Below are 57228 nucleotides of genomic sequence, written 5' to 3' on the forward strand. Positions count from 1 at the left end.
GCCCGGCAACAGGAGCAAAAGCGCAGCAAGGCGACGCTGGCGCTCTATGGCCTGGGCGTTCACTCGGTCATTGATCACCTGGAAGAGCTTCAAGATTGCCTGGCCGATATCGGCCACCGTCGCCTCAAGGGTGAACGCCCATGAAGGCCGCCATTGATCGGGATCATGCAGATCGCGCGCAAGTGGATTAATCTGAAAGCAGGGCCATGGACCTTTTACGCGCCATGCGGGTCCATGGCTGTGCCTACTATTGAAGGGAGATCGCCATGCCTGCCCGCGAACTGCAAGAGAAACTCGATACCTTGCGCGAGCAATTGGAACAGAATCCACCGCTTTCCCTTGAGGAACGCGACGAACTTCACAAATTGATGGAACAGCTCGACGCCCAGATAAAACTGGAAAATACCGTTCCAGACACAAGCCTGGTCGATGGCGTCAATCTTGCCGTTGAACGCTTCGACGTCGAGCATCCCGCCCTGACTCAAACCCTGCGCAACATCGTCCAGACACTTCAAAGCATGGGTATCTGACCCCCATGCCGTAGGAGCAAGGCTCGTCGGAGCGCCGAACCGCTGCGATGCAGACGGCTCGGTATGTCTGACGCACCGCGTTGAGGCCATCGCAGGCGAGCCTTGCTCCTACATATTACTGACGAACCAGGCGCAGGTTCTGAACGCTGAGCTTATCGCTGCTGCGGTAGGGGTTGATGTCCAGACCGCCGCGGCGCACATAACGGGCGAATACCGTCAGGCTTTCCGGTTTCAGCAGACGTTGCAGGTCGAGGAAGATCCGCTCGACACACTGCTCATGAAAGTCCGCGTGCTGACGGAAGCTGACCAGGTACGCCAGCAAGCTGGCGTGATCCAGCGCCGCGCCGCGGTAATGCACGCCGACGCTGCCCCAGTCCGGCTGGCCGGTGACCGGGCAGTTGGACTTGAGCAGATGGCTGTGCAGGCTTTCTTCGACCACCCGCTCGACGTCGCAGCGCAGCAGCTCTGGCTGCGGCTGCTCGTAATTGCTGATGGCGACATCGAGGTCATCGATGCACACGCCGGGCATCGCGGCCACCCCTTCGGCCTGAACCTCGGCCAGACTGCGAATACGCACACCCACGGGCTTGCCCGCAGCGCCCGACAAATCCCGTTCCAGACAACCCACCAGCGCCTCGACGGAGTCGAACGGGGTCTGGTTCAGCGAGTTCAGATACAGCTTGAACGACTTGGATTCGATGATGTTCGGCGAGTCCGCCGGGATGCTGAATTCGCCGATGGCCACTACCGGCTTGCCCGACGGCAACAGCCAGGACAGCTCGAAGCAGTTCCAGAAATCCACACCTTTATACGGCAGGGTCTCGGCGCTCAAGCCAAGCTCCGCCCACTTGGCTGCACGCGGGATCGGGAACAGCAACGACGGGGTGTAGGTAGAGATATACTCGCTGGACTTGCCCAACGGCGAATGTTCGGCTGCGGGATGCATGGCTAAAACCTGGACTGAATAAACCGGCATAGTCTATCGGGTTTACGCCCAACCTGGCTATTTGACGACCGTCAGCTTGCCAAGCATGCTGGCCTGGTCGTGCCCAGGCACATTGCAGGCGTCAGGGGCAGGCTCAGGGCCATCAATGCCGCGGCCATTGCGATGCGTTTCATTGTCGTTGACTCCCTCAAACGATAATCAGGCTATGCACCACTCTAGACCGCCGCCACTGGCGTTGAGCTGACGAAAAGATTACAACTTTGTCAGCTTGCGCCGATTTGCCCGCAAAGCAGGGTATAAAGCCCGCCTCGTCATGCCTTGAGGGCCTCATGAAACTGCTGATCGTCGAAGACCAACCGAAAACCGGCCAGTACCTGCGCCAAGGCTTGAGTGAGGCCGGCTTTACTGCAGAACTGGTGACCGACGGGCTGGCGGGCCAGCATCTGGCGCTGACGGGCGACTACGCCTTGCTGATCCTTGATGTGATGCTGCCGGGGCGCGATGGCTGGCAAATTCTTCAGGCCGTGCGCCAGGCCGGGCTGGACTTGCCGGTGCTATTCCTGACCGCGCGCGATGCGGTCGAAGACCGGGTTCATGGCCTGGAGCTGGGCGCCGACGATTATCTGGTCAAGCCCTTTGCGTTTTCCGAACTGTTGGCCCGGGTACGTACGCTGCTGCGCCGCGGCGCCAGCACCCCACAGGAAACCGCCCTGGGCCTGGCCGACCTGCGCCTGGACCTGATTCGCCGCCGGGTCGAACGCGCAGGCGCGCGAATCGACCTGACCGCCAAGGAGTTTGCCCTGCTCGAACTGCTGCTGCGCCGCCAGGGCGAAGTGCTGCCCAAATCGCTGATTGCCTCCCAAGTCTGGGACATGAATTTTGACAGCGACACCAACGTCATCGAAGTGGCCATTCGCCGCTTGCGCCTGAAGATCGACGACGCCCACCCGCACAAGCTGATCCACACCGTGCGCGGCATGGGCTACGTACTGGAAGAGCGCCCGGCCTGATGCGCAACCTGTCCTTGAGCAGCCGCCTGGCGCTGCTGTTCGCCGGCTGCACGGCCGTGGTATCGCTGACCGCCGGCGTACTGTTCAACCGCGCCAGCGAAGCGCACTTCGTCGAGCTCGACCAGCAACTGCTCAACAGCAAACTGCCTGGCCTGCGTCAGGCGCTGCAAGGGTTGGAAACACAAACGGGCCTCCCAGCCCATCTGGCCGCCTTGCAACAAGCGCTTCGCCACCAACCGGACCTCGCACTGCGCATTCAAGGCGCGGACGGCCAGACCTGGTTCGACAGCGAGCCCGGACTGCCCTCCCCCTCACACAACCACGACCTGGATACCCTGCACCGCCAGGGCGCGGACTTTCGCAGCCTGAGCGTGGCGCTCAGCCCATCCGCCGACTCGCCGCGCCTGACGCTGCTGCTCGATATCACCCACCACCAACACTTTTTGCAGCGCATGCAGCGGCTGATCTGGCTGACCGTCGGGCTCTCCGCCCTGGCCACCGCCCTGCTCGGCGCCTGGGCTGCACGCAGCGGGTTGCGGCCGTTGCGGCGCATGAGCGAAGTGGCCGCCGAGGTATCGGCGCGCTCATTGACCTTGCGCCTGCCACGCTCGCAGATGCCGGCCGAGCTGGCCGAACTGGCACAGACCTTCAACGCCATGCTGGAGCGCCTGGATGATGCCTTCCAGCGCCTGTCAGCGTTTTCCGCCGATATCGCCCACGAATTGCGCACCCCGCTGTCCAACCTGCTGACCCACACCCAGGTCACGCTGACTCGCCCTCGCAGCCTTGAGGAATACCGAGAGACTCTGCACGGCAACCTTGAAGAACTGCAGTGGATGGCGCAACTGGTCAACGACATGCTGTACCTGGCCAAGGCCGATCACGGGCTGTTGATGCCGAACCGCGAACCCTTGTCGATGGCCGACGAGACCGATGCCTTGCTGGAGTTTTTCGCGCCGCTGGCCGAGGACGCCGGAGTGAGGATGGCCCGCGAGGGTGACGCGAGTCTGTCAGGTGACCGCGGCATGCTGCGCCGGGCGCTCTCCAATCTGCTCGACAATGCCCTGCGCTTCACGCCCGCCAACGGCGAGATCCGCGTCGCGATCCGGCAGGCTGAACACCAACTGACGATGCTGATTGAAAACAGCGGCGAGGGCATCGACGCCGCCGTCTTGCCGCGTCTGTTCGATCGCTTTTACCGCGCCGATCCCGCACGTCGGGAAGGCACCAGCGAACATGCAGGGCTGGGGTTGGCGATCACCCAGTCGATCATCCGTGCCCATGGCGGCTCGATTCGTTGCGAATCGGCGCCAGGCTGGACACGGTTTGTGATCGAGTTGCCGTCAAGCGAGTAAGGCCGGCGCCTTACTCGTAACGCAAGGCGTAGGCAGGCTCGATCTGCGCAGCACGCCAGGCCGGATACAGCGTCGCCAGGAAACTCAGGATCAAGCCGGCGGAGCAAATCAGCGCCACATCGCCCCACTGCAATTGCGAGGGCAAGGTGCTGATGAAGTAAACGTCCGAGGTGAAGATATGCTGGCCGCTCACCCGCTCGATCCAGCCCACCAACTGGCTGACATTGAACGCGGCGATCACCCCAAGCACCCCGCCGATCAGGGTACCGACCACGCCAATCACCGTGCCCTGCACCATGAAGATGGTCATGATCTGCCGCGGCGTCGCACCGATGGTTCTCAAGATGGCAATGTCCCCGCCCTTGTCGTTCACCACCATGATCAGCGTGGCGATGATGTTGAACGCCGCCACGGCGACGATCATCAGCAGCAACAGGCCGATCATGGTTTTTTCCATTTTCATCGCGCTGAACAGGCTGCCCTGGGTGTGGGTCCAGTCATCGGCCTTGTATTGATCGCCAAGGCTGCTGGCGATGGCGCCGGACACCTGGGTCGCGGCATACAGGTCCTTGACCTTGAGCCGCACGCTTTGCACCTGGTTGGGCTCCCAATGCTGCATCTGCGCCGCATCGGCCATGTGGATCAGTGCCATCGAACCATCGAGCTCGGCACCGACCTTGAACACACCCACCACGTTCAGGCGCTGCATGCGCGGCGTGATACCCCCCGGCGCGTTGCTGACTTCAGGCACGATCAGCGTCAGCTTGTCGCCCACATTCAGGCGAAAGCGCCGCGCCGTGATCTCACCGATGATCACCCCGAACTCACCCGGCTGCAGGTCGTTCAAGCTGCCCTGGACAATCTTGTCGGCGACGATCGAGACCTTGCGCTCCTGGGACGGGTCAATGCCGCTGATCTGGATTGGCTGCATGGCGCCCTTGTACGACAGCATGCCTTCCATTTCGGTAAAGGGCACCGCGGCAATCACCTGCGGGTTTTTCAGCGCGGCATTGGCCACCGATTGCCAGTCGTCCAGCGGCTTGACACCGAGGATCGTGGCGTGGGGCACCATGCCGAGGATGCGCAAGCTCATCTCGCGCTGAAAGCCGTTCATCACCGACAACACCACGATCATCGCCAGCACGCCCAGCGCCAGGCCGATCATCGAGGTCATGGAGATGAACGAGATAAAGTGGTTACGGCGCTTGGCCCGGGTGTAACGGGCGCCGATAAAGATGGATAACGGTCTGAACATTCGCGGGGGCACCGAAAAAAGGTAAATGACCCGGCGTGCGCTTACGCTGCGCACGCCGCGTACGTTCGCGTCAGAGCGGCACCAGCCGGCCTTCTTCCAGACGCAGCACACGGTCCATTTGCCGTGCCAGGTTCTGGTCGTGGGTCACGACCAGAAACGCAGTATTGGACGAGGTGCTCAGCTCCAGCATCAGCTCCTGGATACCGTGAGCGGTATGCTGGTCGAGGTTACCGGTGGGCTCATCAAGCATCACCAGCCCCGGCCGGTTGACCAGTGCCCGGGCGATGGCCACGCGCTGGCGCTCGCCACCGGACAGTTCGGCCGGCTTGTGGCTCAGGCGGTGGCCAAGGCCGACGCGGGTCAGCAAGGACGTGGCCCGTTCGCGCGCTTCAGGGATAGCCACACGGCCAATCAGCAGGGGCATGCAGACGTTTTCCAGGGCGGTGAACTCAGGCAGCAAGTGGTGGAACTGGTAAACAAACCCCAGCGCCCGGTTGCGCAACAGGCCACGGGCCCGCTCGCCGAGGGCCGACAGCTCTTCGCCCGCCAGCCAGACGCTGCCGCTGCTCGGGGTATCGAGGCCGCCCAGCAGGTTGAGCAAGGTACTTTTACCCGAACCGGAACTGCCGACAATGGCCACCCGCTCACCGGCGTGCAGTTCAAGTTGCAGCCCGGACAGCACTTGCACCGACTCCGGGCCTTCCTCGTAGGATTTGCCCAGGTTGCGGCAGCTCAGCACAGCTTTATCACTCATGCGCGACTCACTCATAACGTAGCGCCTCCGCAGGCTGGGTGCGCGCTGCACGCCAGGCCGGATACAGGGTGGCGAGGAAACTCAGGACCAACGCCGCACCGCAGACCATCAACACGTCTTCGGCCATGAGCTGCGAGGGCAGGTAATCGATGAAATAGACATCGGCGTTCAGGAATTTATGCCCGATCAGGCGCTCCAGCGCTGCAATCGCGGCGCTGACATTGAGCGCCGCGAACATGCCTACCAGTGCGCCGATCAGGGTCCCGACCACGCCGATCACGGTGCCCTGGACCATGAAGATCGCCATGATCTGGCCCGGCGTCGAGCCCAGGGTGCGCAGGATCGCGATGTCGCCGCGCTTGTCATTGACCACCATCACCAGGGTCGAAATGATGTTGAACGCGGCCACGGCGACAATCAGCAGCAACAGCAGGCCGATCATGGCTTTTTCCATGCGGATCGCCTGATACAGGTTGCCATGGCTGCGGGTCCAGTCACGGGCGTAGTACTCGTGGTCGCCCAGGGTCTGAGCGATCTGCCAGGACACCCTTGGGGCCTGGAACAGGTCGTCGAACTTCAAGCGCAGGCCCTGCACCTGGTCCGGCTTCCAGCGGTGCAGCCGGCCCAGGTCCTCGATGTTGGTCACGCCGAGGTAGCCGTCGATCTCGCCTGCGCCGACATGGAAGATGCCGGTGACGGTAAAGCGCTTCATGCGCGGGAACATGCCTGCCGGGGTCACGGTGACTTCCGGGGCGACGAAGGTCAGCTTGTCACCCACCGCCACGCCCAGCTTGGTGGCGGCCTTGTCGCCGATCATGATGCCGAACTCACCGGGCTTGAGATCTTGAAGGCTGCCCTGCCTGACGAAGTTGTCGATGATCGAGACGTTGCGCTCACGGGTCGGATCGACGCCATTGAGCAGCACCTTCTGGACAGTGCCGCTATGGGTCAACAAACCCTGCATCTGGGTGAACGGCGCGACCGCCACCACCTGCCGGTTCTGCTGGACCTTTTCGGCCAGCGCCGGCCAGTCACTGATCGGCTGGCCGGACTCCAGGGTCGCATGCGGGACCATGCCCAGCACGCGGGTGCGCATCTCATGGTCGAAGCCGTTCATGACCGACAGGACGACGATCATCACGACAACGCCCAGGGCGAGGCCGATCATCGACGTCAGGGAAATGAATGACACGAAGTGGTTGCGACGCTTGGCACGGGTGTAGCGCGTACCAATAAACACGAAAAGAGGTCTGAACATGTCGGGGCTTGTTCGGAGGAAAGAGGAACGTCCTTGTGGCGAGGCTCGGACAGCGGAATTACACTCAGACCACCGCCGCTACCATGGGTTCGCCATGTCGACATTAGATGAAGAAGATCGCCGCGAATACTACCGTATCGACGACCGGATCGCACTGGAAATTAGCCCCCTGGACGCCTCGCAAACGCTGGGAACAGAGTTGTTGCAGGATGCTTCGCCGCTCTTCAACCTGCTCAGCGAATTGCACCTGAGCGAGTTCGAATCGCAGCACCTGTTGCGCCAGCTCAGCGACAGCGACCGGACCCTGGCGGCCTTTCTGAAAGCCCAGAACAAGCGCATCGACCTGCTGACTCAAGTGGTTGCACAAACCATCCTGGGGCAGATCGGCACGCCGCAACCGGTGGTGTTGTCCGAAGGCGGGCTGGAGTTCAGCCAGCACGAAGCGATTGCCGCCGGCACTCACTTGTCACTGAAAATGGCCCTGATGCCGCAAGCGCTGGGGTTGTTGTTGCGTGCCCGTGTTACGCATTGCGACAAAAAAGAGGACGGCCTGTTCGACATCGGCACCGAGTTCGAAGCCCCCAGCGACGCCCAGCGCCAGCTGCTGGCCCGCTATATTCTGCAGAAACAGGCACAGCAACGTCGCCAGGCCCGTGAACAAAGCGAGCCAGGGGCAACCTGAGCGCTCAATAGCCTGCCCGACACTTATCTTGAAGGAACAAACGTGACCCTAATCTACGGCCATCGCGGCGCCAAAGGCGAAGCCCCCGAAAATACCCTGGCCAGCTTCGAGCAGTGCCTCAAGCACGGCGTGCGCCGTTGCGAGCTCGACCTGCACCTGTCCTCGGACAACGAACTGATGGTCATCCACGACCCCTCTCTCAAACGCACCACCGACCGGCGCGGCAAGGTGGCCGAACACACGGCCGCGGAGCTGGTGACATACGATGCACGCAAGGGTGGCCCGGGCTGGGTGCAGCCATGCACGATTCCGCGCCTGGAAGATTTGTTCGAGAAGTGTGATTTCGATCACTGGCAACTGGAGGTCAAGAGCACCTCGCAGGTGCGTGCTGCCACCACGGTGCTGGCGATTCGTGAAATGGCGCAGCGCTTCGGCCTGCTGGACAAGGTCACCGTGACCTCAAGCTCGCGCGACGTCTTGACCGCGGCCCTGGAACTGACCCCGGACCTGTCTCGCGGACTGGTCGCCGAATATGCCTGGCTCGACCCACTGAAGGTCGCCCAGCGATATGGCTGCGAGTATCTGGCCTTGAACTGGACACTGTGCACCCCCGAGCGCCTGCTCAGGGCTCAGCGTCAGGGGCTGCACGTGTCGGTGTGGACAGTCAACGAACCGGCGCTGATGCGCAGGCTCGCCGACTTCGGCGTAGACAGCCTGATTACAGACTTTCCCGGTTTGGCCAGCGCCACGCTCGAGAATTGCTGAAATCGGTCTCCCCGGCCGGCTCAGGCCACCGGCCGGAGCCGCTCAAAAAAGCCGGTTGAGGCCGTCGTAGGCCGCTACCCGATAGGCTTCGGCCATGGTCGGGTAGTTGAAGGTGGTGTTGACGAAGTACTTCAGGGTGTTCTGCTCACCCGGCTGATCCATGATCGCCTGGCCGATGTGAACAATCTCCGACGCCTGATAACCGAAGCAGTGAACCCCGAGAATCTGCAGGGTTTCGCGGTGGAACAGGATCTTCAGCATGCCCTGGGGCTCGCCGGCAATCTGTGCACGCGCCATGCCCTTGAAGAACGCCTTGCCGACTTCGTAGGGCACCCTGGCCTGGGTCAGCTCCTGCTCGTTCTTGCCGATCGAGCTGATCTCGGGAATGGTGTAGATACCGGTCGGCACGTCGTTGACGAAGCGCCAGCTGCCATTGTCGACGATGCTGCCAGCAGCCGAGCGACCCTGGTCATGGGCAGCACTGGCAAGGCTCGGCCAGCCGATCACGTCACCAGCGCCGTAGATGTTCGGCTTGGTGGTGCGGTAAGCCTCGTCGACTTCGATCTGGCCGCGGCTGTTGACCTTGATGCCGATGTTTTCCAGGCCCAGCTTGTCGGTGTTGCCGGTCCGGCCGTTGCACCACAGCAACGCGTCGGCCTTGATCTTCTTGCCGGACTTCAGGTGCAGGATCACGCCGTTGTCCAGGCCTTCGACCCGATCGTACTCTTCGTTGTGGCGCACGGTGATGTTGTTGTTGCTGAAGTGGTAGCTCAGCGCCTGGGAAATTTCCGAATCCAGGAAGCTCAACAGCTGGCCACGGTTGTCCACCAGCTCAACCAGCACACCCAGGCCACTGAAGATCGACGCGTATTCGCAACCGATCACACCGGCACCATAGACGATCAGCTTGCGCGGGGTGTGGCCCAGGCTGAGGATGGTGTCGCTGTCGTAGATACGCGGATGGTGGAAGTCGATGTCGGCCGGGCGATACGGGCGCGAGCCGGTGGCGATGATGATGTGCTTGGCCACCAGCTTCTCCACCACGCCGTTGGCGCAGACCACTTCGACGGTTTGCTCGTCGGCGAAGCTGCCGGTGCCGAAGAACACATCAACGCGGTTTCGGGCGTAGTAGCCGGTACGCGAGGCTACCTGCTTGGAGATCACCTTTTCGGCGCTCTTGAGCACGTCCGGGAAGGAGAACCAGCGCGGCTCACCGATGGCCCGGAACATCGGGTTGGTGTTGAACTGCATGATCTGCCGCACCGAGTGACGCAGGGCCTTGGACGGGATGGTGCCCAGGTGGGTGCAGTTACCGCCGACCTGGCGACGGCTATCGACCATCGCCACTTTGCGTCCTGCTTTGGCGGCGTTCATTGCCGCACCTTCTCCAGCCGGACCGGAACCCAACACCACTACGTCGTAGTTGTAGACAGCCATGCATACTCCTTCAGAACAGGCCGAGATGCCACGCTGGCATCTCCGGCTACCTCATGGCCTCAACGCGCCATGAAAAATTCGGGTGCAGTCTAATCAAGCTTGAACGCCGCGCACATTAACCCTTGGTCGCGTCGTAGGCTATTTTTGTCTGCACTACATCGTTATTTGACGGTGACAGCCGCGGTCATGCGCTCGAATGCCGGGGTCGCACGTGTGACGAACAGCTTATCGGCACGGGTCACGAAAAGCGCAGCAATGTCGTGTTTCAATGCGTAATCCCAGCCCTCCTCCGGCCCCAGTATCAGCAGCAACGTCGACAACCCGTCCGCCATCGCCGCTGACGGCTCAAGCACGGTGACCGAGGCCAGCGCATGCTCGACCGGCATTCCGCTGCGCGCATCGAAGGTGTGGGAATAGCGTCTGCCACCCTGCTCGAAGTAATGACGGTAGTCGCCCGAAGTGGACACGCCATAGCCATCCACCGCGAGCATCTGCTGCAGCTCCTGACGATCATCGCGAGGCGCTTGCAGGGCAACCCGCCAGGCACTGCCGTCAGGCTTGCGGCCAACCGCCTTGAGCTCACCGGTGGCCTCCACCAGAAAGGCCTCGACGCCCATGGCCTGCAACTGCGCCGCCATGCGGTCGACGGTGTAGCCGGCGGCGATGCTGTTGAAATCCAGCTCTACCGGCGCATCCTTGCACAGCGACTCACCACTGAGCCTGAGGTGCTGCTGCCCGACTCGCCGACGTACGTCCAGCAGCGCCTGGGCTGTCGGCACCTGCTCGCGCCGCGACTGCGGACCGAAGCCCCAAAGATCGAGCAAAGGCTCGACCGTCAGATCAAAGGCGCCACCGCTCTCGCGGTACAGCCACTCGCCCAGGCCGAAGAGTTGCAACACCGCCGCTGGCATGGCCTGGCAACTGTTGGCCGGCAAGGCATTGAAACGCCCGACCACCGAATCGCTGCGATAGGTGGAAAAGTCATGATCCACTTCAGCCAGGATGGCCTCGACCTGCTCGCGCACCTGCTCGACCGCAGGCCCATCAGCCTTGCGCACATACTGGACGGAGTAACTGCTGCCCATGGTGGGGCCGGAAAAGCGCTCAAGGGTATCCCCACGTTCGCACCCTGTCAGCGACACCATCAACACCGCCATGCCCATCATCAGTAACGGTCGAATCAATGCCTGCCCCCGTGCAAACCTGTACGCCCCAACAAAAACGGGAACCCGAAGGTTCCCGTTTTCACACCCAAGCGAAGCTTAGCGTGGGAAAGCTGGCGGATTAACGCCAGCCATGTCTTCCATCACGCGAACTACCTGGCAGCTGTAACCGAATTCGTTGTCGTACCAGACGTACAGGACAACGCGGTTGTCGTTGCAGATAGTGGCTTCAGCGTCGACCACACCGGCGTGACGCGAGCCAACGAAGTCGGTGGAAACCACTTCCTGGGAGCTCACGTAGTCGATCTGCTTGTGCAGGTCCGAGTGCATGGCCATCTGGCGCAGGTACTCGTTGATTTCTTCGCGGGTAGTGGCCTTTTCCAGGTTCAGGTTCAGGATGGCCATCGACACGTTCGGTGTCGGAACGCGAATCGCGTTACCGGTCAGCTTGCCCTTGAGCACTGGCAACGCCTTGGCGGCGGCAGTGGCTGCGCCGGTCTCGGTGATAACCATGTTCAGCGCAGCGGAACGACCACGGCGACTGCCCTTGTGGAAGTTGTCGATCAGGTTCTGGTCGTTGGTGTACGAGTGAACGGTTTCAACGTGACCATTGACGATGCCGAACTTGTCGTTGACAGCCTTGAGCACCGGCACGATGGCGTTGGTGGTGCAGGAGGCGGCCGAGATGATCTTGTCATCAGGGCTGATGTCAGCGTGGTTGATGCCATGCACGATGTTCTTCAGCGCGCCCTTGCCCGGTGCGGTGAGGATCACGCGCGAGGCACCCGGGCAGGCCAGGTGCTGACCAAGACCTTCAGCATCACGCCATACGCCGGTGTTATCGACGACCAGCGCGTTTTCGATACCGTACTGGGTATAGTCGACTTCGCTCGGGTTTTTCGCGTAGATAACCTGGATCAGGTTGCCGTTGGCGGTGATGGTGCTGTTTTCTTCGTCGATGGTAATGGTGCCATCGAACGGGCCGTGAACCGAGTCGCGGCGCAGCAGGCTGGCACGCTTGACCAGATCGTTCGCGGCGCCTTTGCGCACGACGATGGCGCGCAGACGCAGGCCGTCGCCACCACCGGTTTTCTCGATCAGGATGCGAGCCAGCAGACGGCCGATACGACCGAAGCCGTACAGGACCACGTCGGTGCCTTTGCCTGGGGCACCGTTTTGCTTACCGACGACATCGGCCATTTCGTCACGCACGAACTGCTCGGCGCTACGGCCGTTGCCTTGTTCCTTGAACTTGACCGCCAGCTTGCCCAGGTCGACCGAAGCCGCGCCCAGCCTGAGCTCGCTCATGGCCTTGAGCAGGGGGAACGTCTCGTGGACAGACAGTTCGGTTTCGTCGGCCTGGCGATGACGTGCAAAGCGGTGAGCCTTGAGAATCGCGATGACTGAACGGTTGATCAGGCTGCGGCCATAGATCGAGCTCACCACGCTGTTATTGCGGTAGAGCTGACCGATAAGCGGGATCATCGCTTCGGCAAGTGCTTCACGATCAATCCACTCACCAAGACACTGGTCGGGCTTCTGAGTCACGGGAACCTTCCACATGTAGGGACAGAAAAAAGGGGCTACATTATGCCGCCCCGCACAGATTCGAGCAATGAGCGCCTGTCGCCCCCACGGCACTACATGCTTTTAGCCCGCTGAAACCTGACAGCCCGGCCCCGTGAACGGTACAATCGGCGTCTTTGTCGCAACGCTTGGAGCTCGACCTCCCGTGCCAGTTCTGCGTCTACCGCACCTGCCTGCCACCGCAGGCAAACACACCTGGGGCAACCTGCCGGGCGCCGCCCTGAGCCTGGCCATTGCCGAAGCCGCCAGCGCCGCCAAGCGCTTTACCCTGCTGCTGACAGCCGACAGCCAGAGCGCTGACCGCCTTGAGCAGGAGTTGCGCTTCTTCGCGCCTGAGCTTGCGGTCCTGCACTTTCCCGATTGGGAAACCCTGCCCTACGACCTGTTCTCACCGCACCAGGACATTATTTCCCAGCGTATTGCCAGCCTATACCAACTGCCTGAGCTTGCCCACGGCATCCTTGTAGTGCCGATCACCACGGCCCTGCACCGTCTGGCGCCCACGCGCTTTCTGCTCGGCAGCAGCCTGGTGCTGGACGTCGGCCAGAAGCTGGATGTCGAGCAAATGCGCCTGCGCCTGGAGGCCAGTGGCTATCGTTGTGTCGACACCGTTTACGAGCATGGCGAATTCGCCGTGCGCGGCGCCCTGATCGACCTGTTCCCGATGGGCAGCAAACTGCCCTACCGGATCGACCTGTTCGATGACGAAATTGAAACACTGCGCACCTTCGACCCGGAAAACCAGCGCTCGATCGACAAGGTCGAGTCGGTGCGACTGCTGCCGGCGCGCGAGTTCCCGCTGAAAAAAGAAGCCATCACCCAGTTCAAGGCGCGCTTTCGCGAGCGCTTCGACGTGGACTTCCGACGCTGCCCGATCTTCCAGGACCTGAGCAGCGGCATTACCCCCGCAGGCATCGAGTACTACCTGCCGCTGTTCTTCGACGACACCTCGACCCTGTTCGACTACCTGCCCCAGGACACCCAGGTGTTCTCCCTGCCCGGTGTCGAGCAAGCGGCCGAAAACTTCTGGAACGATGTGCGCAACCGCTATGAAGAGCGCCGCATCGACCCTTCCCGCCCCTTGCTGCCGCCCGCCGAGCTGTTCATGCCGGTGGAAGACTGCTTCGCGCGGCTCAAGGCGTTGCCACGGGTGGTCGCCAGCCAGAACGATATCGACGCCGGCCCAGGCCGCGAGCGCTTCGCCGCGCAAGCACTGCCAAACCTTGCCATCGAAGCCAAGGCCAACCAGCCGCTGGCAGCCTTGTCGAATTTTCTCGACCAGTTTCCTGGCCGGGTGTTGTTCACCGCCGAATCGGCCGGGCGCCGCGAGGTGCTGCTGGAGTTGCTGGAGCGGCTGAAACTGCGCCCCGACACCGTCGACGGCTGGAACGAGTTCGTCGCCGGCAAAGGCCGCCTGGCCATCACCATCGCTCCGCTGGACGAAGGCCTGCTGCTGGAAGACCCGGCACTGGCACTGGTCGCCGAGAGCCCGCTGTTCGGCCAGCGCGTGATGCAGCGTCGGCGCCGCGAGAAACGCAGCGACGCCAGCAATGACGCGGTCATCAAGAACCTCACCGAACTGCGCGAAAACGCTCCGGTGGTGCATATCGACCACGGCGTGGGCCGCTACCTGGGCCTGGCGACGCTGGAAATCGACAACCAGACCGCTGAATTCCTGGCTCTGGAATACGCCGACAACGCCAAGCTCTATGTGCCGGTGGCCAACCTGCACCTGATCGCTCGCTATACCGGCAGCGACGATGCGCTGGCGCCGCTGCACCGGCTGGGCTCCGAAGTCTGGCAAAAAGCCAAGCGCAAGGCCGCCGAACAGGTGCGCGACGTCGCCGCCGAACTGCTCGATATCTACGCCCGCCGCGCGGCGCGCAAAGGCTACGCGTTCGCCGACCCGTCGGTGGATTACGCCACCTTCAGCGCCGGTTTCCCGTTCGAAGAAACCCCCGACCAGCAAGTCGCCATCGAAGCCGTTCGCGAAGACATGCTCGCGCCCAAGCCGATGGACCGCCTGGTGTGCGGTGACGTGGGCTTCGGCAAGACCGAAGTGGCCATGCGCGCCGCCTTCATCGCCGTACATGGCGGCCGCCAGGTGGCGATTCTGGTGCCCACCACCCTGCTCGCCCAGCAGCACTACAACAGCTTCCGCGACCGCTTCGCCGACTGGCCGGTGACGGTTGAAGTGATGAGCCGCTTCAAGTCGGCCAAGGAGGTCAATGCCGCCGCGGCCGACCTCGCCGAGGGCAAGATCGACATTGTGATCGGCACTCACAAGCTGCTGCAGGACGATGTCAAGATCAAGAACCTGGGGCTGGTGATCATCGACGAAGAGCACCGCTTTGGCGTGCGCCAGAAAGAGCAGCTCAAGGCCCTGCGCAGCGAAGTCGATATCCTCACCCTGACCGCCACGCCGATTCCGCGCACCTTGAACATGGCCGTGTCCGGCATGCGCGACTTGTCGATCATCGCCACCCCGCCGGCCCGACGGCTGTCGGTGCGCACCTTTGTCATGGAGCAGAACAAAAGCACGATCAAAGAAGCGCTGCTGCGTGAGCTGCTGCGTGGCGGCCAGGTCTATTACCTGCACAACGACGTTAAAACCATCGAGAAGTGCGCCGCTGACCTGGCCGAACTGGTGCCTGAAGCCCGGATCGGCATTGGCCACGGGCAGATGCGCGAACGCGATCTCGAACAGGTGATGAGCGACTTCTATCACAAGCGCTTCAACGTGCTGATTGCCTCGACCATCATCGAGACCGGCATCGACGTGCCAAGCGCCAACACCATCATCATCGAGCGCGCCGACAAGTTCGGCCTGGCCCAGCTGCACCAGCTGCGCGGACGGGTCGGCCGCAGCCATCACCAGGCCTACGCCTACCTGCTGACACCACCCCGCCAGCAAATCACGCCCGACGCGGAAAAACGCCTGGAAGCGATCGCCAATACCCAGGACCTGGGCGCCGGCTTCGTGCTGGCCACCAACGACCTGGAAATCCGTGGCGCCGGCGAGCTGCTGGGCGAAGGCCAGAGCGGCCAGATCCAGGCCGTGGGCTTTACTCTGTATATGGAAATGCTCGAACGCGCGGTCAAGTCGATCCGCAAGGGCGAACAGCCGAACCTGGACCAGCCGCTGAGCGGTGGGCCAGAGATCAATCTGCGCCTGCCGGCGTTGATCCCCGACGACTACCTGCCTGACGTGCATGCACGGCTGATTCTTTACAAACGCATCGCCTCGGCCACGGACGAAGACGGCCTGAAGGACTTGCAGGTGGAGATGATCGACCGCTTCGGCCTGCTGCCGGATCCGACCAAGAACCTGGTCCGCCTGACCCAGCTCAAGCTGCAGGCCGAGCTACTGGGCATCCGCAAGGTCGATGCCGGGCCGCAGGGTGGCCGAATCGAATTCGCGGCTGAAACGCCGGTCGATCCGCTGGTGCTGATCAAGCTGATCCAGAGCCAGCCCAAGCGCTACAAGTTCGAAGGCGCAACGCTATTCAAGTTCATGGTGCCGATGGAACGAGCCGATGAGCGATTCAACACCCTGGAGGCGCTGTTCGAGCGCCTGACTCCGAAATCTGCTTGAAGGAAGCTACATGCGTGCGATTCGCTGCTTGACCCTGTTGCTGGCGCTCTGCGCGCCGGCGGCCTTTGCTGGTGGCCTGTACCAGGTCGAGATGATCCTGGTGCGGCAGAACGCCGTGCCGGCCATCACCAGCCAGTTCGCCCCGGAAGACTGGCGCGACGGCGCCAGCCCCGTGGTTGCCGGCGACGAGCGCCAACCGGTGATGCTCGATGAAGTGAACAAGCTGAAAAGTGACAGCCAATACACCGTGCTGCTGCACAAGGCCTGGCAACAGAACCTGAGCGACCAGCCGAGCAAGGTGGCCATCAGCGACGGCCAGGAGCAGTTCGGCCATTTTCCCATCGAAGGGAATATCCACCTGAGCGAAAACCGCTTTATCAGCGTGGATGCCAGCGTCTGGGTCAACCAGCTGGACGGCGACGGCAGCGTCACCCAGAGCGAACAGATGAAAAAGAGCAACAACAATGTGAAAGCGGGCGAACTCACCTTCCTTGACGGCGGCCACCTGGCCTTGCTGATCAAGGTGACGAAGCCTTGAAATGCCCGAGCGAGTGATAGACAACCTGCCGCCACGGCCACGCCTGTGGCTGGGCAGCATCGAATTCAGCGCCTTCGAGCCGCGCAACGGCCGCATGCAGCGCTACACCCAACACCGCGCAGCCCTGGCTTTCGGCTACGCTGGCGAATACATCAACGGTGCCCGCCACAGCACCGTTTTTGCCCATCGCGACAACGAGACCCTGCGCATCCAACGCCAGCCCGGCGCTGAAAAGGCCCTGCGCGATACTCTGCTGGGGCTTGGTTTCAAGATCGCCACCCGGCAAAGCAAGGCGCTGCCCGAAAGTGCCGGCGACCCGTTCGAACTGCCGAGCGAAAGTGCCTGGCTGCGCTTTATCCTCAACGACTTGCCGGGCTTGCGGGAACAGGGCTGGGAGATCGAATACGCCGACGATTTCGCCTTCGACCTGACGCCCGTCGATGACTGGTATGCGCAGATCGAGGAAGCTCCGGAGCGCGACTGGTTCGACCTGGAACTGGGCATCGTGGTCAACGGCGAGCGCCTGAGTCTGCTGCCCATCCTGCTCAACCTGCTGCGCACGCACCCGGAATTGTTGAACCCGGCGCAACTGGCTCGACGCCGGGATGACGAACAAATGCTGGTGCCGATTCACGGCGGCCCGGCCACCAAGCACCGACTGATGCAAGTCGCCCTGCCTTATGGCCGGCTCAAGCCGGTCTTGGCCACCCTGGGCGACTTTTACCTGCGCGAGCCTGGCGAGACCACCCTGCGGCTTCCGACCCCCGACGCCACGCGCCTGAACGCCCTGCACGACCTGCCCCTGAGCTGGGAGGGAGGTGAGCGGGTGCGCAACCTGGCCGAGCGCCTGCGGGATATCCGCATGCAACCGGTGGAGCCGCCACAAGGCCTCAACGCCACCTTGCGCAGTTATCAACTCGAAGGCCTGAGCTGGATGCAAGCGCTACGGGAGCTGGACGTGGGCGGCATCCTCGCCGACGACATGGGCCTGGGTAAAACCCTGCAAACCCTTGCCCACTTGCTCACCGAAAAAAACGCCGGTCGCCTGGACCGCCCCGCCATGGTGGTGATGCCTACCAGCCTGATCCCCAACTGGCAGGACGAAGCCGAACGCTTCGCTCCCGGCCTGCGGGTGGTCGCACTGCACGGTGCCAGTCGCAAAAAGCATTTTGCCAACCTGCACGACTATGACGTGCTACTGACCACCTATGCCCTGCTGCCCAAGGACCTGGAGCAACTCAAGGCGCTGGCGCTGCACGTGCTGATCCTCGATGAAGCGCAGTACATCAAGACCCCCGACAGCAAGGCCGCCCAGGCCGCGCGCCAACTCCAGGCGCGCCAGCGCCTTTGCCTGAGCGGCACGCCGCTGGAGAATCACCTGGGTGAGCTGTGGTCGCTGTTCCATTTCCTGCTGCCCGGCTGGCTGGGCGACGCCAAGGCGTTCAACCGCGACTACCGCGTACCGATCGAACGCCAGGACAACAGCGAACGCTTGCAGCACCTGAACGCCCGGATCAAGCCGTTTTTGCTGCGCCGTACCAAAGAACAGGTCGCCACCGAGCTTCCGGCCAAGACCGAAATGGTTCACTGGGTCGAGCTCAACGACGCCCAACGTGATGTGTACGAAACCATGCGCCTGGCGATGGACAAGAAGGTACGCGATGAAATCACCCGCAAAGGGGTGGCCCGCAGCCAGATCATCATCCTCGAAGCACTGCTGAAACTGCGGCAGGTCTGCTGCGACCTGCGCCTGGTTGATCGCAACGCGCCGCATCCACGCGGTGGTAGCTCGGGGAAACTCGGCAGCTTGCTGGAAATGCTCGAAGAGTTGATCGCCGAGGGTCGACGCATCCTGCTGTTCTCGCAATTCACCACCATGCTCGGCCTGATCGAAACCGAGCTGCAGCATCGTGGTATCGAATACGCCCTGCTCACGGGCGAAACTCGTGACAGACGCAAGCCGGTCAAGGACTTCCAGGAAGGTAAGGTGCAGATCTTTCTGATCAGCCTGAAGGCTGGCGGCGTCGGCTTGAACCTGACGGCGGCTGACACCGTGATCCACTACGACCCTTGGTGGAACCCGGCCGCCGAGCACCAGGCGACCGATCGCGCCTACCGGATCGGACAGGAAAAGCCGGTGTTCGTCTACAAGCTGATCACCCGCGGCACAGTAGAAGAGAAGATTCAGCACCTGCAGCTGGAGAAGTCCGCGCTGGCCGCCGGCGTACTGGATGGACGCCAGGCCGGAGACTGGAAATTGCAGCCCGATGACATCGAAGCGCTGTTTGCGCCATTGCCAGGACGGCGTCGGCAGCGTAATGCGCATTGACTCGAATGATCGCTGAACTCAAGAACAACAAAACTCCAATAATGTAGGAGCGGCGGTCCGGCGTCCCGGCCCGGCCGCGATGGGCTGCGAAGCGGCCCCGGCGATTCTGAAACCGCCGGCACTCGCAAGCTGATTCTCAGATATCACAGGCCCAAGGGGCCGCTGCGCGGCCCATCGCGGCCAGGTCCGCTCCTACATCTTTACGATCAGCTTGTCAGAACGCGCGCCAGGGTTGCCTTGACCTTGTCCATGCCATCAACGATGGCCTGCTCGATTTCAGCCATGGTAATGACCGCAGTGGTCTTGCCGGCAGCCGGGTTCACCACCAGCGCCAGGCAGGCGTACTCCAGCTCCAGCTCGCGCGCCAGCGCCGCTTCCGGCATGCCGGTCATGCCGACGATGTCGCAACCGTCGCGCTCAAGCCGGACGATCTCTGCAGCGGTTTCCAGGCGCGGGCCTTGAGTCGCGCCATAGACACCGTAGCTGCTGTAGGCACAGCCTTCGGCGGCCAATGCACCGATCAGCTTCTCACGCAGCGGTTCGCTGTACGGGAAGCTGAAGTCGATATGCGTGACGTGTTCCAGGTCATCGGCAAAAAAAGTGTGCTCTCGACCACTGGTGTAATCGATCAGCTGGTGCGGCACACAGAAATGCCCGGTGCCCATATCTGTATGAATACCGCCGACGGCGTTGACTGCCAGGATCGATTGCGCCCCGGCCTGCTTCAATGCCCACAGGTTGGCGCGATAGTTGACCTTGTGCGGCGCCAGCCTGTGCGGGTGCCCATGACGCGCAAGGAACAGCACCTCACGCCCGGCATAGTCACCCACCAGGATATCCGCCGACGGCGCACCGTACGGCGTGTTCATCGGCAGTGCCTGACGAATGTTCAAGCCTTCGAGCTGGGTCAGCCCGGTACCACCGATAATCGCGTAAACGCTCATTTCAATGCCTCAATCAATCAACTGAGCCTCTCGCAAGGCTCCCAACGCCGTCAGCCAGCGAGGATCCTGACGATAATCAGTACGGGCAAAGCCCTGCCCACGCATGCGTGCGATGCGCGGTGAGGGCAAGACCTGCAAGCGCTGGGCCGCGGTCAGTGCAAGCTCGGCAGCGGCGCGGTCATTGCAGACCAGGCCCATGTCACAACCGGCGGTCAGCGCCGCCTCGATGCGGCTGGCGGCATCGCCCACTACATGGGCGCCGGCCATCGACAGGTCATCACTGAAGATCACACCGTCAAATTGCAGTTCACCGCGCAGGATGTCCTGCAACCAGCGGCGGGAGAAACCGGCGGGCCGAGTATCGACCTGCGGATAGATGACGTGGGCGGGCATGACCGCCGCCAGCTGCCGGCTCAGGCGGGCAAAGGGCACCAGGTCGGCGGCGCGGATGTGCTCAAGGCTGCGCTCGTCGGTCGGAATCGCCACGTGCGAGTCCGCCTCCGCCCAGCCATGCCCCGGAAAGTGCTTGCCGCAGGCGGCCATGCCGGCAGCGTTCATGCCACGAATAAAGGCCCCGGCCAAGGCGGTGGCGCGTTCGGGGTTACCTTCAAATGCGCGGCTGCCGACCACGGCGCTGCGTTGATGGTCCAGGTCCAGCACCGGCGCGAAACTCAGGTCCAGGCCCACCGCCAGCACCTCGGTCGCCATCAGCCAACCGCACCGCTCTGCCAGATACTCGGCGTTGTCGTTATCAGCAATGGCGCGCATGGCAGGCAGGCGCACAAAGCCCTGACGCAGGCGCTGAACCCGACCGCCTTCCTGGTCAACGGCCAGGATCAGATCGGGGCGGATGGCGCGGATGGCGGCGGTCAGCTCTCGCACCTGGCGCGGGCTTTCGATATTGCGGGCGAAGATGATCAGGCCAGCCACTTCGGGTTGACGCAACAGTTGACGATCCTCGGCGGTCAGCCAAGTACCGGCGATGTCCACCATCAAAGAGCCTTGCAGGCGATTACTCATGGATGATCCTTTAATTCAGGGATGCGCTGGCCCACTCGGGGCAAGCGGCTTCTTCGATCTGCACGCAACAATGCAAGGGCACCTGCTCGAACAGACTGACCAGATCGGCGTTGCGCAGTCTTACGCAACCATGGGAAAGCGGCACACCCAGCGGTTCGCAATCGGGTGTGCCGTGCAAATAGATGTAGCGACGAAAGGTATCGACGGTGCCGAGGCGATTACGGCCCGGCTCGCAACCGCTGAGCCAGAGGATACGCGAGAGAATCCAGTCCCGGCCGGGAAACTGCTGGTGCAGGGCAGGCGTCCAGATTTCGCCGGTCCAGCGCCGGCTGTTGAGCACTGCGCCCATCGGCAGGCCTTCGCCAATGCGGGCACGCACCTGATGCCGGCCACGCGGCGTGCAGCCCGAGCCGTTGAACTCCCCCGCGCCATTCAGGGCGGTGGACACCGGCACGCGTACGCAAAGCTTGCCATGGGCAAAGCCATACAAGCATTGGTCGGCAAGGGAAATATGAAGCAGATCGAGGGTTGGCATGGGCGCCTAGCTTAGCCGAAGGCGCCCGTCGTTTAAACCTTGGCAGCCGCCGAGTTGCCGGACTTGCTGCGAGGCCGCAACTGGGCCGCCGCCATGACGTCATCAGTGACGCCGCTGTCAGCGCGCATGCCGGCCGCGAGGAACGGCACCATCAAGCGCATGACCTGCTCAATCGAGGTATTGACGCCGAAATCGGTCTCGGCAATAGCCCGCAGCGCCTTGATACCCGACATGCTGAACGCTGCCGCGCCGAGCATGAAGTGCACGCGCCAGAACAGTTCGATAGGGGGAATACGCGGTGCGGCTTCGTTGACCAGCAACATATAGCGGCGGAACACCTTGCCGTACATGTCTTCCAGGTATCGCCGCAAGTGCCCCTGGCTCTGACTGAACGCCAAGCCCAGCAAGCGCATGAAGATAGACAGATCGTTACCGCTGCGTGGCTGCACCACCAGCGCTTGCTCCACGAGGATTTCCAGCAGCTCCTCAAGACTGGCCCGCTGCTCGGGCTTGGCCTGGCGACGCTCGAGCTCGCGGTCAAGACTGATGCAGAACGGCCCCAGAAAGCGCGAGAATACTGCCTGTATCAGGGCCTTTTTCGAGCCGAAATGGTAGTTGACCGCCGCCAGGTTAACGCCGGCCTTGCTGGTGATCAGCCGCAACGAGGTTTCGGCAAAACCTTTTTCCGCGAACAACTGCTCGGCAGCGTCGAGTATGCGTTCAACGGTTTCCGACTGGGCCATGATTTCTCCATATGGCAAACACTTGTTTGAAACATACGTTTCAGACAGCGCTGCTGTCAAGCCTGGGTAGCCGCTTTGTGCCTTGCCGGTCACGTATTTAATCACAGCCTCGGGCCAAGCGCCGCAAGCGCCACGCCCAACCCGGCGCTTACCGCTCGAACCGTGTCGCTTGCCTTCACCTCAGTACTGTATATAATCCCAGTCACTGTATAAAAAGACAGAGCGATCGACATGCTGAAACTGACGCCACGCCAAGCCGAGATTCTCGCCTTCATCAAGCGCTGCCTGGAAGACAACGGCTTCCCGCCTACCCGCGCCGAAATCGCCCAGGAGCTGGGCTTCAAGTCGCCCAACGCGGCGGAAGAACACCTCAAGGCCCTCGCCCGCAAGGGCGCGATCGAGATGACCCCGGGCGCCTCTCGCGGCATCCGCATTCCGGGCTTCGAGGCCAAGCAGGAAGATTCCAGCCTGCCGATCATCGGCCGGGTTGCCGCTGGCGCCCCGATCCTCGCCCAGCAGCACATCGAGGAATCCTGCAACATCAACCCCGCCTTCTTCCATCCTCGAGCCGACTATCTGCTGCGCGTGCACGGCATGAGCATGAAGGATGTCGGAATCTTCGACGGTGACCTGCTGGCTGTACACACCTGCCGCGAAGCCCGCAACGGCCAGATCGTGGTGGCCCGAATCGGCGATGAAGTCACGGTCAAGCGCTTCAAGCGTGACGGCAACAAAGTCTGGCTGATAGCCGAAAACCCTGAATTCGCCCCCATCGAAGTCAACCTGAAAGACCAGGACCTGGTGATCGAGGGCTTGAGCGTTGGCGTGATTCGCCGCTGAAGGAGGCTTCATGCAGTTCCCACATACCCCCCAGCAAGCACAATTGCCTTTGTTCGAGGCATTCATGGTTCAGCCGATCGCCCCACTGCTTGCAACCCCTCTGCTTGAAAAAGGGTCACGCTGGCAGAACAACGAGCCGGATGTATTCAGCGAGTTGTCCTTCCGTGGCGCCGTCGGGAACTGCCAGAACCTGCTCGCGCCGATCCTGCGCGAACTCAGTCAGGATCAGGACGCACGCTGGCTCACACTGATCGCGCCGCCGTCAAGCCTGACCCAGGCCTGGTTGCGCGACGCCGGCCTGAACCGTGAACGCATCCTGCTGTTGCAACCACGGGGCAGTCAGAGCGCCCTGCAGCTGACCTGCGAAGCCTTGCGCCTGGGCCGTAGCCACACCATTGTCAGCTGGCTTACGCCATTGAACAGCAACGCCCGCCAGCAGCTCATCGCTGCAGCGCGGATTGGCAAAGCACAAAGTCTGAATATTCGACTGGGCTAAGGCCCAAGGGATATACGAGCCCGCAAGGCTTCTCCAGGACAGAGAAGCCGATCAGCGGTCACTCAGAAAAACACAAGCAGACGAACGGTGTCAGTGCAGAACGCGCGGCCCGTCATCTTTCTCGATCTCGCCTTCTACCAAACGCCCAGCCATCTGCACGCCGACGCTCAACATCGCCTTGGCGACTTCCACGTGCTGGCCCTGCAGGAATGCCTTGGCGTCTTCCGAGAAATCCAGCGTAACCAGGGAGCCCTCGTCTTCGGCACGGCGCAGCTCAATCCGACCGTCAGGTAACTCGACAATTTCCAGAAAAGACGTTGGCATAAAAATCTGTTCTCCACGAAAGGCCGACATTGTACCAGTGACTGGCCCTGTCAGCACTCACTCAGGCCTTCGCGGAAACGAACGGTCAGGCTTTTAAGCTGTTGACGCCAGCTTTCCAGCTCTTCACGCGTCAGCTCCTCGACCTCAGGTTCATCCAGGCTCACCGCTTGAATCAAGGGCACCGTCACGTCTGCCTTGGGCTTTTTAGCCTCGCGCGGTGGCTGAAACATGGCCGCGTAGGCTGCCAGCAACCGTCCCAGCCAAGTCTGCGGCGCCTGGGCCAACTCAACCAACTCTGCCAGTTCAGGAATCGCGATTGATTCCAGCACCTGAGGCGTGAGCAACAGCTCGGCGCGCGGCGCACCCGCCTGCGGCAGTCGGTAGAAGCCGGCAATCTCGTGACACAGCCCCAGCAATGCACCGTAAAGATGAAACAGCGCCGCTTCACGCTCAGCCAGCACCAGCGCCTGGGCATTGATGTTTCGGCTCTCCTGCGCTTTTGCCAGCGCTTCCAGTGATAGACCGGCGAAATACAGTTTCTGGTTGGTACGGGTATAGAGTTCGTGGGCCATGAAGGCTCCCTCCGAAGAGATGCAGGGCGCGAGTCAGACAGTGTCAGGGATGTGGCCATGCGGCGGCAAGCCAAAATGACAAAGGCCGCGCCAAACCCGAAGGTTCAGCGCGGCCTTTACCGATGAGCGTATTCGAGAAAGCGTCTCAGCGCTTGTCTTCGACCTTCCATGCCTTGCCGTCATAGAACGCACGCCAGCCTGTCGGCTTGCCTTCCACTTCAGTCTGAACGTACTGCTCCTTGGTCTTGCGGCTGTAGCGAATGACCGTTGGGCGGCCATCCGGGTCTTTCTTCGGCGCTTCGCACAGGAAGTGGTACTTGGGATCAATCTCATCCTTGTGCGGTACGATTTCCATGACCAGCGGCGCGCGCGTCTCACGGTTTTTCGGGAACTGGCTGGCCGCCAGGAACAACCCCGAAGCGCCATCACGCAGCACATAGGTGTCGTCAACCTTTTCGCACTTGAGTTCCGGCATCTTCACCGCATCCATCTTCGGCGGTGCCGCCTCCCCACTCTTGAGCAGTTTGCGGGTGTTTTTGCAGTCCGCATTGGTACAGCCGAAGAACTTGCCGAAACGGCCAGTCTTGAGCTGCATCTCGCTGCCACACTTGTCGCACTCCAGGCTCGGACCCTCATAGCCCTTGATCCGGTAGTTGCCTTCTTCGATCTCATAGCCGGTGCAATCAGGGTTGTTACCGCAGATGTGCAGCTTGCGCTTCTCGTCGAGCAGGTAAGCATCCATCGCCGTGGCGCAGATCGGACAACGGTGCTTGCCGCGCAATACCAGCGACTCGGACTCACCTTCGTCGTCCGCCGCGATCTCATCGCCAGGGACCAGGTTGATGGTGGCCTTGCAGCGCTCTTTCGGTGGCAGGCTGTAGCCCGAGCAGCCGAGGAAAACGCCAGTGGAAGCGGTACGAATCATCATCGGCCGGCCGCAATCACGGCAAGCGATGTTGGTCATGGTCGGCTGGTTGGCGCGCATGCCACTGTCCGGCGATTCGGCCAACTGCAGCTTGGTCTTGAAGTCGCCGTAAAACTCGTCCAGCACGTTTTTCCAGTCGCGCTCGCCCTGAGCGACGTCGTCGAGGTTCTCTTCCATGCCGGCGGTGAAGCCGTAGTCCATCAGGTTGGAGAAACTTTCAGTCAAACGCTCGGTGACGATATCGCCCATCTTTTCCGAGTAGAAACGACGGTTGTGCAGTGCGACGTAGCCACGGTCCTGAATGGTCGAGATGATGGCCGCGTAGGTCGACGGACGACCAATACCACGCTTCTCCATCTCCTTGACCAGGCTGGCTTCGGAGTAACGCGCCGGCGGCTTGGTGAAATGCTGGCTCGGGTCGAGCTCAATCAACTTGAGCACTTCGCCCTGGGTCATTTCCGGCAGCACGTCATCGTCGCCCGGCTTGGCAACTTGCGGCATGACTCGGGTGTAACCGTCGAACTTGAGGATGCGACCCTTGGCACGCAGCTCAAACTCACCGGCCGCCACGCTGACGGTGGTGGACAGGTACTGGGCAGGCAGCATCTGGCAGGCCACGAACTGGCGCCAGATCAGCTCGTACAGGCGCTCGGCGTCGCGCTCCATGCCAGTGAGCTTGCTTGGGTGAGTATTGACGTCGGAAGGACGGATCGCTTCGTGCGCTTCCTGGGCGCCTTCCTTGCTGCCGTAGACGTTGGGCGACTCAGGCAGGTACTTGTTGCCGAACTCGGTCTCGATGTAGGTGCGAGCCATTGCCACGGCGTCGGCCGAGAGGTTGGTCGAGTCGGTACGCATATAAGTGATGTAGCCCGCTTCGTACAGACGCTGGGCCATCATCATGGTTTTCTTCACGCCGAAGCCCAGGCGATTGCTGCCCGCCTGCTGCAAGGTCGAGGTGATGAAAGGCGCCGAAGGCTTGCTGCTGGTCGGTTTGTCTTCGCGCTTGGCGACGCTGTAGCTGGACGCCTTGAGCTTCTCAAGGGCAGCCATGGCCTGGGCTTCGTTGAGCGGCTTGAAGGCCTCGCCGTTCTGACGGGCGACATCAAAACGAACCTTGGCGCTCTTGGCGGTACCCAGGTCCGCGTGTATTTCCCAATATTCTTCAGGGATAAATGCACGAATCTCGCGCTCACGCTCCACCACCAGCTTCACGGCAACCGATTGCACGCGACCGGCGGACAGGCCACGGGCGATTTTCGACCACAGCAGTGGCGAGACCATGTAACCCACGACCCGATCGAGAAAGCGCCGCGCCTGTTGAGCATTGACCCGGTCGATATCCAGCTCGCCCGGTTGCGAGAAGGCTTCCTGGATCGCTTTCTTGGTGATTTCGTTGAACACCACACGCTTGTAGCGGGTGTCGTCTCCACCGATGGCTTCGCGCAGGTGCCAGGCAATGGCTTCCCCTTCGCGATCCAAGTCGGTTGCGAGATAGATGGTGTCGGCATCCTTGGCCAGACGACGCAATTCGTCGATGACCTTTTCCTTGCCAGGCAGGATCTCGTACTTGGCTTTCCAGCCATGCTCGGGATCGACACCCATGCGCGATACCAGCTGCTTGCGCGCCTTTTCCTTGGGCGACAGGGCTGGCGCTTCGCCTGCAGCGGCCTTGCCGCGCTTGGCGGCCGGCTCCTTGCTGGCGCTCGCCGAACCGCTGGTGGGCAGGTCTCGGATATGGCCGATACTCGACTTCACCACGTACTGGTTGCCCAAATACTTGTTGATGGTCTTGGCCTTAGCCGGGGATTCCACAATGACCAGCGATTTGCCCATGGATCGGAAAATTCCTGAATACTAGAGATAAAAGGCGTCGATACCTGACGCGGCACCGCTATATATAGTGGCTACAGAGTGAGGTCAAGCGCGGGACGCTACAGGCTCGTGCCGTCGGGACGCGAAAACAGGCTTGCCTCGGTCCTGACCAAAGCAAAGCGTGGCACCTGCTCGCCGTCAACCTCGACCGACTCAATAAACATGCTCAGAGGCCGCACCCACAGCCCGTATTCGCCATACAGGGCTTGGTAAAACACCACTTCCTCTTCGGTTTCGGAATGGCGCGCGACGCTGAAAACGCGATACTCGGGCCCTTTGTAATGGCGGTAGACCCCTGGTTGTATCTGCATGCTGCACACCCTCTTGAAAAAAAATCCACAAAAACAAAAACCGGGGCACTGGGCCCCGGCTTCCGTCGAACAAAAGCTTAGACGCGTTCGAAGACCGTGGTGATCCCCTGCCCCAGGCCAACACACATGGTCGACACACCCAAGGTGCCGCCATTTTGCTTCATGACGTTGAGCAGCGTGCCGGAAATCCGAGCACCGGAGCAACCGAAGGGGTGACCCAATGCGATGGCACCGCCGTGCAGGTTAACCTTCTCATTCATCTTGTCGAGCACTTTCAAATCCTTGAGCACTGGCAGGGCCTGTGCAGCGAAGGCTTCGTTAAGCTCGAAGAAGTCGATGTCGGCAATGGTCAAGCCCGCACGCTTGAGCGCTTTCTGGGTTGCCGGAACCGGGCCATAACCCATGATCGCAGGGTCAACACCGGCCACCGCCATTGAGCGAATGACCGCCAGAGGCTGGATACCAAGGTCCTGGGCGCGTTGTACCGACATGACGATCATGCACGAAGCACCGTCAGTGATCTGCGACGAGGTACCCGCGGTCACGGTACCGCCTTTGGGGTTGAACGCAGGCTTGAGCGCCGCCAGGCTTTCCAGGGTGGTGTCCGGACGAATGGTCTCGTCATAGTCGAACATTTTCAGGAAGCCGTTTTCGTCATAGCCCTGCATCGGGATGATTTCATCCTTGAACTTGCCTTCCACGGTCGCCTTGTGAGCGAGCTGGTGCGAACGCAAGCCAAAGGCATCCTGGGCCTCACGGGAAATACCGTGCATCTTGCCGAGCATTTCAGCGGTCAGGCCCATCATGCCCGACGCCTTGGCGGCATAGAGAGACATGTGCGGGTTCGGGTCAACGCCGTGCATCATGCTGACGTGGCCCATGTGCTCGACTCCGCCGACGACAAAGACATCGCCGTTGCCGGTCATGATGGCTTGGGCGGCAGTGTGCAGCGCGCTCATGGACGAGCCACACAGGCGACTGACGGTCTGGCCGGCTGCGGTGTGCGGGATCTGGGTCATCAGCGACGCCATGCGCGCGATGTTCCAGCCTTGTTCCAGGGTCTGGTTGACGCAGCCCCAGATCACGTCCTCGACTTCAGCCGGGTCGACCCTGGTGTTGCGCTCCAGCACTTTGCTGATCAGGTGCGCCGACATGTCTTCGGCGCGGGTATTGCGGTGCATGCCACCCTTGGAGCGGCCCATCGGGGTGCGACCGAAGTCGACAATCACCACGTCTCTTGGATTCAGGCTCATAACTTCACTCTCTATTCGTTGGGCGCTTAACCGAAGAAGCTCTGGCCATTCGCGGCCATCTCACGCAGCTTCGCGGTGGGGTGGTACAGCGGGCCCAGGTCGACGTACTGGTCAGCCAGGGCAACGAATGCAGCAACGCCCATGGAGTCGATGTAGCGCAGCGCGCCGCCACGGAACGGAGGGAAACCGATGCCATAGACCAGGCCCATGTCGGCTTCGGCGGCGGTTTCGACGATGCCGTCTTCCAGGCAGCGCACGGTTTCCAGGCACAGCGGGATCATCATCCAGTTGAGGATGTCCTCGTCGGTGACCTCGCGCTGCTCGTAAACGATCGGCTTGAGGACTTCCAGTACCGAGGCATCGGCGACTTTCTTCGGCTTGCCGAGCTTGTCCATCTCGTAGGCGTAGAAGCCCTTGCCGTTTTTCTGGCCCAGGCGCTTGGCTTCGTACAGCACGTCCACGGCCGAGCGACGGTCGTCCTTCATGCGATCAGGGAAGCCTTCAGCCATCACATCGCGACCGTGGTGGCCGGTGTCGATGCCGACCACGTCCATCAGGTAGGCCGGGCCCATCGGCCAGCCGAACCTTTCCATGACCTTGTCGATGCGCACGAAGTCGACGCCAGCGCTGACCAGCTTGGCGAAGCCACCGAAGTAAGGGAACAGGACACGGTTGACCAGAAAGCCCGGGCAGTCATTGACCACGATCGGGTTCTTGCCCATTTTCCTGGCATAGGCCACGGTGGTGGCCACCGCCGCTTCACTGGACTTCTCGCCACGGATCACTTCCACCAGCGGCATCATGTGCACCGGGTTGAAGAAGTGCATGCCGACGAAGTTTTCCGGACGCTTGAGCGCCTTGGCCAGCAGGTTGATCGAGATGGTCGAGGTGTTGGACGCCAGGATCGCATCCTCCTTGACCTGCCCTTCTACTTCAGCCAGCACGGCTTGCTTGACCTTGGGGTTCTCGACCACGGCTTCGACAATGATATCGACGTTGCCGAAGTCGCCATAGGACAGAGTCGGACGAATGGCGTTGAGGGCTTCAGCCATCTTCGCAGGCGTCAGACGGCCTTTTTCGACGCGCTTGCCGAGCAGCTTGGAGGCTTCGTTCAGGCCCAGCTGGATGGCTTCTTCACGGATGTCCTTCATCAGGATCGGGGTGCCCTTGACGGCGGACTGGTAGGCGATCCCGCCCCCCATGATGCCCGCACCCAGAACGGCAGCCTGGTTGACCGGCTTGGCGACTTCGTCGTAGGCCTTGGCTTTGCGCTTGAGCTCCTGATCGTTCAGGAACAGACCGATCAGGCTTTGTGCAGCCGAAGTCCTGGCCATTTTCACGAAGCCGGCGGCCTCGATTTCCAGCGCCTTGTCACGACCGAAGTTGGCCGCTTTCTGGATGGTCTTGATGGCTTCGACCGGTGCCGGGTAGTTCGGGCCGGCCTGGCCTGCGACGAAGCCCTTGGCGGTCTCGAAGGCCATCATCTGCTCGATGGCGTTGAGCTTGAGCTTGTCGAGCTTCGGCTGGCGCTTGGCCTTGTAGTCGAATTCGCCAGCGATGACGCGCTTGATCAGGTCAAGGGCGGCTTCGGCGAGTTTCTCTGGCGCTACGACTGCATCGACTGCGCCCACTTTCAAGGCTTCTTCAGCGCGATTTTCCTTGCCTGCGGCAATCCACTCGATGGCGTTGTCGGCACCGATCAGGCGCGGCAAGCGAACGGTACCGCCAAAGCCCGGATAGATACCCAGCTTGACTTCTGGCAGGCCGATCTTGGCGCTGTCGGCCATGACGCGGTAATCCGCGGCCAGGCACATTTCCAGGCCACCGCCCAAGGCGATGCCGTTGATAGCCGCCACGGTCGGCACGCCAAGGTCTTCGAAATCGCTGAAGATGCGGTTCGCTTCCAGGTTGCCTGCGACCAGTTCGGCCTCCGGCAGCTTGAAGTTGTCGACAAACTCGGTGATGTCCGCGCCGACGATGAAGACGTCCTTGCCACTGCTGACAATCACGCCCTTGATCGAAGTATCGGCCTTGATGGTGTCTACCGCCTGACGCAGTTCGTTCAGGGTTAGACGATTGAATTTGTTGACGGACTCACCCTTGAGGTCGAATTTCAATTCGACGATGCCACTTTCAAGAGCCTTAACCGTGATGGCTTTACCTTCGTAAATCATCAACTGATCTCCACGATATGGAAGCTGAACAGTACACGCTGAACGCTGGGCAAGAGTTCGTCATGCGCATTGGCGCCCTGATCAAACCCTATCTGCCAGGCACACCCGCCAGCGCGATAGTCGGGATTCTGTAAGAGCTTTCTGACAATACAAACGCTCAATTCATACGCCCGTTTGATTTGGGTATGCGAAGAGTCACGGAAAAACCGGCAATTGTCAAATACGCAAAATGGCCACAAAAACGCGACTTTCCGGTCATTTTTTGTCTAAGCCAGGTCAGCTACAGCGCGCATGATCGCTCATCATTCATGGCATTTATTAAAGACCCTGGATGGCGAATAAAGACGATGAACGTCATGAAGGATTGATAAAACAGGTGAGATTTTTTAAAGGGGCACGCGTATGATCCGGCTACACTCAGCGCAGCCGCTCATCTAAAACCTTTTGCGTTGCAACCCTATTACCGGCCTGCCTGGCCACCCCCGCCCGATGCTGATGATCGGGCTTTTTATTGCCTGGCGAACCCATTGCAGGTTCGCCACCGGATCACGCCAGTGCCTTCATCACTGCCGCAATATCCTGTAATACAGCCGTATCGCCCCGTTCGCCCCAATACAGGGCAAGCATTTGTGGCCCTGCCTCGATTTTGTAAACGTTAGCGGGCAATTTGATTAACTCGGTCAACAGGCCAGTGTCTGTGCAAGGTTCGCGCCACTGATTCATCCAAACGCCCGGAGTGGTCTGCCAATAGCACCAAGTGTCATCACGTCCCGCACGACGCGGCCGATGGTATTGCGCGCACTGGATCGGCGGCTCGTTGGGCAACCAGTGCGGCCACTCTTGCGGCGTCAGCTGCATGCCCAGCCCCATGCGCCGTGCCTCCATGCGCACAGCCATTTTGCCACTCTGATTGCGAGTAGGCTTGAGCCAGGCAAATGGGCTGAGGATAAGCGCAAGAATTGACACCACCAGCCAGAACGTCATATGTGTTATTCCTATAAAAGCTTTTCAAATGAGCGGGTTAGCGGCGATTCTGCCGACCAGCCTGAAACCGGCCATACTTATAACTATCGCAACCGTCAGGAGAGCCCCCATGCCCTATGAACACATCCTCGTCGCCGTCGACCTGACCGAAGAGTGCGATCCGGTGATTAAACGGGCCCGCGAGATCGCCACCGCCCAAGGTGCCAAGCTGTCGATGGTACACATTGTCGAGCCAATGGCCATGGCGTTTGGCGGCGACGTCCCCATGGACCTGTCGCAACTGCAGCAACAGCAGTTCGACCAGGCCAAGGAGCGCCTGGACCGCCTGATCAACAAGTACCCGGAACTGACCAAGGAATACTGTCATCTGACCTACGGCCAACCACGCCAGGAGATTCACAGCCTGGCCAAGGAGCATGAGTGTGACCTGATCGTTGTCGGCAGCCACGGCCGCCACGGCCTGGCCCTGCTGTTGGGTTCAACCGCCAACGACGTACTGCACGGCGCCCCTTGCGATGTGCTGGCAGTACGGCTGATGAAGAAAGGCGAGTAAATCCCGGGCCAGCGCTTGCCTGTTGCAGGAGCCGGGCTTGCCCCAATGCCGGTCAGTTAAGGAATAGAACGACGAAACCCTTGTAGGAGCGGACCTGGCCGCGATGGGCTGCGCAGCAGCCCCCGAGGCCGGTGATATCAACGACAAGCCCTGGGAGTGCGGGTGGTTTCAGAGTCGCCGGGGCCGCTTCGCAGCCCATCGCGGCCGGGTCCGCTCCTACATGGACGTCTGTGTTCCGATCCTTAACTGACTGGCATTGGGGCTTGCACGCGATAAGGACGCCGCGGTTTTATAGGTATTGCGCGTCATCGTTCATCGCCGCACCCCTGCGAAGCGTTTAAAGGCTACCGATAGCCGCCATCAGGCATCCAGCTCAGCCCAACGCTCAACGAGTTCATCCAGCTGGGCTTGCAGCGCTTCAAGCTTGGCCAGCACGTCCGTCGTCTCGCCGATCGGGCGCTGATAGAAGCCGGCATCGGAAATCCGGGCCTGTACCGCCGCCATCTCCTGCTCCACTGCATCAATCTGGCCGGGCAAGGCTTCCAGCTCGCGCTGAAGCTTGTAGCTGAGCTTTTTCTTTGCAGTCGGTACGGCCTCTGCGGCCTGGGCTGGAGCAGCCTCCGGGGCCTTGACCACGGCGCTGTTGAGCTCAGGCTTGCCGGACTTGTTCTCGGTCACGCCAAGCAGCTTTGGCGAGCCGCCCTGGCGGATCCAGTCCTGGTAGCCACCGACATACTCGCGTACCTTGCCCTCGCCTTCGAAGACCAGGGTGCTGGTGACCACGTTGTCGAGGAAGGCCCGGTCGTGGCTGACCATCAGTACGGTGCCTTTGAAGCCGGCCAGCACTTCTTCGAGCAGCTCAAGGGTCTCAACGTCCAGATCGTTGGTCGGTTCGTCGAGGACCAGCAAGTTGGCGGGTTTGCTGAACAGCTTGGCCAGCAACAGTCGCGCCCGCTCGCCACCCGACAACGCCTTGACCGGCGTACGGGCACGCTGGGGGCTGAACAGGAAGTCGCCCAGGTAGCTCAGCACGTGACGGCTTTGGCCATCGATTTCAATGAAATCGCGACCTTCGGCCAGGTTGTCGATCACGGTTTTTTCCAGGTCCAGCTGGTGGCGCAGCTGGTCGAAGTACGCCACTTCCAGTCTGGTACCGGATTCGACCTTGCCTGCGACCGGCTGCAGGTCACCGAGCATCAGCTTGAGCAGGGTAGTCTTGCCGGTACCGTTGGCGCCGAGCAGGCCGATGCGGTCTTCGCGCTGCAGGACCATGGAGAAATCCTTGACCAGGAACGGGCCACCCGAGTGGGCAAAGCTGACGTTCTCCAGTTGCATCACTTGCTTGCCGGACTTCTCGGCGACATCCAGCTGAATGTTGGCCTTGCCCTGGCGCTCACGACGCTCGCCACGCTCGACGCGCAGTGCCTTCAGGGCACGCACGCGGCCCTCGTTGCGGGTACGGCGGGCCTTGATGCCCTGGCGAATCCAGACTTCTTCCTGGGCCAGGCGCTTGTCGAACAGTGCGTTGGCGGTTTCTTCGGCGGCAAGCTGGGCTTCCTTGTGCACCAGGAAGCTGGCGTAGTCGCCGTTCCAGTCGATCAGGCCGCCACGATCAAGCTCCAGAATGCGGGTTGCCAGGTTCTGCAGGAATGAACGGTCGTGAGTGATGAACAGCACAGCGCCGCCAAAGCCGTTCAAGGCCTCTTCCAGCCAGGCAATCGCACCGATGTCCAGGTGGTTGGTGGGCTCATCGAGCAGCAGCAAGTCAGGCTCGGACACCAGCGCCTGGGCCAGCAGCACGCGGCGACGCCAGCCGCCGGACAACTCGGCCAGGGTCTTGTCGGCCGGCAATTGCAGGCGGCTCAGGGTGCTGTCCACCAGTTGCTGCAGGCGCCAGCCATCACGGGCTTCGAGGTCATGCTGAACGTGCATGAGCTTTTCCAGGTCCGCATCAGTGACGATGTTCTGGCTCAGGTGATGGTATTCGGCGAGCAAGGCGCCCACGCCGTCCAGGCCTTCAGCGACCACGTCGAAGACCGTACGGTCGTCGGCGACCGGCAGCTCTTGCGGCAGCTCGCCGATCTTGAGCCCTGGCGCGCGCCAGATTTCGCCCTCATCGGGGACTTGCTCGCCCTTGACCAGGCGCAGCATGCTGGATTTGCCAGTGCCGTTACGGCCGATAATGCACACCCGCTCACCACGGGCGATCTGCCAGGACACCTTGTCCAACAGCGGCATGGCGCCGAAAGCAAGGGACACATCGCTTAATTTGAGCAGGGTCATGATCTTCTCCAAAAACCGGGCGCGCATTCTACCTGACTTGCGAGCCGATCACATTAGATGGGTAAATCCAGCCGACCGTCGCACTTACACGCCGATACAAGCACAATGCTTTCACCGCCCTGTAGCAAAAGGCTAAGCTTATGACTTGGCCCCTTAGAGGGGTGGCCAGGCCGACACTCAGTCACGATTCAACTGTCCGGAAGTCCCATGCGCAGCCGTCTGTTCAACCTGCTTTCCTGCCTGCTTTTTTCTGCTTCGGCCGCTTCAACTGTCCAGGCTGCCGACCTTGCTCAACAACGCCAATATTACGATGAAGCCAAGCGCGCACTGGCAAAGGGCGACACCGGCCCGTACTTCCGCTACAGCCAGGCCCTGGCCGATTACCCGCTGGAACCGTACCTTGCGTATGACGAGCTGACCGCCCGCCTGAAGACCGCCAGCAATGTCGAAATCGAAAAATTCCTCGCCAAGCATGGAGATCTGCCCCAGGCCAACTGGATGAAACTGCGTTGGCTGCGCTGGCTGGCCGAGCGTGGCGACTGGCAACCTTTCGTCAAATATTACGATCCCAAGCTCAACTTCACCGAGCTCGACTGCCTTAATGGCCAGTACTTGCTGGGCCATGGCAAACAGGCCGAAGGCTACGCCGTCACGGAAAAGCTCTGGCGGGTGGGCAAATCGCAACCCGCCGCCTGCGACACCCTGTTCGGCATGTGGGCGGCCGAAGGCCAATTGACAGAAGAGCGGCGCTGGCAACGGGCCAAGCTCGCCGCCCAGGCGCGCAATTACGGGTTGGCCAATAGCCTGGTCAATAACCTCACCACCCTGGCGCCTCAAGGCAAGTTGCTGATCGATGTGGCGCAGAAGCCCGAACTGCTCAACCAGCCTTCGCGCTTCACGCCAGTCAATGAAGCGATGTCCGATGTGGTCAGCCTCGGCCTGCGTCGCCTGGCCCGCCAGGACCCTGACCGGGCCATGGCCATGCTCGACGACTATGCCAACCGGATGCACTTCTCGCGCGATGAGAAGGTCGCCATCGCCCGCGAAATCGGCCTGACCCTGGCGCGCAAATACGACGCCCGCGCGCTGGACCTGATGACCCGCTACGATCCGGAGCTGCGCGACAACACCGTCACCGAATGGCGCCTTCGCCTGCTACTGCGCCTAGGCCGCTGGGAAGATGCCTACGAGTTGACCCGCCGCCTGCCACAAGACCTGGCCAGCACCAATCGCTGGCGCTACTGGCAGGCCCGCAGCCTGGAGCTGGCGCAACCGAAAAACCCGCAGGTGCCGTTGCTGTACAAAAACCTTTCCCGTGAGCGCGACTTCTACGGCTTTCTCGCCGCTGACCGCACTCAGACCCCGTACCAGTTGAACAACAAGCCGCTGGTGATGAGCCAGCAGTTGATCAACAAGGTCCGCAACACCCCAGGCGTACGCAGGGCGCTGGAGTTCCACGCCCGCGGTGAAGTCGTCAATGGTCGGCGCGAGTGGTATCACGTCAGCCGGCACTTCAGTCGCGACGAAATGGTTGCCCAGGCCAAGCTGGCGTACGACCTGCGCTGGTATTTCCCGGCCATTCGCACCATCAGTCAGGCGCAGTATTGGGACGATCTGGATATCCGCTTCCCGATGGCCCATCGCGAGACCCTGGTGCGCGAAGCCAACCTGCGCGGCCTGCACTCCAGCTGGGTGTTTGCCATCACCCGTCAGGAAAGCGCCTTTATGGAAGATGCACGCTCCAGCGTCGGTGCTGCGGGCCTGATGCAGCTGATGCCCGGCACCGCCAGGGAAACGGCGCGCAAGTTCAGCATCCCGCTGGCATCGCCCCAGCAAGTGCTTGACCCGGTCAAGAACATCCAGCTGGGCGCCGCCTACCTGAGCCAGGTCCACACCCAGTTCAACGGCAATCGGGTATTGGCTTCGGCCGCTTACAACGCAGGCCCCGGGCGCGTACGCCAGTGGCTGCGTGGTGCCAACCACTTGAGTTTCGATGTGTGGGTCGAATCGATCCCGTTCGACGAAACGCGCCAATATGTACAGAACGTGCTGTCGTACTCGGTCATTTACGGGCAGAAGCTCAATTCACCGCAACCGCTGGTGGATTGGCATGAGCGGTATTTTGAAGATCAGTGACTGATCCGAGGGCCTCATTCGCGGCGGTGCGGCGATCCGACGATCCGACGATCCCGCGAATGGGGCCAACACGATTTTTACTCCAGAACGGTCACCGGCATCCCCACTTCCAGCACACCGCTGCCGTCACTGACCAGGTTCTGCCCGAACATCACTTCCCCATCCTGCTCACGGTAGGTCTTGAGTGTGGTCAGCGGCTCGCGGTCGACACTGCGCTCGCCAGTCTGCGGGTCGAGGGTGGTGAGGATGCAGCGGCTGCACGGCTTGACCACCCGAAACTCGACATCGCCGATACGTATCCGCTTCCAGCCATCCTCAGCGAACGCCGCGCTGCCTTCGACCACCAGATTGGGGCGAAACCGCAGCATTTCCAATGGCCGACCGACCTTGGCCGACAGGTCGTCCAGCGACGCCTGGCCGATCAGCAGCAGCGGGAAACCGTCGGCGAACGCCACGCGGTCATCTTCATGCCCAAAGCCGGATTGCAGGTGACGGGCCCGCGCCTCTGGCACATGCACCAGGCGTGCAGGCTTGCCGATAAAAGCGCTGACCCAGGCCGCTGCCTCATCTCCGGCATCCGGCACCCGCAGGGTGTCACGCCAAATGGTCACGCCGCGCAGGTGCTCATCGGCAGGCGGCAGTTCGACCCGCAAATCGGCATGCCCTCTGGCGCTGAGGGTCAGGCTGTTGTCGCTGTTGTGCCGCGCCGTCAACTGGCTCATCTGTGGCAGCGCGCGCTGAGTCAGGAAGCGGCCACTGGCCTCCTCCACCAGCATCCAGCGGCGATCGCCCTCAAGCCCCAGCAGGCCCAGCCTTGAGCGCTGCAGTGGCTCGGCGCGTGCCGACTTGAGTGGAAATCGATTCAACGCGCCAAGACGCAACATGGCCTGCTCCCCCGAGAAAAAGACTGCCACTTTATACGAGCAGCCCCTCCCCTCGACAAGCCGCAACGATCATCACACCCCTGATTCATCAACCATCAAGCGTTGACGGACCACATCGACCAGTTTGTCCGGCTGGAACTTGGAGAGGAAGTTATCGCAGCCGACCTTCTTGACCATCGATTCGTTGAAGCTGCCGGACAACGAGGTGTGCAACACCACATAAAGACCGCGCAGGCGCGGGTCGTTGCGGATTTCAGTGGTCAGGCGGTAGCCGTCCATCTCCGGCATTTCCGCATCGGTGAACACCATCAGCAGCTTGTCTGTCATCTCGTGCCCGGCCTCAGCCCAGGACTTGAGCAACCTCAGGGCCTTGAGGCCATCACTGGCCACATGCATCTTCACGCCCAATTGCGACAAGGTATCGCGCAACTGCATCAGTGCCACGGAGGAGTCATCCACCAGCAACACCTCCCGGCCACGGGCCTTTGCCAGCACCGGATCCTCGAGTTTGGCGCGAGATACCTTGGTGCTGTAGGGCACAATCTCGGCCAGCACTTTCTCGACGTCGATGATCTCGACCAACTGCTCGTCGACCTTGCTGATCGCCGTCAGGTAATGCTGGCGCCCGGCGCTGGCCGGCGGTGGCATGATCGCCTCCCAGTTCATGTTGACGATTCGATCCACGCTGCCGACCAGGAACGCCTGCACCGATCGGTTGTATTCAGTAACAATAATGGTGCTGTTTGGCCCCGGCTCCAGCGGGCGCATGCCGATGGCCTGGGACAGGTCGATCACCGGCAAGGTCTGGCCACGCAAATTGACCACGCCACAGACAAACGCGTGCCGCTGCGGCATCAACGTCAACCTGGGCATCTGCAGCACTTCCTGGACCTTGAACACGTTGATCGCGAACAACTGCCGGCCGGCCAGGCGAAACATGAGGATTTCCAGGCGATTCTCACCTACCAGCTGCGTGCGTTGGTCTACTGCGTCGAGAATGCCAGCCATGAAAACTCCCTGATTTTTGATGATTACTTGCCAATATCGGCCACTCCTGCCGGACCTTGACCCCCGCCCGCAAATTCATGCAAGACGCATTGATGTCAAATAAGCGCCATGTTTTACTGCCCGCCCTGCCTATCCCATGCACTTATCAGGGATTCCCTGACTTGCATTCAGGTGCAACCTGATATTCGCGATATCCAATAGCCATTAATGTGACGCCTTTCTCATTGCACGAAAGGAGTCGGGCTATTTGTCAATTATCAGGGGAGCATTTGCCATGCACGATGACGTCTGCGGGCAGAGCGGATTGAAGGATTTCCTGGTGCAAGCGCAAGTATTGTTGGTCAAGGCTCAGGAGTGTGTGAACCACCTGGACCTGATCAACAGTGACGGTGATGCCAGCGCCTGCTTGCTCGACACCTTGGCGACCCTGGGAGAACGGGCGCAATCCCGGGCAATAGCGCCCGTTGCCAGGTTCTGCCAACAGCTGGTGTTTCTACTGCGCCTGGCGCAGCCGCTGATCGAGCTGAACGAGACTGCCCTTGAGGCCCTGCGTGATTGTTTGCGGCTGCTGGACTGGCAATTGGAACTGATTGACCCCCATACCGGCGAACTACTTCTGGATCAAGACGAACAGCATGCGCTGGTCACCACGCTGGCCGAGGCACTGGACGTTGATGCGCTGTGCCTGCTGTTTGGGCACGCATCGGAGCTCGCAATCTGCTACCAGGGTTTACAATCCCGGCAATAACATCAAATCACTGGCTAAACGCTCCTGCATCGAAGTGATACTATCTTTCTCCATTGCCGGTTCACTCGGTGATTTTCGCTGATAGTTCGTTGATAAAAGTGAGCGTTCAGCGGCTGAAGTAACTAGAACGCAAGTGAACGAAGTTGTACGAAACAACAAACAACCTGTTCACCACTTCTACAGGTTTTAACCGCGACTCTGCAGTGGCTCCATCTATGTTCGCCAGCCTCAAGACACTCAAACTCTGCTCGCCCGGCCTCTCGCCTGCCCGCTGGCTGACCGTCGTGCTTTGCGTTGCAGCAGGCATCGGCAATAGTGGGCTTTACATCGCTGCGCGCCCCATGTCCCTGACCCTTTTGCTGGTGAACCTTGGCGCCTTGCTCGCCGCCGGCTGGTGTATTCAGCGAACCCTCAAATACCTTCAGATCCCGGCGCATGAACTGGCTGAACGGCTGCTCAAGGTCCAGCAAAACGAACGCCACCGCCTCAGCCGCGAATTGCATGACGACATTGGCCAACTGCTCACCGCTGCCAAGTTGCAGGCGGACTGGCTGCAACGGCGAGCCCCGGCCGAGCTGCAAGAGCATTGCACCCTCTTGCGCAATACCCTGGACGAAACCCTCTCGAGCGTGCGCGACGTCACGGTCGTGCTCAACCCGCGCCAGCTGACCCGGCTGGGGCTCGAAGCCAGCCTGCGCGCGCACCTGCTGCGCACGCTGCATAACACCCCCGTGCGCTGGAGCCTGGATTGCCAGCAACGGCTGGACAGCCTGCCTGAAGAACTGTCTGTCGCGGTGTTTCGCATCACCCAGGAAGCGGTGACCAACGTCCTGCGCCATGCCCGCGCCGACAACCTGCGGATTTGCCTGCAACGAACGTCGGAAGGCCTGATCGTGCATATCGAGGATGACGGCCAAGGCTTTGTTCCGGCAGCCGACCCCGGCCTGGCGGGCCAGCGCGGCATGTCCGGCATGCTGGAACGCACCGGGCTGTTGGGCGCCACGCTGACCGTCAACAGCGAGCCTGGCAACGGCACGCGGATTGAAGCGATGTTCCCTTGGGAACCGCGCACTTTTGAACGCGCCAAGGCTGGCAAACGCCCATGACCTGCAATTTGCTGTTGGTAGATGATCATTCGTTGATTCGTGCCGGCGTCCGCGCACTGGTGATGGACATCCCTGGCTACGCCGTGATCGGTGAAGCGAGCGACGGCGCCGAAGTGCTGGAACTTGCCAGCCGCCTCGACCCGGACATCATTCTGCTCGACCTGTCCATGCGCCACACCGGCGGGCTGGATGCCTTGCGCGAGCTGCAGACGCGGCTGCCGGGCAGCAAAGTACTGATCCTTTCAATGCACACTGAGCCGGATCTGATCATGCAGGCCCTTGAGACCGGTGCCGACGGCTATTTGCTCAAGGACACCACCGCCACGGAACTTGCGCAGGCCCTGGCCGCGCTGCGTAACGGCGAACGCTACCTGAGCCCGGCCATCGCCCATACCGTCATCAATCAGGCCTTGGGCCGGGCCCGGGCGCTCAAGCCCGCCGAGACGCAAACCCACGGTTTGACTGTTCGCCAACTGGAAATCCTGCGCCTGATCGTACGCGGCAAATCCACTCGGGAAATCGCCAACGGCCTGGGCTTGAGCGTCAAGACCGTTGAGACCCACCGCTCGCAGATCATGAAGCGCCTGCAGATCTTTGACGTCGCAGGCCTGGTACTGTTCGCCGTGCGCGAAGGCATCATCAGCCTTGACGATTGACCGCGTATAATCGCCTTTTGCTTAACCGGTGCGCCGCAGCTGCCCATGTCTTCACTTATTCCCTGCATCATTGCCGGTGGTGCCGGTACCCGGCTCTGGCCGGTGTCGCGCCAGTCCCTGCCAAAACCCTTTCTGCAATTGCCGGACGGCCAAAGCCTGCTGCAAAAGACCTTCGCCCGCGCCTGCGGGCTGGGTGTCGAGCGGGTGCTGACGGTGACCCAGCGTGACCTGCTGTTTCGCACGCTGGACGACTACCGCCCGCTCAATGCTAGCCTGGTTGCCCTGGATTTCATCCTCGAGCCCTGTGGCCGCAATACCGCCGCCGCCATTGCCGCCGCCGCGCTGCACGCCCAGGCGCAGCACGGCGGCGACTGCCAACTGCTGGTATTGCCGGCGGACCATCTGATCGACAACCTCCAGGCTTTCGCCGCTGCTGTTGAAGTTGCGCGCCGATTGGCCGACGAAGGTTGGCTGGTCAGCTTTGGCCTGACGCCCACCCGCGCGGAAACCGGGTTCGGTTATATCGAAACCGGCCAGGTGCTCGGCGAACATGGGCGACAGGTCGCCCGCTTTGTCGAAAAACCTGACACCGCCACCGCCCAGGCCTGGCTGCAAGGCGGGCGCCACCTGTGGAATAGCGGCATGCTCTGCGCCCGTACCGACAGCCTGCTGGAACAGCTGCAACGGCACGCCCCTGCCCTGCTGCAGGCGGTACGCGACTGCATCGAGCACAGCACGAGCAAGCGCGATGCCCGTGAGCTGCAGCTGGAACTCGACGCCGCGCGCTTCGCTCAGGTGCCGGACCTTTCGTTCGACTACGCTGTGCTGGAGCACAGCACGTGCGTGGCCGTGGTGCCCTGTGACCTGGGCTGGAGCGATATCGGCTCCTGGCAGGCGGTACGCGCGCTGACCCCGGCCGACAGTAACGGCAATCAGTGCCTGGCCGACACCCTGCTGCATCAGGTTCACGACTGCTATATCCAGTCCCCGCGTCTGGTGGCCGGGATCGGCCTGCGCGACCTGATCATCGTCGACACCCCGGATGCCCTGCTGGTGCTCGACGCCAGCCGCAGCCAGGACGTCGGGCTGATCGCCCGCCAACTCAAGCAGGCCGATCATCCCGCTTATCGCCTGCATCGCACCGTGTCGTGCCCCTGGGGTACTTATACCGTTCTGGAAGAAGGGCCAGGCTTCAAGATCAAACGAATCGTGGTCCGGCCCGGGGCCGCCCTGTCACTGCAAAAGCACCAACACCGCAGTGAACACTGGATCGTGGTCAGCGGCACGGCCTGCGTCACCAACGGTGAGCACGTCTCGGTGTTGCAGGCCAACGAGTCGACCTTTATCCAACCGGGTCGACTGCACCGGCTCAGCAACCCCGCCGGCGGCGAGCTGGTGATGATCGAAGTGCAGAGTGGCGAATACTTGGGCGAGGATGACATTGAGCGCTTTACTGACGATTACGGCCGCGCCGGCTACGATTAAAAATAATGGCCGCCGAGGGAACGAGTGAGCACATTGCCCCTCCAATGATTCATGCAGTAAACCGTGTGGCCAAGGGGATTCGACTTATGCGAATACTGTGGACCCTGCCCTACCTACCCTGGCCTACCACCAGCGGCGCCAAGAACCGGCAGTACCATCTGCTGCGCAGCCTCGCCGGCCAAGGCCATCGCATCACCCTGCTGGTGCAATCGAAAACCCCGCTCAACGAAGACGCGCGCCAGGCTCTGGCGCCGTTGGTCGATCGCCTGATCGTCCTGCACCGCCGGCCGTTGCGCAGCCCGCAAACCCTCCTCGCTGCGCTTTATGCACCGTACCCTGTTCGCGCCAGCATTCACGGCCTCGCCCCGCACCTGCGACATCGCTTCGAGCAATTGCTCAGCGAAAGCTGGGACGTGATTCAGATCGAGCACAGTTACAGCTTCCAGCCGTTTGAGCGGGCGTTGCAGCAGAGCGGCCAGCCGTTCATTCTCACCGAGCATAGAGTCGAGTCTGAACAAGGTGCGGGGCGGCAGGATTCGCTGCCATTGTGGCTGCAACCGTTCACCGCCTTCGACCTTTGGCGCTACCGGCGCTGGGAAAGCCGTGTACTGGGTCAGGCGACTGAAGTGATTGCGGTCTGCCCCCGCGACGCCGAACACATCTCTACCATTACCGGCCGACGTACTTCGGTGGTGGTCAATGGTGTCGACAGTGAACACTTCAGCGCCATCAACCCGGCCCTGCACAGCCAACGTCTGCTGTTTGTCGGCAATTTCGAGCATCGGGCCAACTTTGACGCCATCGAATGGGCACTGGAAGAGATTCTGCCGCAGGTCTGGGCGAGCTACCCGGCGGTGCGCTTTGCCATTTGCGGCAATGCCATGCCGCAACACTGGAAACTGCGCTGGGATGACCCGCGCATTGAATGGCACGGGTATGTCGAAGACTTGCGCGAACTACAACGCCATTCGGCGATTTTTTTCGCACCGTTGCGTCAAGGCGGCGGCTCGAAGATCAAGGTACTGGAAGCGATGGCTGCCGGTCTGCCGGTGGTCACCACGACACAGGGTGTGTGTGGCTTGAACGTTGAAAACGATGTGCACTATATCGGCCGCGACGATGCCGACGACCTGGCACTGACCCTGATCCAATTGCTGACGCAGCCCTGCCGAATGAAAAAAATGGCCGATGCGGCCCGCCAATACGTCAGCCGCGAGCACGACTGGCGCGTCGCGGCGGCACAACTGAAGAACGTCTATGCCCGCTTCACCTCGGCTCGGGTGCCGCAGGAGGTGCCCGAGAACGACCGCTTCAGCCATTCAGCCGAGTAGCTCGCTGAGCGGGATGAAGTTGACCCGCTCACCGGCGGTCAAGGTCCGCCCCTCCAGCACCTCGACCAGGCCTTCGGCCCAGGCGGCGCTGCGCAGTACACCAGAACTCTGGATCGGGTACAGGACCGCCCTGCCCTGCTCCATGCGGCCGCGCAAATACTCGCGACGATTGCCCGCCTTGCGCCAGTCAAACCCGGCTTCGACCGAAAACTGCAGCGGCGTCACCTCGCTGACGCCCAGCCGTCGTAACAGGTAAGGCCGCGCCAGCAAGCCGAAGGTCACCAGCGTGGACGCCGGATTACCCGGCAACCCAAGCACTGGCACGCCACGAAAATGCCCGAAGGTCAGCGGCTTGCCCGGCTTGATCGCCAGCTTCCAGAGCGACAGTTCGCCGTCTTCACGAAGGGCCAGGCCAAGGAAATCGGCCTCACCGACCGACACCCCGCCCGTGGACAGAATCAGGTCCACGGTATTCAGACTCGCCAGCGCCGCGCGGGTCTTTTCCAGGTCATCGGGAAGAATGCCGGCGTCCAGCACTTCGCAACCCAGACGCTGCAACCAGCTGCACAGCAGGCGCCGGTTGCTGTTGTAGATTTGCCCCGGCCCCAGCGGCAATCCCGGCTCGACCAGTTCGTCACCGGTGGAAATCACCGCCACCCGTGGCTTGCGCACTACGCTGAGTTCGCCGCGGCCCAAGGTCGCCGCCAAGCCCAGCTCGATAGGGCCCAACCGCGTCCCCGCCGCCAGCACTAGCTCACCGACGCGGGTTTCCTGCCCCTGGGGACGGATGTTCATGCCGATCTTCAGCGCTTGCTGGAACACCACCCGCTGGTCGTCCTGGACCTGAACGTTTTCCTGCATCTCTACGCAATCGGCACCGGCTGGCACAGGCGCGCCGGTAAAGATCCGGGCGCAGGTGCCGGGTTGCAGAGGGTCGGGCGCCTGGCCTGCGAAAATCCGCTGGCTGACCACCAGCGGTTCACCGGTGAAGTCCGCGGCGCACAGGGCGTAGCCGTCCATGGCGCTATTGGGCCAGGGCGGCAGGTCGAGCGTGGCGATCAGCTCGTCTGCCAGCACCCGCCCTTCGGCCTCGGCCAGCGGCACCGTCTCGCGCTCAGCGATGGGCGCCGATTCGGCCAGCGCCAACAGTTGCGCCAGCGCTTGCTCGACCGGCATCAGCGGTTTTACCGCCGTTGGCTCAGCCACGACTTTCGCAGGCTGCCACCTGCTTCAAGTGAGGGACGAAGTTGCATGGGCGGTGGCGCGAATCCAGTTGTTCGGCAAGGATGCCGTCCCAGCCGGTGCGGCAGGCATTGGTGGAGCCCGGCAGGCAGCACACCAGGGTGCCATTGGCCAGGCCAGCCAGCGCGCGTGATTGCACGGTGGAGGTACCGATATCGGCCACCGAGATCTGCCGGAACAGCTCACCGAACCCATCGACCTGCTTGTCGAGCAGGCAGGCCACCGCTTCCGGGGTGCTGTCGCGACCGGTGAAGCCGGTACCGCCGGTGATCAACACCACTTGCACCTGATCCTCGGCAATCCAGGTCGCCACCTGGGCGCGGATCCTGTACAGGTCATCCTTGAGCAGTACGCGAGCGGCCAGGTGATGGCCCGCTGCGGTGAGGCGATCGACAAACAGTTGGCCCGAGGTGTCGGTGTCCAGCGAGCGCGTATCGCTGACCGTCAGCACGGCAATATTGAGCGGCACAAAAGGTACTTCAGCCTTGGCTTTCATGGGGAGCCTGATTCCGTCACAGGAGTGGATGGGCGCTGTTATATCACAGCGCTGGCCGCAACGAATCCAGTGCGTGGCGCTCGCTCAAAAGGGCCAAGGACATTCCACAGGCCCAGGCGTTGGCCGCTATTGTTGACCTGTGCGACACAAAAACGGAACTTGCAGGCGGCGGCAACGTCTCACCGACAGTACATACAGCACTATCCCCCTTTCGGAGACCCACAATGACTCATCGGACCCTTCCCGCTTTCATGCTTGCACTGGGCCTGGCCACCCTCGCCGGTTGCGCGTCGCCTGCTGTGATCACGCTGAACGATGGTCGTGAAATCCAGGCGGTCGACACCCCTCAATACGATGATGAATCGGGCTTCTACGAGTTCGAACAACTGGACGGCAAGCAAACCCGTGTCAACAAGGATCAAGTCCGTACCGTTAAAGACCTCTGAGTCTGAAGGCGGCAGGGCACTTGTCGAGCAGGCAATTTTGAGTAATATTTCTTGCAAGTCGGAGTGTAGCGCAGGCAGGTAGCGCGTCTCGTTCGGGACGAGAAGGTCGCAGGTTCGAATCCTGTCTCTCCGACCAGACTTGTAGTTCACTGAAGAAGCCCGCCTTGTGCGGGCTTTTTTGGTTCTTCGCGGATTGCCGTGGCTTTGGCTTTTGATCTTGCTTTGCTCTTCGTGCGAATAATGTCCAGACGACGCGGATGTCCCTTCAGGAGGCCGAGCGGAGCCCACGCGGAGTGGGGTGAGGGCCAGGACGGCCCGAAAGCGCCGTAGGGCCAGGGACGGCCCGTCGGCGCGGTCCCCACGGAGCGTGGGCGGGAGCGAGGGAACCCGGAGCGAAGCGTAGGGCCGGATGCGGGGACCAGGGGTTTTGCCTACTTTTGCCCCAACAAAAGTAGGTCGCCGTAAAGGCGAAACGGTGACTAGGCGTCCCCATCGAAAACGGATCTGCCCTCAATGCTTGTACCTGGGATTTGGTTCGACTAATTGTGAGCATATCCAGATGATGCACAGACGCGAACTCACCTTTCCGCCCTTACGGTTATGAGGAGCGACACATGGATGACGCGACGAATGAACCACTCAAACGCCTGTTCTTTGCCCTCCCCTGCACGGCGGCGCAGCGCAAGGCGATCGCTCAATGGCGAAAGGCATTGGGGCTCAAGGGTGGCAAGCCGGTACCGGCGGATAACTTTCACCTGACGTTGATGTTTCTGGGGGCGGTGCCGGTGGCGCAGATCGCCGATATTTGTGCGGCTGCCGCGAAGGTCAAGACGCCCGGCACCGCATTGCAGGTGCCACTCGACCGCCTGCACGTCTGGCGCCGCAGCCATGTCTTGTTGCTCGCCCCTGAAGAAGCGCCATTGGCATTGCTGCAGTTGGTTTATGCCCTGGAGCAAGCGATGTTGCCGCTTGGCTTCGCCGACCCAAACCGCGAGTTTCGCCCGCACTTGACCCTGGTACGGGACTATCGGGCCGAGGTGCCTGAACATGAGGCCCCGCCGGACTTTCGCCTGAACTGCAGCCACTTCACGCTGTATGAAGCGCATAAGGGCCGCTATCGCGTAGTGGGTGAATGGCCGTTGGAAAATCCAACCTAGACTCGCTTGTGCTGGCCTCATCGCGAGCGCGCCCCCACACCAATCTCCATTCCTGTCGCTCCAGCGCGGGCGTTTTTGATTTTGTGGGAGCAAGGCTTGCCCGCGATGGCATCACCCCCGGTGTGCCAGAGATACAGTGGCGCCTGCATCGCGAGCAAGCTCGGCTCCCACATCAACAAAATTGCAGTCAGCCATAGAATCTCCCACAGTGGCACGGCCCGAGTATCGCGTTCCAATTACCGCTATCAAACCACCGACATTTTTTCCGTCAGGTTCTGCTGCATGTACGCCAGGAACCGGCGCTGAAACAGCATGGTGTGTTCATGTGCCGCCCGTTCGGCCTCGTCGGGCTTGCGTTCGGCGATGGCGGTGATGATTTCGTCGTGGTCGCGACCCACGGGGGTTGAGGTGCTGGCGGCGCTGATGATGTAGTCAAAGTGCAGGTGCAGCAGCCGTTGGCCTTCGCCCAGCAGTTTTTCGTAGTAGCTGACGAAATAGGGGTTCTTCCCCGCTTCGGCGATGGCCATGTGAAAGGCCTTGTTGCGCTCGGACATGGCCTGGAAATCGCCGCTGTGGACCGCTTCGAGATAGGCGGCGTCCGCTGCGCGAATCCGCGCCAGGTCTTCGTCACTGCGCTGCAGCGCGGCAAGGCGGGTGACCGCGCGCTGGATCAGGTCCAGCGCGGAGATGTAATTGGGGAATTCCTCGATTTCAAACGGCGTCACCAGGGTGGTGCGGTTGGGCAGGATGGTGACCAGCCCTTCGCTGATCAGGCGCGCCAGCGCATCGCGCACCGGTGAGCGAGACAGGCCGAACTGGGCTGCCAGCGACACTTCGTCCAGCGGCATGCCGGGCTTGAGCTTCAGCGTCAGGATCTGCTTGCGCAGCTCTTCGTAGATATAGCGGCCGCCGTGGCGCTTGGCACCGCTCGCGGGTTCTGTCGTCTCTTTGCTCATCGATGATTTCTCAACAGTGCGGGCTAGCCATTTGACCAGCCCGCCACTTTAACATCCGCTCCAGACCGCTTAGAACCCTTCGCCCCAGGTATCACTGAGCATAAAGCCCGCGGATAACGGGTCATCCGGGTCAATGCCGATCTGATGCAGGCCGTAGACCCACGCCCGGCCCGTCACTCGCGGCAACACGGCGGGCCGGTCGCCCACGGTCGTCTTGCCCAGCAATTCAACCTTGAACTGGCCACCGATGGTGGAGCGCGAGGTCAGCGTATCACCGACCTCGACCAGGCCACGCGCACTCAAGGTCGCCAGGTTCGCCGAGCTGCCGGTGCCGCACGGCGAGCGGTCGACCCGGCCGGGCGGCAAGGTGGTGCAGGTTTGCCAGGTGTGTGATTCCAGGCGGTTGCGGAACATCACGTACGCCACTTCGTTGATCTCTTTGAGCAACGGGTGGCAAACGCTGACCTGCCGGTTGATCAAGCCCTTCAATCGCACGCCTTGGGTTGCCAGTTCCCGGGCGTTTTCCGGGGCGATGGTCAAGCCGACCTGCTCCACGTCCACCAGCGCGTAATACACGCCACCAAAGGCGATGTCGGCCTTGATCGGGCCAAACTCGGCCGTCTCGAGGGTGACGTCCAACTGCTCGACAAACGAGGGCACCATGTCCAGCGAAACACTCACGCAGCGCCCGTCTTCACAGTGCGCCCGAGCGGTCACCAGCCCCGCCGGAGTATCCAGTACCACCGAGGTCTGCGGCTCCTGCATCTCGATCATGCCCAGTTCCAGCAGTGCCGTCACCACGCATATACAGTTGCTGCCAGACATCGGGTGGGCCTTGTCCGCCTGCAGCACGATAAACCCGGCCTGGGCCTCGGGCCGGGTGGGCGGCAACAGCAGATTGACCGACATCTGCAGGCTGCCGCGTGGTTCCAGCACCACGAAACGCCGCAGGCTATCGTCGACCTCGTTGATGTAGTTCATCTTGTCGAGCATGGTTTTACCGGGCACATCAATGACGCCGCCGGTAATGACCTTGCCGACTTCGCCTTCGCAATGCACATCGGCCATTTGCAGTGTTTTTTTCCAACGCATAGCGGCTGCCCTTACTTGATGTACCAACCCCAGGGTTGCTGACTGTCGTAGCGAGTGATCTGCTTGGTTTCCAGGTAGTTGGTCAAGCCCCACTCCCCCAGTTCACGGCCAATACCGCTTTGCTTGTAACCGCCCCAGGGCGCTTCGGTAAAGGTCGGCTGCGAGCAGTTGATCCAGACGATACCGGCCCGAAGCCTGCGGGCGACACGCTCGGCACGCTCGACGTCACGGGACATGACCGCCGCCGCCAGGCCAAAGCGCGAGTCGTTGGCGCTGCGCAGCGCCTGGGCTTCGTCGTCGAACGGGCGGATGCAGACCACCGGGCCAAAGATCTCTTCCTGCCAGATCCAACTGTCCTCGGGCACATCGGCGAAGATCGCCGGGGTGAGGAAATAGCCCTTGTCACAATGGGCCGGGCGGGTGCCGCCGCTGAGCAGCGTCGCGCCTTCTTCCTGGCCTCGGGCAATGGCCTGCAACACCTTGTCGTACTGACCGCGACTGACCAAAGGCCCGAGCAGGACGCCCTCCTCCAAGCCATTGCCGATGCTCAAGCGCTCGGTTTGCTCGACCAGGCGCTTGAGCAGCGGCTCATACAGTTCACGCTGGACCAGCACCCGCGAGGTGGCCGAGCACACCTCGCCCTGGTTCCAGAAAATCCCGAACATGATCCATTCGACCGCCGCCTCGATATCGCTGTCGTTGAAGATGATGAACGGTGATTTGCCGCCCAACTCCAGGCTGATGTTTTTAATGTCGCGGGCTGCCGCCTGCATGATCCGGCTGCCGGTCGGCACGCTGCCGGTGAAGGCCAGCTTGTCGATCCCCGGATGCTCGCTCAACGGCGCGCCAGCCTCTGCACCCAGGCCAGGCAGCACGTTCAATACGCCCGCGGGCAGGCCGGCTTGATGGGCGATATCGGCCAGTTCCAGCGCCGTCAATGGTGTCAACTCCGAAGGCTTGAGCACCATGCAGCAGCCCGCGGCCAATGCCGGTGCAACCTTCCAGGCCGCCATCAGCATCGGGAAGTTCCAGGGAATGATGGCCCCGGCCACACCAATCGGCTCCTTGCGTGCCACGCAGCTGAAGCGCTCGTCGGCAAGCGTCACCGGCTGTTCGCGCTGGCCGTCCAGGTTCTCGGCAAGGTCGGCGTAAAAGTCGAAACAGCCGGCCGTGTCGCCGATGTCCCACAGTGCTTCAGGCAAGGGCTTGCCGTTGTCACGCACTTCAAGCCGGGCCAAGTGGTCCTGGCGCTCGCGAATGCCGCTGGCGATGGCCCGCAGCACGGTCGCCCGTTCGGCACCGCTCATCTGTGGCCATGGGCCCTCGTCAAACGCGCGGCGGGCGGCTTTGACCGCCAGGTCGACGTCTTCGGTTGTGGCGGCGCCGACCTTGGCGATCAGCGATTCATCGCTTGGGTCCAGGGTCTCAAAGCTGCCGCCCAGGGTTGGGCGCAGCCATTGGCCGTCGATGTACAGCTGGTCATAGGTGTTCATGCATGGCCTCCAACAAGGGCAAAGCGCTGGGCGCTGAAAGGGGTCAAATCCTGGGTGGGCGCACGACCGGCTGCCAGGTCGGCAATCAGCCGCCCGGTGGTGGCGCCCAGAGTCAGGCCGAGCTGGCCGTGACCGAAGGCCAACAGCACGTTCGTCAACCGCTTGCTACGGTCGATGATCGGCTTGGTGTCGGGCAAAAACGGTCGGTAGCCGACACCGTATTCGAGGTTGTCGACTTTCAGCTGCGGCAGAATTTTCCGGGCTTTCTCAAGGATGATGTCGGCCCGCTTGAAATTGGGTTCGGCGTTGGCGCCGGCGAACTCGATGGTGCCGCCGATCTGCAGGCCACGGGTCATGGGGCTGAAGCAAAAACCACCGTCGGCGTAGATCACCGAGTGACGAATCTCCACCTCGGGGGTGGGCAACAGCACCTGGTAACCGGCGATACCGGCCAACGGCACCCGGGTACCGATCTGATCGAAGAATTGCCGCGAGCCTGTGCCCGCCGCCACCACCACATGCTCGGCCGGGTAACGCTCGCCATTGTTCAACGTGACGCCGCAGGCGCGGTCGCCGACCTCATCAATGCGCTTGACCTCGCCGCGTACCCGCACGCCGCCCTGGTCGATAAAGCTTTGCGTCAAGGCCGCGATAAAGCCCTTGGTATCGCTGACTGAACGCCAGTCCGCAAACAACAGGCCATGGCTGAATTTGCCCCCCAGTGACGGTTCCAGCTCAGCGATGGCAGCGCGGTCGAGCACCTCATGGTCGAAGCCCAGCGCCTTGCGCAGCGCCAGATGAGGCCGTTCATGTTCCAGGCCGGAGGGCGAATCGAACAGTTCGAGAATCGGCCGCTGGCCCATCAGCGACTTGTCGGCGCAGGCCTCCAGCAGGGGTGCGTAGTCCTCGTAGACATGATGGGTAAGGGTGGCCATCTGCTCGGAAATCGCCTGGATTCTTGACGGCCGGGCACAGGCCACAAAACGCAGGAACCACGGCAAGATTCCCGGCAAGGCGCTGGGGCGCAGCGCCAATGGGCCTTTCTGGTCCAGCAGCCAACCGGGGACCTTTTTCAGGATACCGGGCTTGGACAGCGGAATGACTTCACTGACCGCCATCTGCCCACAGCTCCACTTGGCGGTGCTGTCGCCGGGCGCGGCGGGATCGATCAGGGTCACCGCATGGCCCTCGCGTTGCAGGTACAGCGCGCAGCAGACACCGACGATACCCGCTCCGATCACCACGGCCTTTTCACGTGCAACAGGTGGTTGTGCGACTGACTGCAACGGGGTCATGACACGTTCTCTTGTGCAGCGGCAGGTTTGGCATGATCTTCCAGACTGAAGCCGTCCCACCAGGGTTGGGTGTCGTCGACAATAAACTCGGCGCGGCCGGTGATCCAGGCGCGCCCTTCGATGCTGGGGCGAATGGCAGCGGTGCCGTCTTCCAATGGCAGCTGTGATTCCACGCGGCCGACAAAGAAACTGCCGATCAGGCTTTCATGCCGATAGGCAGCGCCTTCTGCCAACCAGCCACGGGCATGGCGCTGGGCGACCCGTGCCGAACTGCCGGTCCCGCAGGGTGAGCGGTCGATCAGGCTGGCCCCGGCAATCACCACCGCGCGGCCTTGCGATTCAGGCGCCAGCGGCGCGCCGGTCCACATGCAGTGGTTGACGCCCTTGATCGACGGGTTTTCCGGGTGCACCACCGCACGGGTACGGTTGACCAGATCCTGAATCTGCCGCCCCCAGGTCAGCAACTGTTGAGGGCTGAAATGTTCGCATCCGGGGTAATTGGGTTGTACCTCGATGATCGGGTAAAAGTTGCCGCCGTAGGCGATATCGACGCTCAACTCGCCCAGCGGTGGGAAGTCGATCAGCACATCGCGATGGAGCAGAAATGACGGCACGTTGGTAAAGCGCACGGCGCTGACCTTGTCGCCCTCGCGCGTGTAGGTCGCATGGATCTGCCCGGCCGGCACGTCCACCACCACAGTGCCTGGCACCCTGGGCTCGATCAACCCGGTTTCGAGCGCAAAGGTAATCGACCCTAGCGTGGCATGCCCGCACATCGGCAGGCAGCCGGAGGTCTCGATAAACAGCAGACTGAAATCGCTGTCGGCGCGCAGCGGTGGATAGAAAATCGTCCCCGACATATGTGCGTGGCCGCGCGGTTCGAGCATCAGCGCCCGGCGAATCCAGTCGAACCCGGCGATAAACTGTTCACGCCGCTCGCTCATGGTCGCGCCCTGCAGTTCGGGGGCGCCGGCCACCACCATGCGCACCGGCATGCCTTCGGTATGGCCCTCGATGCAATTGAAAACGTGTCGAGTCATCTCATCTCACTCCGTGAAGCCACAGCGGCCAGCCGTGGCGGCCGCTGCGGCAGGCAACATCAGCGTTGAGCCAGTTCGAAGGCTTTGCGGAAGCGGGCTTTCTCGTCATCGGTCAAGGGTTGCAGCGGCATGCGCGCATTGCCGGCCTCGAAACCGGCCAGCTCGCAGCCGTACTTGACCTTCTGAATGAACTTGCCCGACTCCATGTCAGCCAGTACCGGGAACAACGCGCGCACGATGGCCTGGGCACCGGCCAGATCGCCACTTTCATAACGGCTGTAGAAGTCGCAGACCTGCTGGGTCAGGCAGTTGGCCGGGCCGCAGATCCAGCTGGTGGCCCCCCAGATAAAGAAGTCCAGTGCCTGGTCATCGGAACCGCACGACAGCTGATAGTGATCTTTATAGGTGCCACCAATCTCGATGGCGCGCAGCAGGTTGCCGCTGCTTTCCTTGATGCCGATGACGCGCGGGTTATCCTTGAAGGCCTCCAGCACCTCGAAGCCGACTTCAACGTTGGTGCGCACCGGGTAGTTGTACAGCACCACGTTGATGTCCGGCACGGCATCGAGAATAGCCTGGTAGTGGCCGATCAGCTCAGGCTGGGACGGCAGTGCGTAGTACGGCGGTGCGATCAGCAGGTTGGTGTAGCCGGCATCGCGGGTTTGCTTGACCTGCTCGATCACCTCACGGGTGCACGAACCGTTGGCACCGGCGATCAACAGGCCACGATCAGCGACCACTTCTTTTACGGTTGCCAGCACCTGGCGACGCTCATCGTTGGTCAGCGCGTAGTACTCACCGGTCGAACCCAGCGGCACGAAGCCTTTCACGCCCGCCTTGAGCTGGTACTCGATGATGTTGGCAAGCATGTCGAAATCGACATTGCCAGCCTTGTTGAACGGGGTGACCAGGGCGGGCAGGATGCCTTTGAGTTGAGTCATTGCAGAGTCTCCACAGACAAAATCACAGGGTTGGGGTTAGTACGCATAACGGCGCAGCATTCGCGCTTCGACGACGCCGACCAGGCGGGTCAACGGGAATGCCACGAGGAAATAAATGACCGCCACCGCCGACAGGAACTCGACCGGGCGCGCGGTGCTGTTGGAGATGTTCTGGCCGACGAACATCAGGTCGGCGATGCCCACCGACGAGATCAATGCGCTCTCCTTGAACAGCGACACCACGTTTGAGAGCAACGGCGGAATACTGCGCAGCAAGGCCTGGGGGAAAACGACATAAGCCGTCTTGTTCCAGGAGGCCACGCCCAGCGCGACACAGGCATCGTGTTGCTCGGCGGGGATGGATTTGAGCGCCCCGCGAAAGGTCTCGCTGGTGATCGCCGCCATGTACATCGTCAGCGCCAGCAGCACCGAGACGTAGGGCGGTACATCAATGCCGAACACCACCGGGAAGCAGAAAAACACCCAGAACAGCTGGATCAACAGCGGCGTGCCGCGAAACAGCTCGACGTAAAAGCCGGCCGGCACGCTCAGCCAGCGGCTGCGCGAGACCCGCAACAGGCTCAGCAAAAAGCCCAGCACGCTGCCCAGGATCGCGCAGCCCACGGTGAAGGCCAGGGTCAGCGCCAGGCCCTGAAGGAGTGCCTGCCAGTAGGAGAACACCACGGAAAAATCGAGTTGCATGACAATCTCCTCAGTGCGCGTGCGCAGCGTCCTGCCGGCGTTCCAGCCACTGCACCAGCTGGGCGATCGGCAGTGACAGGAAGAAGTAGATGAGCGCGATCAGCGAGTAGGTTTCCAGCGGCCGGTAGGCTTCGGTGGCAATGCTTTTGCCGACGTACATCAGGTCGCCCACCGCGACGATGGCCACCAGCGCACTCTGCTGAAGGATCGAAATACCGTTGGTCATCAGCACCGGCACGGCGCTGCGCAAGGCTTGCGGCAGAATCACGTAGAGCGTGCGTTGCCAGGGCCGCAGCCCCAGCGCGACACAGGCATCCAGGTGCTCGCGCGGCACCGCCTGGACCCCGGCGCGATAGGCCTCGGCATTGAACGCGGTGAGGTTCAGGCCGAGCGCCAGCACACCCATGGTGACCGGGTCGATAAACACGTCGAACAGCATCGGTACGCAGTAGAAGAACCAGACGATTTGCAGCAGCACCGGTGTGCAGCGAAAGAACTCGATGAACATCTGCGCCGGCCAGCGCAGGAAAAACCAGCGGCTGAGGGTCAGCAGGCAGAGGCCAAAACCACAGACCAGGCCTACGACATTGGAGACCAGTGCCAGCTGCAGGGTGACCTTCAGGCCGTCCCATAGCAGGCCGATATTGCCGTTGAGAAAACTGAAGTCGAATTGGTAGTTCATGACCGGCCTCCTCAGTCCAGGTGCAGCACTTTTTCCAGGAACTCGCGGGTGCGAGGTTCCCTGGGCTGAGTGAACAGCTGATCGGGATGGCCCTGCTCGACCACCTTGCCGTTGGCACAGAAGACCACGCGTGAAGCGATGTGCCGGGCAAAGTGCATGTCGTGGGTGACAATGATCATCGCCATCTTCTGCTCGGCCAGTTGCATCATCACGTTCTGCACTTCGATGACCATTTCCGGGTCAAGGGCCGAGGTGACCTCATCGAACAGCATCAGTTTGGGCTCGAGCATCAGCGCCCGGGCGATGGCCACGCGCTGCTTCTGCCCGCCGGACAGTTGGCTGGGGTACACATTGAGCTTGCTTTCAAGGCCCAGGCGGGCCAGCAACAGGCGCGCCTTCTCGATCGCCTGGCCCCTTGGCAAGCCATGGACTTTCATCGGCGCCAGAATCAGGTTGCCCAGCACCGACAAATGCGGGAACAGGGTGTAGTGCTGGAACACCATGCCGACCTGGGTCTGCAAGCTGTAGTCAGTCGGTTTGCCGCGGGCGTTGCCGTCGATATAAGGCTTGCCCTGGAACTGGATGGTGCCGCCCTGGATGCTTTCCAGCCCCATCATCACCCGCAGCAGCGAGCTCTTGCCGCTGCCGCTCGGGCCAATGATCACCAGACGGTCATCGGCGCGCATGTCCAGGTCCATGTGGTCCATCACCACCAGGTTTTCCCCGTAGGATTTGTAGACATTGCGCAACTGGATGAACGCACTGTTCGCAAGATCGCAGGCGTGCGGGGGCCGTGACGGCACTGCCGCTAGATTGGAAGCTTTCATCAATCGTTCTCCGAGAGCGCGCAGCCATCGCCGCGCGCTCGCCATCGGCAGGATTTACTGAGGGGTTTTATCGGCGTTGGCCAACTGCGAGGCCTTGTCGACCAAGGCGTCGATCTCGCCTGTCTCGCGGCGTTGGGTCAGGTAGATGTTCAAGGTTTGCAGGTCGGCGGCGCTGATGTCGCGACGGATGCCGAAGGCGACACCTTGCTTGGCCAGCGCGGGTTTGGGCAGCACTTCCCTGGTCCAGTCCGGATTGGCGACGGCGAACAGGTGGTTGGTATCGCTGGCATCGACCAGCACGTCGGCGCGTTTGGACATGACCGCCAGGCGCACCTCGTCCATGCCCGGCAAACGCATGACCTTGGCGTTCTTGATCACGGCAGAGATGGCCTTGTCCTGGGCGGTCCCGGACATGACCGCGAAGGTGACGTCGGGCTTGTCATAGTCGGCCACCGATTGACCGGCAGTGGCG

General features: G+C 61.7%; 53 protein-coding genes and 1 tRNA gene (2 of these 54 running past the window's edge). 21 read left to right on the top strand and 33 right to left on the bottom strand.

Annotated elements, in window-relative coordinates; all coding sequences use genetic code 11:
• A protein-coding gene (locus GUY40_RS02155) for a hypothetical protein (RefSeq protein ID WP_166567288.1) crosses the window boundary here: on the top strand, positions 1-144 show its 3' end. It extends 459 nt beyond the left edge of the window; 144 of the gene's 603 nt are visible here — the last part of the coding sequence; its start codon lies beyond the left edge, outside the window; the stop codon is at positions 142-144.
• Between the two features lie 122 nt (positions 145-266).
• Entirely contained in the window at positions 267-530 is a 264-nt protein-coding gene (locus GUY40_RS02160; protein ID WP_166567289.1) for a DUF4404 family protein, read from the top strand.
• 115 nt (positions 531-645) lie between these two features.
• Here GUY40_RS02160 and queF read toward each other — a convergent pair whose 3' ends face one another.
• The gene (gene queF / locus GUY40_RS02165; protein WP_166567290.1) at positions 646-1476 is read right to left on the bottom strand and encodes an NADPH-dependent 7-cyano-7-deazaguanine reductase QueF; all 831 of its coding nucleotides are present in this window, start codon (positions 1474-1476) and stop codon (positions 646-648) included.
• A 329-nt stretch (positions 1477-1805) separates the two neighbouring features.
• Between queF and GUY40_RS02170 the strand changes: the two genes are divergently transcribed.
• Both GUY40_RS02170 and GUY40_RS02175 read left to right on the top strand, forming a co-directional pair.
• A complete protein-coding gene (locus tag GUY40_RS02170) occupies positions 1806-2486 on the top strand; it encodes a heavy metal response regulator transcription factor (RefSeq protein WP_166567291.1) in 681 nt (226 codons plus the stop codon).
• Positions 2486-3841: a heavy metal sensor histidine kinase gene (locus tag GUY40_RS02175; RefSeq protein WP_166567292.1), complete on the top strand. Its 1356-nt coding sequence runs from the start codon at positions 2486-2488 to the stop codon at positions 3839-3841. Before GUY40_RS02170 ends, GUY40_RS02175 begins: the two co-directional genes overlap by 1 nt.
• A gap of 10 nt (positions 3842-3851) precedes the next feature.
• On the opposite strand, the gene GUY40_RS02180 is transcribed toward GUY40_RS02175, so the two are convergent.
• The 3 genes from GUY40_RS02180 to GUY40_RS02190 form a co-directional block, all read right to left on the bottom strand.
• Positions 3852-5096, bottom strand: coding sequence for a lipoprotein-releasing ABC transporter permease subunit (locus GUY40_RS02180; RefSeq protein WP_166567293.1), 1245 nt, complete (start codon positions 5094-5096; stop codon positions 3852-3854).
• A gap of 70 nt (positions 5097-5166) precedes the next feature.
• Positions 5167-5850 (bottom strand): lipoprotein-releasing ABC transporter ATP-binding protein LolD, encoded by a 684-nt coding sequence (gene lolD / locus GUY40_RS02185; RefSeq protein WP_178117640.1) that lies wholly within the window; start codon positions 5848-5850, stop codon positions 5167-5169.
• A gap of 7 nt (positions 5851-5857) precedes the next feature.
• On the bottom strand, positions 5858-7108 hold the full coding sequence (locus tag GUY40_RS02190) for a lipoprotein-releasing ABC transporter permease subunit (RefSeq protein WP_166567295.1): 1251 nt from the start codon (positions 7106-7108) through the stop codon (positions 5858-5860).
• Between the two features lie 94 nt (positions 7109-7202).
• Here GUY40_RS02190 and GUY40_RS02195 point away from each other — a divergent pair, with 94 nt between their 5' ends.
• The gene (locus GUY40_RS02195; RefSeq protein ID WP_166567296.1) at positions 7203-7790 is read left to right on the top strand and encodes a PilZ domain-containing protein; all 588 of its coding nucleotides are present in this window, start codon (positions 7203-7205) and stop codon (positions 7788-7790) included.
• Between the two features lie 42 nt (positions 7791-7832).
• Positions 7833-8555, top strand: a complete 723-nt coding sequence (locus GUY40_RS02200) for a glycerophosphodiester phosphodiesterase (protein WP_166567297.1) — start codon at positions 7833-7835, stop codon at positions 8553-8555.
• Between the two features lie 42 nt (positions 8556-8597).
• Here GUY40_RS02200 and sthA read toward each other — a convergent pair whose 3' ends face one another.
• The 3 genes from sthA to GUY40_RS02215 all read right to left on the bottom strand — a co-directional run bounded on the left by sthA (position 8598) and on the right by GUY40_RS02215 (position 12718).
• Positions 8598-9992 (bottom strand): Si-specific NAD(P)(+) transhydrogenase, encoded by a 1395-nt coding sequence (gene sthA / locus GUY40_RS02205; RefSeq protein WP_166567298.1) that lies wholly within the window; start codon positions 9990-9992, stop codon positions 8598-8600.
• A gap of 161 nt (positions 9993-10153) precedes the next feature.
• Positions 10154-11149 (bottom strand): FAD:protein FMN transferase, encoded by a 996-nt coding sequence (locus GUY40_RS02210; RefSeq protein WP_371924691.1) that lies wholly within the window; start codon positions 11147-11149, stop codon positions 10154-10156.
• A gap of 105 nt (positions 11150-11254) precedes the next feature.
• Positions 11255-12718, bottom strand: a complete 1464-nt coding sequence (locus tag GUY40_RS02215; RefSeq protein ID WP_166567299.1) for a glyceraldehyde-3-phosphate dehydrogenase — start codon at positions 12716-12718, stop codon at positions 11255-11257.
• A gap of 169 nt (positions 12719-12887) precedes the next feature.
• Here GUY40_RS02215 and mfd point away from each other — a divergent pair, with 169 nt between their 5' ends.
• From mfd to GUY40_RS02230, 3 genes are read left to right on the top strand one after another with little or no spacing between them, the layout of a single operon-like run.
• A complete protein-coding gene (gene mfd, locus GUY40_RS02220; protein WP_166567300.1) occupies positions 12888-16337 on the top strand; it encodes a transcription-repair coupling factor in 3450 nt (1149 codons plus the stop codon).
• A 10-nt stretch (positions 16338-16347) separates the two neighbouring features.
• A complete protein-coding gene (locus GUY40_RS02225) occupies positions 16348-16875 on the top strand; it encodes a CsiV family protein (RefSeq protein WP_166567301.1) in 528 nt (175 codons plus the stop codon).
• A 1-nt stretch (position 16876) separates the two neighbouring features.
• Positions 16877-19204 carry a DEAD/DEAH box helicase gene (locus tag GUY40_RS02230; protein ID WP_166567302.1) on the top strand — a complete coding sequence of 776 codons (2328 nt, stop codon included), beginning with the start codon at positions 16877-16879 and terminating at the stop codon, positions 19202-19204.
• Positions 19205-19410: 206 nt separating this feature from the next.
• Here GUY40_RS02230 and GUY40_RS02235 read toward each other — a convergent pair whose 3' ends face one another.
• The 4 genes from GUY40_RS02235 to GUY40_RS02250 are packed head-to-tail and all read right to left on the bottom strand — an operon-like array spanning position 19411 to position 22446.
• Entirely contained in the window at positions 19411-20148 is a 738-nt protein-coding gene (locus GUY40_RS02235) for an S-methyl-5'-thioinosine phosphorylase (protein ID WP_166567303.1), read from the bottom strand.
• A 9-nt stretch (positions 20149-20157) separates the two neighbouring features.
• Positions 20158-21156 carry a beta-N-acetylhexosaminidase gene (nagZ, locus tag GUY40_RS02240; RefSeq protein ID WP_178117649.1) on the bottom strand — a complete coding sequence of 333 codons (999 nt, stop codon included), beginning with the start codon at positions 21154-21156 and terminating at the stop codon, positions 20158-20160.
• Positions 21157-21178: 22 nt separating this feature from the next.
• Positions 21179-21703: a L,D-transpeptidase gene (locus GUY40_RS02245; RefSeq protein WP_166567305.1), complete on the bottom strand. Its 525-nt coding sequence runs from the start codon at positions 21701-21703 to the stop codon at positions 21179-21181.
• Between the two features lie 32 nt (positions 21704-21735).
• Positions 21736-22446 (bottom strand): TetR/AcrR family transcriptional regulator, encoded by a 711-nt coding sequence (locus GUY40_RS02250; RefSeq protein ID WP_166567306.1) that lies wholly within the window; start codon positions 22444-22446, stop codon positions 21736-21738.
• A 231-nt stretch (positions 22447-22677) separates the two neighbouring features.
• On the opposite strand from GUY40_RS02250, the gene lexA reads away from it, so the two are divergent.
• Both lexA and sulA read left to right on the top strand, forming a co-directional pair.
• Positions 22678-23286, top strand: a complete 609-nt coding sequence (gene lexA, locus GUY40_RS02255; RefSeq protein ID WP_166567307.1) for a transcriptional repressor LexA — start codon at positions 22678-22680, stop codon at positions 23284-23286.
• A gap of 10 nt (positions 23287-23296) precedes the next feature.
• A complete protein-coding gene (sulA, locus tag GUY40_RS02260; RefSeq protein ID WP_166567308.1) occupies positions 23297-23782 on the top strand; it encodes an SOS-induced cell division inhibitor SulA in 486 nt (161 codons plus the stop codon).
• 90 nt (positions 23783-23872) lie between these two features.
• On the opposite strand, the gene GUY40_RS02265 is transcribed toward sulA, so the two are convergent.
• From GUY40_RS02265 to GUY40_RS02295, 7 genes are all read right to left on the bottom strand, one after another.
• On the bottom strand, positions 23873-24106 hold the full coding sequence (locus tag GUY40_RS02265) for a hypothetical protein (RefSeq protein ID WP_166567309.1): 234 nt from the start codon (positions 24104-24106) through the stop codon (positions 23873-23875).
• Positions 24107-24156: 50 nt separating this feature from the next.
• Entirely contained in the window at positions 24157-24678 is a 522-nt protein-coding gene (locus tag GUY40_RS02270) for a DUF6586 family protein (protein WP_166567310.1), read from the bottom strand.
• A 145-nt stretch (positions 24679-24823) separates the two neighbouring features.
• On the bottom strand, positions 24824-27436 hold the full coding sequence (topA, locus tag GUY40_RS02275) for a type I DNA topoisomerase (RefSeq protein WP_166567311.1): 2613 nt from the start codon (positions 27434-27436) through the stop codon (positions 24824-24826).
• A 98-nt stretch (positions 27437-27534) separates the two neighbouring features.
• The gene (locus tag GUY40_RS02280; protein WP_166567312.1) at positions 27535-27786 is read right to left on the bottom strand and encodes a DUF1653 domain-containing protein; all 252 of its coding nucleotides are present in this window, start codon (positions 27784-27786) and stop codon (positions 27535-27537) included.
• 77 nt (positions 27787-27863) lie between these two features.
• Positions 27864-29039 (bottom strand): acetyl-CoA C-acyltransferase FadA, encoded by a 1176-nt coding sequence (fadA, locus tag GUY40_RS02285; protein WP_166567313.1) that lies wholly within the window; start codon positions 29037-29039, stop codon positions 27864-27866.
• A gap of 26 nt (positions 29040-29065) precedes the next feature.
• Positions 29066-31213 (bottom strand): fatty acid oxidation complex subunit alpha FadB, encoded by a 2148-nt coding sequence (gene fadB, locus GUY40_RS02290; protein ID WP_166567314.1) that lies wholly within the window; start codon positions 31211-31213, stop codon positions 29066-29068.
• Between the two features lie 546 nt (positions 31214-31759).
• The gene (locus tag GUY40_RS02295) at positions 31760-32197 is read right to left on the bottom strand and encodes a hypothetical protein (protein WP_166567315.1); all 438 of its coding nucleotides are present in this window, start codon (positions 32195-32197) and stop codon (positions 31760-31762) included.
• Between the two features lie 109 nt (positions 32198-32306).
• Here GUY40_RS02295 and GUY40_RS02300 point away from each other — a divergent pair, with 109 nt between their 5' ends.
• Positions 32307-32750, top strand: a complete 444-nt coding sequence (locus GUY40_RS02300; RefSeq protein WP_166567316.1) for a universal stress protein — start codon at positions 32307-32309, stop codon at positions 32748-32750.
• 360 nt (positions 32751-33110) lie between these two features.
• On the opposite strand, the gene GUY40_RS02305 is transcribed toward GUY40_RS02300, so the two are convergent.
• Entirely contained in the window at positions 33111-35033 is a 1923-nt protein-coding gene (locus GUY40_RS02305; protein ID WP_166567317.1) for an ATP-binding cassette domain-containing protein, read from the bottom strand.
• A gap of 207 nt (positions 35034-35240) precedes the next feature.
• Here GUY40_RS02305 and GUY40_RS02310 point away from each other — a divergent pair, with 207 nt between their 5' ends.
• Positions 35241-37169, top strand: a complete 1929-nt coding sequence (locus GUY40_RS02310) for a transglycosylase SLT domain-containing protein (protein ID WP_166567318.1) — start codon at positions 35241-35243, stop codon at positions 37167-37169.
• A 77-nt stretch (positions 37170-37246) separates the two neighbouring features.
• Here GUY40_RS02310 and GUY40_RS02315 read toward each other — a convergent pair whose 3' ends face one another.
• Entirely contained in the window at positions 37247-38053 is an 807-nt protein-coding gene (locus tag GUY40_RS02315) for an MOSC domain-containing protein (RefSeq protein ID WP_166567319.1), read from the bottom strand.
• Between the two features lie 72 nt (positions 38054-38125).
• Positions 38126-39061 carry a chemotaxis protein CheV gene (locus GUY40_RS02320; protein ID WP_166567320.1) on the bottom strand — a complete coding sequence of 312 codons (936 nt, stop codon included), beginning with the start codon at positions 39059-39061 and terminating at the stop codon, positions 38126-38128.
• A gap of 274 nt (positions 39062-39335) precedes the next feature.
• Here GUY40_RS02320 and GUY40_RS02325 point away from each other — a divergent pair, with 274 nt between their 5' ends.
• The 5 genes from GUY40_RS02325 (at position 39336) to GUY40_RS02345 (ending at position 44387) form a co-directional block, all read left to right on the top strand.
• Entirely contained in the window at positions 39336-39809 is a 474-nt protein-coding gene (locus GUY40_RS02325) for a histidine kinase (RefSeq protein WP_166567321.1), read from the top strand.
• Positions 39810-40024: 215 nt separating this feature from the next.
• The gene (locus GUY40_RS02330) at positions 40025-40915 is read left to right on the top strand and encodes a sensor histidine kinase (RefSeq protein ID WP_166567322.1); all 891 of its coding nucleotides are present in this window, start codon (positions 40025-40027) and stop codon (positions 40913-40915) included.
• The gene (locus tag GUY40_RS02335; protein WP_166567323.1) at positions 40912-41571 is read left to right on the top strand and encodes a response regulator transcription factor; all 660 of its coding nucleotides are present in this window, start codon (positions 40912-40914) and stop codon (positions 41569-41571) included. Before GUY40_RS02330 ends, GUY40_RS02335 begins: the two co-directional genes overlap by 4 nt.
• Before the next feature lie 45 nt (positions 41572-41616).
• A complete protein-coding gene (locus GUY40_RS02340; protein ID WP_166567324.1) occupies positions 41617-43056 on the top strand; it encodes a mannose-1-phosphate guanylyltransferase/mannose-6-phosphate isomerase in 1440 nt (479 codons plus the stop codon).
• Between the two features lie 86 nt (positions 43057-43142).
• Entirely contained in the window at positions 43143-44387 is a 1245-nt protein-coding gene (locus tag GUY40_RS02345) for a glycosyltransferase family 4 protein (RefSeq protein WP_166567325.1), read from the top strand.
• On the opposite strand, the gene glp is transcribed toward GUY40_RS02345, so the two are convergent.
• Complete coding sequence (glp, locus tag GUY40_RS02350; protein WP_166567438.1) at positions 44376-45563, bottom strand: gephyrin-like molybdotransferase Glp; 1188 nt, start codon at positions 45561-45563, stop codon at positions 44376-44378. The genes GUY40_RS02345 and glp overlap by 12 nt on opposite strands.
• 22 nt (positions 45564-45585) lie before the next feature.
• A complete protein-coding gene (moaB, locus tag GUY40_RS02355) occupies positions 45586-46125 on the bottom strand; it encodes a molybdenum cofactor biosynthesis protein B (protein ID WP_166567326.1) in 540 nt (179 codons plus the stop codon).
• A 224-nt stretch (positions 46126-46349) separates the two neighbouring features.
• Here moaB and GUY40_RS02360 point away from each other — a divergent pair, with 224 nt between their 5' ends.
• The 3 genes from GUY40_RS02360 to thpR all read left to right on the top strand — a co-directional run bounded on the left by GUY40_RS02360 (position 46350) and on the right by thpR (position 47728).
• Positions 46350-46571 (top strand): YgdI/YgdR family lipoprotein, encoded by a 222-nt coding sequence (locus GUY40_RS02360; RefSeq protein WP_166567327.1) that lies wholly within the window; start codon positions 46350-46352, stop codon positions 46569-46571.
• 59 nt (positions 46572-46630) lie between these two features.
• Positions 46631-46707 (top strand) — tRNA-Pro (locus tag GUY40_RS02365).
• Positions 46708-47185: 478 nt separating this feature from the next.
• Entirely contained in the window at positions 47186-47728 is a 543-nt protein-coding gene (gene thpR / locus GUY40_RS02370) for an RNA 2',3'-cyclic phosphodiesterase (RefSeq protein WP_166567328.1), read from the top strand.
• Between the two features lie 245 nt (positions 47729-47973).
• On the opposite strand, the gene GUY40_RS02375 is transcribed toward thpR, so the two are convergent.
• The 10 genes from GUY40_RS02375 to GUY40_RS02420 form a co-directional block, all read right to left on the bottom strand.
• Complete coding sequence (locus GUY40_RS02375) at positions 47974-48684, bottom strand: GntR family transcriptional regulator (protein WP_166567329.1); 711 nt, start codon at positions 48682-48684, stop codon at positions 47974-47976.
• A gap of 69 nt (positions 48685-48753) precedes the next feature.
• Complete coding sequence (locus GUY40_RS02380) at positions 48754-49776, bottom strand: proline racemase family protein (RefSeq protein ID WP_166567330.1); 1023 nt, start codon at positions 49774-49776, stop codon at positions 48754-48756.
• Positions 49777-49787: 11 nt separating this feature from the next.
• Positions 49788-51269 (bottom strand): aldehyde dehydrogenase family protein, encoded by a 1482-nt coding sequence (locus GUY40_RS02385; RefSeq protein ID WP_166567331.1) that lies wholly within the window; start codon positions 51267-51269, stop codon positions 49788-49790.
• On the bottom strand, positions 51266-52564 hold the full coding sequence (locus tag GUY40_RS02390; RefSeq protein WP_166567332.1) for an FAD-binding oxidoreductase: 1299 nt from the start codon (positions 52562-52564) through the stop codon (positions 51266-51268). The genes GUY40_RS02385 and GUY40_RS02390 overlap by 4 nt, the downstream gene beginning before the upstream one ends.
• Positions 52561-53604, bottom strand: coding sequence for a 4-hydroxyproline epimerase (locus GUY40_RS02395; RefSeq protein ID WP_166567333.1), 1044 nt, complete (start codon positions 53602-53604; stop codon positions 52561-52563). The genes GUY40_RS02390 and GUY40_RS02395 overlap by 4 nt, the downstream gene beginning before the upstream one ends.
• A gap of 59 nt (positions 53605-53663) precedes the next feature.
• Complete coding sequence (locus GUY40_RS02400; protein ID WP_166567334.1) at positions 53664-54545, bottom strand: dihydrodipicolinate synthase family protein; 882 nt, start codon at positions 54543-54545, stop codon at positions 53664-53666.
• A 36-nt stretch (positions 54546-54581) separates the two neighbouring features.
• A complete protein-coding gene (locus GUY40_RS02405; protein ID WP_166567335.1) occupies positions 54582-55247 on the bottom strand; it encodes an amino acid ABC transporter permease in 666 nt (221 codons plus the stop codon).
• A gap of 10 nt (positions 55248-55257) precedes the next feature.
• Positions 55258-55929, bottom strand: coding sequence for an amino acid ABC transporter permease (locus tag GUY40_RS02410; RefSeq protein WP_166567336.1), 672 nt, complete (start codon positions 55927-55929; stop codon positions 55258-55260).
• Positions 55930-55940: 11 nt separating this feature from the next.
• On the bottom strand, positions 55941-56756 hold the full coding sequence (locus tag GUY40_RS02415) for an amino acid ABC transporter ATP-binding protein (protein WP_306092834.1): 816 nt from the start codon (positions 56754-56756) through the stop codon (positions 55941-55943).
• A gap of 54 nt (positions 56757-56810) precedes the next feature.
• Positions 56811-57228 carry the end of a transporter substrate-binding domain-containing protein gene (locus GUY40_RS02420; protein WP_166567337.1) on the bottom strand. Its footprint extends 425 nt past the window's final position, so the window shows 418 of its 843 coding nt (coding positions 426-843); its start codon lies beyond the right edge, outside the window; it ends in the stop codon at positions 56811-56813.

It is taken from the genome of Pseudomonas sp. R5(2019) (genome assembly GCF_009905435.1).
Lineage (GTDB): Bacteria > Pseudomonadota > Gammaproteobacteria > Pseudomonadales > Pseudomonadaceae > Aquipseudomonas.

Bases quoted from the DNA above. Each gene is read 5' to 3' on its own strand.
- GUY40_RS02160 (WP_166567289.1), top strand. From the start codon at position 267: ATGCCTGCCCGCGAACTGCAAGAGAAACTCGATACCTTGCGCGAGCAA.
- queF (WP_166567290.1), bottom strand. From the start codon at position 1,476: ATGCATCCCGCAGCCGAACATTCGCCGTTGGGCAAGTCCAGCGAGTAT.
- GUY40_RS02170 (WP_166567291.1), top strand. From the start codon at position 1,806: ATGAAACTGCTGATCGTCGAAGACCAACCGAAAACCGGCCAGTACCTG.
- GUY40_RS02175 (WP_166567292.1), top strand. From the start codon at position 2,486: ATGCGCAACCTGTCCTTGAGCAGCCGCCTGGCGCTGCTGTTCGCCGGC.
- GUY40_RS02180 (WP_166567293.1), bottom strand. From the start codon at position 5,096: ATGTTCAGACCGTTATCCATCTTTATCGGCGCCCGTTACACCCGGGCC.
- lolD (WP_178117640.1), bottom strand. From the start codon at position 5,850: ATGAGTGATAAAGCTGTGCTGAGCTGCCGCAACCTGGGCAAATCCTAC.
- GUY40_RS02190 (WP_166567295.1), bottom strand. From the start codon at position 7,108: ATGTTCAGACCTCTTTTCGTGTTTATTGGTACGCGCTACACCCGTGCC.
- GUY40_RS02195 (WP_166567296.1), top strand. From the start codon at position 7,203: ATGTCGACATTAGATGAAGAAGATCGCCGCGAATACTACCGTATCGAC.
- sthA (WP_166567298.1), bottom strand. From the start codon at position 9,992: ATGGCTGTCTACAACTACGACGTAGTGGTGTTGGGTTCCGGTCCGGCT.
- GUY40_RS02210 (WP_371924691.1), bottom strand. From the start codon at position 11,149: ATGGCGGTGTTGATGGTGTCGCTGACAGGGTGCGAACGTGGGGATACC.
- GUY40_RS02215 (WP_166567299.1), bottom strand. From the start codon at position 12,718: ATGTGGAAGGTTCCCGTGACTCAGAAGCCCGACCAGTGTCTTGGTGAG.
- GUY40_RS02225 (WP_166567301.1), top strand. From the start codon at position 16,348: ATGCGTGCGATTCGCTGCTTGACCCTGTTGCTGGCGCTCTGCGCGCCG.
- GUY40_RS02230 (WP_166567302.1), top strand. From the start codon at position 16,877: ATGCCCGAGCGAGTGATAGACAACCTGCCGCCACGGCCACGCCTGTGG.
- GUY40_RS02235 (WP_166567303.1), bottom strand. From the start codon at position 20,148: ATGAGCGTTTACGCGATTATCGGTGGTACCGGGCTGACCCAGCTCGAA.
- GUY40_RS02245 (WP_166567305.1), bottom strand. From the start codon at position 21,703: ATGCCAACCCTCGATCTGCTTCATATTTCCCTTGCCGACCAATGCTTG.
- GUY40_RS02250 (WP_166567306.1), bottom strand. From the start codon at position 22,446: ATGGCCCAGTCGGAAACCGTTGAACGCATACTCGACGCTGCCGAGCAG.
- lexA (WP_166567307.1), top strand. From the start codon at position 22,678: ATGCTGAAACTGACGCCACGCCAAGCCGAGATTCTCGCCTTCATCAAG.
- sulA (WP_166567308.1), top strand. From the start codon at position 23,297: ATGCAGTTCCCACATACCCCCCAGCAAGCACAATTGCCTTTGTTCGAG.
- GUY40_RS02265 (WP_166567309.1), bottom strand. From the start codon at position 24,106: ATGCCAACGTCTTTTCTGGAAATTGTCGAGTTACCTGACGGTCGGATT.
- GUY40_RS02270 (WP_166567310.1), bottom strand. From the start codon at position 24,678: ATGGCCCACGAACTCTATACCCGTACCAACCAGAAACTGTATTTCGCC.
- topA (WP_166567311.1), bottom strand. From the start codon at position 27,436: ATGGGCAAATCGCTGGTCATTGTGGAATCCCCGGCTAAGGCCAAGACC.
- GUY40_RS02280 (WP_166567312.1), bottom strand. From the start codon at position 27,786: ATGCAGATACAACCAGGGGTCTACCGCCATTACAAAGGGCCCGAGTAT.
- fadA (WP_166567313.1), bottom strand. From the start codon at position 29,039: ATGAGCCTGAATCCAAGAGACGTGGTGATTGTCGACTTCGGTCGCACC.
- fadB (WP_166567314.1), bottom strand. From the start codon at position 31,213: ATGATTTACGAAGGTAAAGCCATCACGGTTAAGGCTCTTGAAAGTGGC.
- GUY40_RS02295 (WP_166567315.1), bottom strand. From the start codon at position 32,197: ATGACGTTCTGGCTGGTGGTGTCAATTCTTGCGCTTATCCTCAGCCCA.
- GUY40_RS02300 (WP_166567316.1), top strand. From the start codon at position 32,307: ATGCCCTATGAACACATCCTCGTCGCCGTCGACCTGACCGAAGAGTGC.
- GUY40_RS02305 (WP_166567317.1), bottom strand. From the start codon at position 35,033: ATGACCCTGCTCAAATTAAGCGATGTGTCCCTTGCTTTCGGCGCCATG.
- GUY40_RS02310 (WP_166567318.1), top strand. From the start codon at position 35,241: ATGCGCAGCCGTCTGTTCAACCTGCTTTCCTGCCTGCTTTTTTCTGCT.
- GUY40_RS02315 (WP_166567319.1), bottom strand. From the start codon at position 38,053: ATGTTGCGTCTTGGCGCGTTGAATCGATTTCCACTCAAGTCGGCACGC.
- GUY40_RS02320 (WP_166567320.1), bottom strand. From the start codon at position 39,061: ATGGCTGGCATTCTCGACGCAGTAGACCAACGCACGCAGCTGGTAGGT.
- GUY40_RS02325 (WP_166567321.1), top strand. From the start codon at position 39,336: ATGCACGATGACGTCTGCGGGCAGAGCGGATTGAAGGATTTCCTGGTG.
- GUY40_RS02330 (WP_166567322.1), top strand. From the start codon at position 40,025: ATGTTCGCCAGCCTCAAGACACTCAAACTCTGCTCGCCCGGCCTCTCG.
- GUY40_RS02335 (WP_166567323.1), top strand. From the start codon at position 40,912: ATGACCTGCAATTTGCTGTTGGTAGATGATCATTCGTTGATTCGTGCC.
- GUY40_RS02340 (WP_166567324.1), top strand. From the start codon at position 41,617: ATGTCTTCACTTATTCCCTGCATCATTGCCGGTGGTGCCGGTACCCGG.
- GUY40_RS02345 (WP_166567325.1), top strand. From the start codon at position 43,143: ATGCGAATACTGTGGACCCTGCCCTACCTACCCTGGCCTACCACCAGC.
- glp (WP_166567438.1), bottom strand. From the start codon at position 45,563: ATGCCGGTCGAGCAAGCGCTGGCGCAACTGTTGGCGCTGGCCGAATCG.
- moaB (WP_166567326.1), bottom strand. From the start codon at position 46,125: ATGAAAGCCAAGGCTGAAGTACCTTTTGTGCCGCTCAATATTGCCGTG.
- GUY40_RS02360 (WP_166567327.1), top strand. From the start codon at position 46,350: ATGACTCATCGGACCCTTCCCGCTTTCATGCTTGCACTGGGCCTGGCC.
- thpR (WP_166567328.1), top strand. From the start codon at position 47,186: ATGGATGACGCGACGAATGAACCACTCAAACGCCTGTTCTTTGCCCTC.
- GUY40_RS02375 (WP_166567329.1), bottom strand. From the start codon at position 48,684: ATGAGCAAAGAGACGACAGAACCCGCGAGCGGTGCCAAGCGCCACGGC.
- GUY40_RS02380 (WP_166567330.1), bottom strand. From the start codon at position 49,776: ATGCGTTGGAAAAAAACACTGCAAATGGCCGATGTGCATTGCGAAGGC.
- GUY40_RS02385 (WP_166567331.1), bottom strand. From the start codon at position 51,269: ATGAACACCTATGACCAGCTGTACATCGACGGCCAATGGCTGCGCCCA.
- GUY40_RS02390 (WP_166567332.1), bottom strand. From the start codon at position 52,564: ATGACCCCGTTGCAGTCAGTCGCACAACCACCTGTTGCACGTGAAAAG.
- GUY40_RS02395 (WP_166567333.1), bottom strand. From the start codon at position 53,604: ATGACTCGACACGTTTTCAATTGCATCGAGGGCCATACCGAAGGCATG.
- GUY40_RS02400 (WP_166567334.1), bottom strand. From the start codon at position 54,545: ATGACTCAACTCAAAGGCATCCTGCCCGCCCTGGTCACCCCGTTCAAC.
- GUY40_RS02405 (WP_166567335.1), bottom strand. From the start codon at position 55,247: ATGCAACTCGATTTTTCCGTGGTGTTCTCCTACTGGCAGGCACTCCTT.
- GUY40_RS02410 (WP_166567336.1), bottom strand. From the start codon at position 55,929: ATGAACTACCAATTCGACTTCAGTTTTCTCAACGGCAATATCGGCCTG.
- GUY40_RS02415 (WP_306092834.1), bottom strand. From the start codon at position 56,756: ATGAAAGCTTCCAATCTAGCGGCAGTGCCGTCACGGCCCCCGCACGCC.